The organism is Cobetia sp. LC6 (assembly GCF_030264805.1).
Taxonomy (GTDB): Bacteria; Pseudomonadota; Gammaproteobacteria; order Pseudomonadales; family Halomonadaceae; genus Cobetia.
The window spans coordinates 114,191-171,202 of the sequence record NZ_JASSPL010000007.1; the positions used below are offsets into that span (position 1 = coordinate 114,191).

Sequence of the window (57,012 nt, forward strand, 5' to 3'; positions counted from 1 at the left end):
ACAGTGGATTGAACCGCGTCGAGGTGATGAGCGAGCCTGATCTCGTCGCCTACGCCGAGGCCTTGATCGCCGCACTGTAGACCGACACCCCTGGCATCGATCTCCCTCTACTGTCAGGGATGACGCGAGTGATGCACAGCAAAGACCCCCGTTCGGCGAGATGCCGAACGGGGGTCTTTGCTGTGTAAAGCGGCACCCGACAAGCAACATCACCTGCCCGAGCTGCATGCGTGCGGTCAACCGAGTGCCGCCTGTCGTGTACCTATTACAAGACGTGCGGATGACGGGACAGGCTTTCAACCCATCAGAAGGGCTGGGGAAATTCTTTTACTGAACTGCGACATCATGTTGACAAAGCTTTAGTTTATTACCATCTTGGCAATAACGAGTCAGGTGGCTGACACGCCTCCTGATCGCCGTTTTCAGCACTCTGGAGTGCGCCTGAGGTGTCATCCGTCAGGGTCTGACTCCGCCGCGACAATTCTCACATGACATAAGGAACTGACATGCTCAACTACGCCATCATCTTTCTGATCGTCGCTGTCATTGCCGCAGTGCTGGGCTTCGGCGGCATCGCCGGCACCGCAGCGACCATCGCCAAGGTCCTGTTCGTGATCTTCCTGGTGCTGTTCCTGGTGTCCTTCTTCAAGAGCCGCCGCAAGCCGTGAGGCTCTGATTCCCTGCCACGGGTCAGATTGACGGCAACCGGCCGCAAGCCCGCCATGTGATCGGATGGACGACTTTGAGACAGTACGGCTCACGGACAGCATGACTCACAGACAACAACGCCCGCGATGGTGATCGACCGTCGCGGGCGTTGCTCGTTCAGGCGCTGGCCTTTTCACCACTGAGGGCTGGGCAGATTCAGGCGATGGTGGCCGGCCTGCAGGCCATGCTCGATGAAGCGGCGATCCACCTCGAATTCGGCCTGGACGAGAATCGCCTCCACCACCTTGTCGGCATGCTGTTGCAGCAGCACCAGATGGCCGTATTGCGCACCCATCAGCGACAGGGTCTTCAGCAGCTCCAGCAGGGCCAGGCAGATCGAGAGGTCGTCACGGCCATAATGCAGAATCGGCGTGATGGAGCGGTAGAGGAGGCTTGCGAAGGACTCCATCTGCCAGCTGACGCGAACGGCCTTGTGATCATCCACGCAACAGTTGCACAGCGGTACTGACATGCGCTCGCTGAGCAGCTCCGTCAGCTGGTGCATGCACAGCCGTGCCGTGCCGGGGTCATTGATGCCGGGCGACAGCGCCTTGATGGCGACTTCCATCAGCTGGGTCAGGCCGTGCTCGTGCAGGTCCTCGACGGACTCCCCATCCAGATAGCCAAGCGCGGCACGCAGGTTCTTGATCAACACGGCCTGTTGCTCTTCATCGAGCTCTTCCCCTGCCGTCGCGCCCTCTGGCAGGCCGTTGGGCCACTCGATGCGCATCAAGGGCATGCCGCTGACGATGAAGGCGCCCAGCGCGAAATCCAGATGCACCACCATGTCATGCTTGATGGCCAGCTGGCGCAGCGCCGAGAAGTCGACCTGCTGGATGTAGCCACGCCGGCGTGCCCGCAGCAGCTGGCATTGGTCGTCGTCACGGCTGACCTCGCGCTCGCAGAAGCCATCGTCACGATTGCGCTCACGCAGGCGCTCCAGGGAGAGGCGAGTACGACCGGACAGGCGCCGAGCAACGGCGTTGATCTGCACCGACTGCGAGACCTGATGGATGAAGTAGACGAACATCCCCAGGCAATTGACCATCATCAGCACGCCCAGATAGACGGCCAGCGAGCGCCACAGGGTCGGGGAGTCTCCCGTATTGGGCACCATCAGGTTGACCAGCAGGAACAGCAGGCTGCCCAGGTAGTGGCCAAGCACCAGCTGGTGGTGGCGCTCGGTCACCAGGCCCAGCAGCAGCTTGTGGGAGAACTGCGCGCCGGCCTGGGTGAGCACGCTCATCACCATGGTGAAACTGAAGACCATCAGCGAGATCAGGCCGCCGACCAGTGCCGCCAGCAAGGTGCGCGGGGTGTCATGTTCCTTGAAGGTCAGTGCTTCGAAAAAGTCGCTGTTCGGCAGCGAGGAAGGATCCGGCAGCCCGGAGGGCATCACCGAGATCAATCCCAGCAGGGTATAGACCATGGCCAGCATGCTGGGGAGATAGGCGATGCTGGTGGTCCAGGTTCGCAGCCACATGAGGGGGTGCTGTAGCCAGCGATTCATAGACGATTCCCGAACGGATGGATTGGCAAGCTCCTGTTATGACGGCTCGCGTCGATCACTGCAAGTCAGCATGACGTGCTGGCAGGAGGGTTCTGGAGGTGAGGAGGGGGGAAGAAGCAGAACAGCGCAGACAGAGCGGACGAAATGGAACGGACAGACTGGAACGGACAGCAGGGCCCGATGGCAAGACGCCCCCACCGGGTGAGCGGTGAGGGCGTCTAGCGGCTTGCGTCGATCAGCGTGGCTGACCCCGCCGGCTCATCAGGCGTCGATACGCTTGTACTTCATGCGCTTGGGAGCATCGTTGCCGACGCGCGCGTGATAGTCCGCTTCGTACTCGGTATAGCTGCCTTCGAAGAACACCACGTTGGAGTCACCCTCGTAGGCGAGGATGTGGGTCGCGATGCGATCCAGGAACCAGCGGTCGTGCGAGATGACCATCGCACAGCCCGGGAAGGCCAGCAGGGCCTCTTCCAGCGCGCGCAGGGTCTCGATGTCCAGGTCGTTGGACGGCTCATCCAGCAGCAGCACGTTGGCAGCCTGCTTCAGGGTCTGGGCCAGCTGCAGACGGCCACGCTCACCACCGGACAGATCAGACAGACGCTTCTGCTGGTCAGTGCCCTTGAAGTTGAAGCGGCCGACATAGGCGCGCGACGAGACTTCATGGCCATTGATGTTGAGCATGTCCTGACCGCCGGAGACGGCTTCCCAGACGGTCTGATTGTCTTCCAGGCCATCACGCAGCTGTTCGACGTAGGCGACCTTGACGGTCTCGCCCAGCACGACTTCGCCGCTGTCCGGGGTGTCCTTGCCGGTCACCAGCTTGAACAGCGTGGATTTACCTGCACCGTTGCCGCCGACGATACCGACGATGGCACCCGGGGGGATGGTGAAGGACAGATCATCGAACAGCAGCTTGTCGCCGAAACGCTTGGTGACGTTGTGCAGCTCGATGACCTTGTCGCCCAGACGCGGTCCCGGCGGAATGTAGATCTCGTTGGTCTCGTTGCGCTTCTGGAAATCACCGGACTGCATTTCTTCGAAGCGGTTGAGACGCGCCTTGCTCTTGGCCTGACGGCCCTTGGGGTTCTGACGAACCCATTCGAGCTCCTGCTGGATGGCCTTGTTGCGTGAGGCTTCCTGCTTGGCTTCCTGTTGCAGGCGAGCGTCCTTCTGCTCGAGCCACGAGGAATAGTTGCCTTCGAAGGGAATGCCCTGGCCACGGTCCAGCTCGAGAATCCAGCCGGCGACGTTGTCGAGGAAGTAGCGGTCGTGGGTGATGGCGACCACGGTGCCGGAGTAGTCGTGCAGGAAGCGTTCCAGCCAGGCGACGGATTCGGCGTCCAGGTGGTTGGTCGGCTCGTCCAGCAGCAACATGTCCGGGCTCGAGAGCAGCAGACGGCACAGTGCGACTCGGCGGCGCTCACCACCGGACAGCACGCCGACATTGGCATCCCACGGCGGCAGACGCAGCGCTTCGGCAGCCACTTCCAGCTTGCGCTCTAGGTTGTGGGCGTCGGAGGCCTGGATCAGGTCTTCCAGCTTGGCCTGACGCGCGGCGAGGGCGTCGAAATCGGCGTCCGGCTCGGCATAGGCGGCATAGACTTCATCAAGTTCGGCCTGGGCGTTCTTGATGTGGGCCAGGGATTCTTCCACGCACTCGCGCACGTTCTTGGAATCATCCAGTTCCGGCTCCTGGGGGAGGTAGCCGACATTCAGACCCGGCATGGGACGTGCTTCGCCGTTGTAGTCCTGATCGACGCCGGCCATGATGCGCAGCAGCGAGGACTTGCCCGAGCCGTTGAGACCGAGCACACCGATCTTGGCACCCGGGAAGAAGGACAGCGAGATGTCCTTGAGAATCTCGCGCTTCGGGGGAACGACCTTGCCCACCCGGTTCATGGTATAGACGTATTGCGCCATGGAATCCCAATTTGGTTGGAGAATGGAATGACGCGCAGATGATAGTGCCCGGCGTCACGCTTGGCCAGCCGGGCAGCCAGTGCCCGGCGAGCGCGGCGACTCACTGCATGACATTCCCTGTCCTGACGTCGATCCCTTCCATGGCCTGACCGCTCCCCGGCATCCCTTCCCCTGCACGCCGCTGGTGGCGAGCTTACTCCTCTTCGCCCCAGTCGCTGGCGTCGATCAGGTCATCGTCGTCGGCTTCATCGTCCCAGCCTTCGCGGATGGAGCGAGCCAGGGCGCGCTCCTCGAGCAGGGCTTCAAGACGTTGGCGAGAGTCATTGCGTTGTGGCTTGGCAGGTGCGCTGGAGGAAGACAGCTCGAAATCCACTTCGGTGGGGCTGTCTTCGGCGAGTGCCGTGGCATCGATATCATCGAGGAATTGTTCACGGGCCATGGGCGGACCTCACGATCTTGGAACGACCTGCCCGATATCCAGCGCCTGGACTGGCCTGTGACACCGGGCACCGCCAGCGGCGATGCGCCGAAGGCTCTCTGGCTATATACCGCCCGTCGGCGAGGATGACAAGCCTTTCGCTCGGCCTGTCAGGGCTTTCGCCAACGGCCAATGGCGAGAGGCCCCATAACGACAACGCCCACCGGTGGGGTGGGCGTTGATGGTGCCAGGCGGCACCTGATCTTCAGTGACTGCTCTGCAGTGACCGTTCTTCAGTATGCGGCCTTCAGCGTCCGGCGGTCAGTTGGACTCGCTGGGGTGCTCCGCGCGCAGGCGTTCCAGCTCTTCCTTGGCGGTCATCAGGCCGGTGACATCCTTCTGGACACCGACGAAATACTGCAGATTGTCATGCTCATCGAAGACAGGTGTCATGGAAAGTTCATTCCAGAACAGGCTGCCATCCTTGCGATAGTTGCGCAGTATCTCGCGGCACGGGCGCTTGTCGCGCAGCGCAGCGCGGATGTTGTCCAGCTGCGGCTGATCGCGGTCATCATTCTGCAGGAAGCGGCAATCGCGGTAGAGAATCTCGTCGGCGCTGTAACCGGTGAGGCGCTCGAAGCCCTGATTCACGTAGATCAGGATGTTCTCGTCGCCTTCCTGTTCCGCCACCACGATGCCATCGTCCGAGGCATTCACGACTCTCTCGAGCAGCTCGGGGCTGATCATGTGGGGTCTTTTCATCTGACTCTGATCCTTGCGGCTTAAGAACCCGGCCCTGAAGACCGAGCCCGAGAGTACGGGTATAGGGTGCCTGTCCGTGTGCCCGGACATTCCAGCACCATGATCGGTTTCACTATGGCGGGGAGACGCGGCTTATGCAATCGCAGCCGCTAATGTGACAAGGCCCGACATGGTTGTCAGGCCCTGTCAGCGTAGGAGTCGATCAGATGAAGAAGGGGAGAGAGGGGGAGCAGGGGTAGCAGGGGAGCCGTCACGCCCGCCCCGGATGCTCAGTCGTCCTCCACCTCCGGCAAGCGCCGCGCGCAGAGTGCGGCGCAGGCCGCGACGACCGCCAGAATCATCAGCAACCATTCACTGCCCAGCCACTGGGCGAGCCCGCCGATCAACAGCCCCAGTACCAGCATCAGCACGCCGGTCAGGGTGTTGGAGAGCGCGACATAGAGGGCGCGATTGTCAGAGGTGGCGAGATCGACCACGTAGGTCTTGCGCCCCAGGCGGATACCGGCATGGGCGATCACCAGCAGACCGTAGACCAGTGCATAGCTCCAGATGCTGTCGGCCAGCGCCTGTGGCCACCAGGCCATGCTGCCGGCCAGGGCGCAGCAGACGGCAGCGCCGGCCCCTGCGTTGCGCATCACGCGGCGGCTGGAGGTGTCGGCCAGCCTGCCCCAGATGGGACTGGCCAGCATCCCGGCCAGTCCTGATACCACCACCAGCACGCCTAGACCACCCAGACTATCACCGCTCTGCTGCTGGCCGAGCAAGGCGATATAGGGCAGTGCTAGGGCGCTTGAGAGCAGCAGGGCGCGTGCCAGATTGAAGTTGCGAAAGGCGGCGTCATGCTTGAGCTGGATGACCCCGTCGCGCACCGTCTCCCAGGCATTGGCGCCGCCGCTGGTGGCACCGCTGTCCTCGCGGATCATGGCGGCGCACAAGGCATTGAGTGTCCAGCCCAGCGCCGCGATGGCCATCAGTATCGCCAGCACCTGCTGCCCGGGCTGCTCGCCCAGCAGCATCAAGGCGACGCCGGCCAGCAGGGTCATCGCCCCCGCCACACTGCCACTCCAGCCCATCAGGCGCCCACGGCGCTGCTTGGCGATGGTCTTGCCCAGCACGTCCTTGGTGGCGATGGAGGCCACCCCGCGCCCGAGCGACAGCAGGATCAACAGGACCAGTACCAGGCTGCCCGCGAGGGTGCCATCGAGTCCGTGACGCGCGGCGAAGTTGCCCTCGGCAAGCAGGGTGATCATCACCAGCCCCAGCGCCATCAAGGCCTGGGTGGAGGCCCCGGCGACCCACACCCACTTGCGTTGCGGCAGCGGGCGAATGAAGCCTGCCACCAGCAGTTGAGGCAGCAGGGCGCCGGCCTCGCGAATCGGCACCAGCAGTCCCACCATCCACACCGGCGCCCCGATCAACCCCAATAGCCACGGCAATACCAGTCGTGCACTGGCCATCTCGTCGGCAAGCTTGGTGCCCAGCGAGGCCAGCAGGTGACGCCAGAAGTTGCCGGGCTGCTGGTGACAGGCATCCTCGGAGATGTCCTTGCACATGCGCGAATCTTCATCGCCGGTCATGCGCTCGAAGAAGCGACTCTGTCCGCTGCCCGGCGGCCTCTCGTGGGCTTTGTCTGCAGACTCCCGCTCAGTCTCGCGGTCTTTAGCGTCTGTCGGTGAGGAGGCCTCGGTAGAGGAAGGCAGGGGTGACATGTGGCCAGGGCTCCGCTATCGGCGTCGTTTACGGGAAGTCGTGATGCAGATCACGTCCGTACTGCCGGTTGAAGAAGGATCGATCGCAGTGCGACCTCAACTGAAGGAATGACTGCGCCGAGTATAGTTTATGTACAGTTTGTGTGTAGCTTTATGGTGTTGACCATTGCGCGACAGTGCAGTGAAGTGATCATTACATCATTGATTGGAGCAGGCACCACCATGGATCAGGCATCCACGCTGAAAGTCCGGATTCACTACTGCACCGGCTGCAACTGGCTGTTGCGAGCGGCCTGGTATGCACAGGAACTGCTGTCCACCTTCGGGGAAGACCTCGGTGAGGTGGCCTTGGCGCCGAGTCACGGCGGCCATTTCGAGGTGCTGTGCCAGGCCACTCCAGATTCGGAGTGGCTGGTGTTGTGGGAGCGCAAGCGCGACGGCGGCTTCCCTGACAGTCGTGACCTCAAGCAACGCGTGCGTGATGTGCTCGATCCTGAGCGCGATCTGGGTCATATCGACCGCGCCAGTCGTGAGCAGGGCGCGTAAGCAGCGCTTGCTCCGCCTTGGGCGCGCTCACCACCACTTCTTGCGCTTGAGCAGCCACAGCTGCATCGCCACCACGCCCAGCGTGATGCCGACGAAGGCAGCGAAGCCCCACTGGCTGTCGCTGCCCGGTATGCCGCCGACGTTGACCCCCAGCAGGCCGGTGAGAAAGCCCAGCGGCAGGAAGACGGCGGTGATGACCGACAGCAGATACATGCGCTGGTTGAGCTGTTCGTTGTGCTCGCTCATGCGCTGTTCATGGATGATCAGCGCGCGTTCCTGCATGGCCTGAAAATCCTCCACGTAGCGCGACAGCTGGTTGGCGATCTCGCGCAGGTCCAGACGCGCCTGTTCATCGATCCACAATGGCCCCTGGGAGAGTTGTGCCAGACAGTCGCGCTGCGGCCCCATGAAGCGTCGCAGGGTGATCAGGGGACGCCGCAGGCGCGTAATGTCATCGGGGTCGATCTCGACATCATTGAGCTGGTCTTCCTCGAGGATGGCGAGCTGCTCATCGAGGCGATGGCTGAGCTCCGCCACGCGATCGACCAGCGCATCGCTGAGCATCGCCAGCAGCCAGGAGATGCTTTCCGCGCCCTGGCCGGCTTCCAGTTGCTCACGCACCTGAGTGATTGACTGGAACGGTCGGCGGCGCAGGGTGATCAGGCGGGTCGGGCTCATCCACAGGCGCAGTGACAGCAGGTCTTCCGGCGCGGCGCCGGGATTGAGGTTGATGCCGCGCAGCGTGGTGACCATGCCGCCGCCGAAGCGCGCCACGCGCGGGCGGGTGTCCAGCTCGGTCAGGGCCTCGATGCTTGGCTCATCCAGCTGGGCAAGGTCGTCCAGATAGTCATTGACGTCGCCGCGGGTGTAATCGAGGTGCATCCAGATCAGCGCGTCGGGGTCCTGCCATTGCTCACGCAGGCTGTCATCATCGAGCAGTCTGGCGCCGCCCTTGCCATCCAGGCGATAGGCGCTGACCAGTGCCGTGATCGGGGGATCTTCCGCGGGGGGCGCAGGTGTCGGCGCGGCTTGCGGATCGGTGGCGTCACTCATTCACGAAATTCCTTTTTGGTGGCGCGGCTTGCAGCAGCGGGCAGGGCACGCGATGCTCGAATGTCAGGCCGTGGGCAGTGTCGCTGCCATCGCCATGCCACTCATCGCCAGGAAGGCGATACCCGAAATGCGAGGAAGGATGCCATGAGTCAGGATAGGGAAGCCATGCTCTACGGTCTGGGTGCCGTGGCCCTGTGGTCGACGGTGGCGACCGCCTTCAAGCTGGCACTTGCGCAGATGTCGCCGCTGGAGCTTGTATGGCTGGCGGCACTGGTGTCGTGGCTGTTGATCGGCGTGCTGATGTGGCGTCAGGGCAAGCTGCGCGAAGCGCTCACCACCGGCTGGCGGGGCGGTTGGCGCACGGCACTCTGGGCTGGCCTGATGAATCCGGTCGGCTACTATCTGGTGCTGTTCGGCGCCTACGCGCGGCTGCCGGGCCAGGAGGCGATGGCGCTCAATTACACCTGGGCGCTGGCGATGGCCTTTCTCGCCGTGCCGATTCTCGCGCAGCGCCTGACGCGCATCGACGTCGCGGCGGGGCTGATTGCCTACGCTGGTGTCTGGACCATCGCCACGCGAGGCGAGATATTCGATGTCGCCTTCGCCGACCCGCTGGGCGTCGGGCTGGCGCTGGGCTCGACCCTGCTATGGGCGCTCTACTGGTTGCTCAATGCGCGTGATCCGCGCGCGCCGCTGGTCGCCCAGTGGCAGAACTTCAGCATCGCCTTGCCGGTGCTGACGCTGCTGGTGGCCTTCGGGCCGGGATTTGGCAACTTCATCGGCGCAGGCGCCAACCCCCAGGCGCTGACGGCGGGTATCTATGTCGGCCTGTGCGAGATGGGCATTGCCTTCGTGCTCTGGCAGCTGGCGGTGCACAAGGTATCGCGCACCGCCAAGGTCTCCAATCTGATCTTCCTGTCGCCCCCCATCTCATTGACGCTTCTGCACTTCATCGTCGGCGAGCCGATTCTGACCTCGACGCTGGCAGGGCTGGTGCTGATTCTGGCCGGACTCGGTCTGCAGCAGCTGCAGAAGGCGCCGGCGGAGCTGTCACGGTCGACCTGAGCGAGCTGCGCCGTCAGTGCACAGCCCGCCACTCGATCGTCAGTCGTCGGGCAGGATGAGGCGATCGGCATCCACCACAATCAACGGGTCCGGGGTGCCGATCATCTTCTTGTCCTTGCCGGGGTAGTCGAGCTGACTGAGCACATGGCGCAGCGCGCCGATACGGGCCCGGCGCTTGTCGTCGGAGCGGATCAGCGTCCAGGGGGCATGATCGCTGTGCGTGCGCGCGAACATCGCCTCGGCGGCATCGGTGTACTCATCCCATTTCTCCTGCGCCACGGCGTCCATCGGTGACAGCTTCCAGTGGGTCAACGGGTCGGCGGCGCGCTTGGCGAAGCGGATCGATTGCTCCTCGCGGGACACCGAGAAGTACAGCTTGACCAGGTGCAGGCCATCCTCGACCCACAGACGCTCCTGCTGGGGCACCTGAACCAGGAAGCGTTCGACTTCTTCCGGCGTGGCGAACCCCATCACCGCCTCGACCCCCGCGCGGTTGTACCAGCTGCGATCGAACAGCACGATTTCCCCACTGGCGGGAAAGCGCGAGACATAGCGCTGGAAATACCACTGGCCCTTTTCCGTCTCATTGGGCTTGTCGAGGGCGACGATGCGCGCGAAACGCGGATTGAGATACTCCATGAAGCGCTTGATGGTGCCGCCCTTGCCGGCGGCGTCACGCCCCTCGAAGACGATGGCCAGGCGTCCGCCACTGTCACGCAGCCAATGCTGCACCTTGAGCAGCTCAATCTGCAGCGCGCGCTTCTCGGCTTCATAGACCTTGCGCTTGAGGCGCTCGTCGTAGGGGTAGGCGTCACTGGAGACCGGCCCCAGCGTCATGCGCGGGGCATCGCCAGTGGCGTGCTTCTTGCCGGCCTTGCCCATGGTGTCCTTGCTCCTGGCATCCTTGGCCTTCGAATGCGCCTTGCCGACATCCGCCTTCCTGTTGTTGGATTTACTCATGGCAGTACTCCCTGTGAGGATGGGGCCTGGCCCCGGGGACTGGCGATCGGCGCTCAGCGGCGACTCGGTGGCAGGGCTGTTGGAGTCAGCGATGCAAGGCCTCATGGCCCCGGTGGCCTGCCTGACAGGCATTGATCAGCCAGGTGCGGATTGTCATCTCGCGGCAAGGTAGGCGCATGCAAGCTGGCGAGACATGCGCCGCGCCTGATATTGATTACTCCGCTGACGTCGCGTGTTGCGCCAGTGGCGCGAGTGTCGGCCAGATGGTGTCGAGCAGCTGCGGTTGTGCCTTGGCGGTGGGGTGGATGCGGTCCTGCTGCATCAGCTTCTCGCTGGCCGGGGCCGTGGCGATGCCTTCGAGGATGAAGGGCACCAGCGGCACGGAATATTCGTCGGCCAGATCCCGGTAAACCTGACGGAAGGCATCGGTGTAGGCCGGGCCGTAATTGGGCGGAATCTCGATGCCGAGCAGCACGGGCTGGGCATCGGCGTCTTCCACGGCCTCGATCATGCTGGCCAGATTGGCCTGCATGCGGGCGGGTGGCAGGCCACGCAGACCGTCGTTGCCGCCCAGTTCGATCATCACCAGTGAAGGGTCGTGTCGCTCGAGCAGGGCCGGCAGACGATTGAGGCCACCTTCGGTCGTGTCGCCGCTGATGCTGGCATTGATGACCTCAGGCGCATCGTTGCCCAGGCGGTCCTCGAGGCGCTCGTCGAGCAGTGCGACCCAGCCCTCGCTGCTGTCGATGCCGTAGCCGGCCGAGATGGAGTCACCGACCACCAGCCACGGGGCCGGCGCATCGGCCAGCGCCATCTGAGGTGTCAGCACGGCCACGAGACTCAGTGCCGTACTGGCGAGGGCATTGCGCAGCCGCTTGAGCCCCGGCGTGCCGGAGGCTCTGCCACCGCTCGCCAGGCACTGGGTGTCACGGCGATTCACTAGCCATTTCTGCATTCATCATCTCCATCATCTGCACACTATTCATACCCGATTCGGGGTCTGGAGTTCGTGCCCACCCCGTTCTCTACCATAAGCGAGCAGACACGATGTCACATAACGCCTCCATTAACGACGTGACCCCTGCGTCGGATCAAACCTCGTCAGACGCGCAGGCCAGCGCAACGCCTGCACCGGTGCTGGAAGTGAGCGGGCTGGCGCAGCGGGTGACCAGTGGCGAAGGGCGCCTGACCATCCTCGAGGACCTGGAGCTTGCCGTGCAGGCCGGTGAAAGCGTCGCCATCATCGGGGCCAGCGGTTCCGGCAAGTCGACGCTGCTGGGCCTGCTGGCGGGTCTGGACAGCCCGAGCGAGGGCGATATCCGCCTGTTCGGAAGCTCGCTTGCAGGGCTTGACGAGGATGGCCGTGCGGCGCTGCGTGCGGGACAGGTCGGCTTCGTGTTCCAGAACTTCCAGCTGCTGCCGACGCTGACGGCGCTGGAGAACGTGCTGATGCCGCTGGAACTGGCCCCGCAGGGCGATATCGAGGCGCAGGCACGTGACTGGCTGGCGCGGGTCGGGCTGGGAGAGCGACTCGACCACCTGCCGCGTCATCTGTCCGGTGGCGAGCAGCAGCGCGTGGCCATCGCGCGTGCCTTCGTCGCGGGGCCGGGGCTGGTGTTCGCCGATGAGCCGACCGGCAACCTGGATACCGCCACCGGCGAGCGCATCGCGGAGCTGCTGTTCACCCTCAACCGTGAGCGGGGCACCACGCTGATTCTGGTCACCCATGATCTGACGCTGGCCAGGCGCTGTGATCGCTGCCTGAATCTCGAGGCCGGCAAGCTGGTGGAGTGGAAGGATGACGCGAGCGCACCGGCCGTGGCGACGCCACAAGGAGGCGACGATGTCTGAGTCCCGGGTGTCTGACCACGCGGCGACATCTTCCGCCAATGCCCAGCGCACGCGTGGGGCGCGTCTGCCGCTGGCACTGCGTGGCCTGCTGCGTGATCTGCGTGCCAGTGATGTGCGCGCGCTCTTTCTGGCGCTGATGCTGGCGGTCGCCGCGACCACCATGATCGGCTTCTTCCTTGACCGTCTCGACCGCGGCCTCAATCGTCAGGCGAGCCAGCTGCTCGGCGGGGACCTGGTGCTGGAGTCCAGCAACCCGCTCGATCCGCGCTTCGCCGAGGCCTTCCGCGCGGCGGGGCTTGAGATGTCGCCGCAGCTGGGCATGGTCTCGATGGCCTCCCACGACGACAGCTTCGTGCTGTCGAGTCTCAAGGCGGTGTCGCCGGGCTATCCGCTCGCCGGCCGGGTGGAACTGGAGTCGGACGCCACGGACGAGGAGGCTCAGGCGCCAGGCACCAGCTCGCGCGCGGAGATCCCGCCGCCGGGCGAGGCGTGGATCGTGCCGCGTCTGGCCATGGCGCTGTCGGCCGAGGTCGGCGATACCCTGACGGTCGGGCGCAAGCAGCTCACCATCAGTGGCCTGATCACGCGTGAGCCTGATCAGCAGGGCGGCTTTTCCGAGTTCAGCCCGCGCCTGATGTTCAACATGGAAGATCTCGACGCCACCGGTCTGATCCAGCCCGGCTCGCGGATGGAATATCGCCTGCTGGCGGCGGGCGATCCGGCGTCGGTGCAGCAGGCACGTGATGCCATCGCGCCGCTGCTGGCGAGTGCCGACAACGCCGAGGTGCGTCTCAAGGACGTGCGCGAAGACCGCCCGCGTCTCGGGCGCTCTCTGGAGCGTGCCGACAAGTACCTGAGTCTGGCCGGGCTGGTGGCGGTGCTATTGGCCGGGGTCGCGGTGGCGATGTCGACGCGCCGCTATGTGGAGCGCCACCTGGATAGCGCCGCGCTGTGGCGCTGCTTCGGTGCCTCTCAGCGTCAACTGTCACGGCTGTTCGCGGCCCAGCTCGGCTGGTTGGCCCTGCTGGCGAGTACCGGGGGAGCGGTGCTGGGCCTGTTGGGCCAGATGGGACTGGTGGCGTTGCTGGAGCGCTTCCTGCCGCTGGAGCTGCCCGCACCGGGGCCGCTGCCGCTGGCGTTGGGAATTCTGACGGCGCTGGCGGTGCTGGTCGGCTTCGCCGGCCCGATGCTGCTGCGCCTGCGTCAGGTCAGCGCACTCAAGGTGTTGCGGCGCGAACTGGCCCCGCTGCCTGCCTCGGCGTGGGTGGTGGTGGCGATCGCCAGTCTGGTGTTCGGTGCCCTGATGTGGCTCTACTCGGGTGACCTCAGTCTGGCGGCCGGTCTGCTGGTCGGTGGCATCATCGCGCTGGGGCTCTTGATGGTGGTGGGGCAGCTGCTGCTGTCGCTGATGCTCAAGGTGGTGGCGCGCATGCGCGGTCAGGGTGGCTGGAGTCGCCCGATTCGCCTCGCCGGCGGCATGCTGGCCAGGCGACGCGGTGCCAGTCTCGGTCAGCTGGTCGCCTTTGCCGTGACCTTCGCGGCGATGGCGTTGATCGCGCTGGTGCGCGGTGACCTGATTACCCGCTGGCAGGCGCAGATCCCGACCGATGCGCCCAATCACTTCGCGATCAATATCCAGCCTGGAGAGCAGCAGGCCTTCGGCGAGCAACTGACCGCGATGGTGGATGAGCAGGCCGGCGACAGCCAGAGCGAGCTCTACCCGATGGTGCGTGGTCGCATCACGGCGCTCAAGGGCGAGTCGCTGCTGGGACGCACCCAGCAGCGACTCCAGGCTGCTGGCAGCAATACGTCGGCCCAGTCGGATCAGCCGGCGGCAGGCGGCATGCAGGAAGGACGCAGTGATGAGGGGGATGGTGCGCAGCAGGGCGTCCCGCAGCGTGAGCTGAACCTGACCTGGCATCGTGATCTGCCGGACCACAACCGCCTGTCGGCGGGCGAGTGGGCGCCGATCAGAGACTTCGCCGAGGCAGACAGCGAGACGCGCCGCCGCCTCGCCGCCACGCAGGGCGTGCCGGTGTCGATGGAGGAGGAGCTTGCCGAGCGCATGGGGCTGGTCATCGGTGACAGCCTGTCGTTCACCATCGGCAGCGAGACCGTCAAGGCGCAGGTGGTCAATCTGCGCCATGTCGACTGGGACAGCTTCCTGCCCAACTTCTACGTCATCTTCCCGCCCGGCGCGCTCGAGAGCTTCGCCCACAGCTACATGACGGCGTTTCATCTCGAGGATGAGCGCAAGCTGGCGCCGCTGGTGCGTGACTATCCCAGCGTGTCATTGATCAATATCGACGCCATCCTGACCCGCGTGCAGGAGCTGATCGCCCAGGTGTCGCGTGCGGTGGAGCTGATTCTGGGGCTGGTGCTGCTGGCGGGAGCCAGCGTGCTCTACGCGGCGCTGGTGGCCAGTCGTCCGGCACGTGAGCACGAAGGCGCGCTGTACAAGGTGTTCGGCGCCGGCCAGGGACTGCTGGCACGCTTGCAGGCCGCGGAATTCGTGCTGCTCGGTCTGCTCAGTGGTCTGCTGGCGGCGATGCTCGCCGAAGGGGCGGCGGTCGGTCTCTATTCCGGCTGGCTGGGGCTGCCGGTGGTGCTGCATCCGTGGCTGTGGGTGCTGCTGCCGCTGGCGGGTGGCGTGCTCATCGGCGGGCTGGGCTTCTGGCTGTCGAGAGAAGTTAGGCGCCAGCCGCCGATGGCGGGGCTGCGCGCGCTGCAGTGAGCGCCATCAGGCCTCATCATCACAGCGCCGGATGATGACGCCTGACGACGTCAACCTGCGGCCTCATGATCGTTGTCTCGGTCATGGGGCCGTCTTGCGTTAACAATGATGCTGATTCATGTGAATCGGACCGCTGGCTGAGGTATCATGCTGGTCCTGATCTTACCCCCAGATGGCGAGCCGGCCGCGCCGGAATTCGCTGTCGTCATCACCCTTCAGGCGAGGACACCCGATGTTCACCCGTGACATGCAGATTGCCGGTTTTGATGATGCGCTCCTGAGCGCCATGGACGACGAAGTCGTTCGCCAGGAAGCTCACATCGAGCTGATCGCCTCCGAGAACTACGCCAGCCCCCGCGTCATCCAGGCGCAAGGCTCCCAGCTGACCAACAAGTACGCGGAAGGCTACCCGGGCAAGCGTTACTACGGTGGTTGCGAGTTCGTCGACAAGGTCGAGCAGCTGGCCATCGATCGTGCCTGCGAACTGTTCGGTGCTACCTACGCCAACGTTCAGCCGCACGCCGGTTCCCAGGCCAACAGTGCCGTCTTCCAGGCGCTGGTCTCGCCGGGCGACACCATTCTGGGCATGAGCCTGGACGCGGGGGGTCACCTGACTCACGGTGCACGTCCGAACTTCTCCGGCAAGCACTACAACGCCGTGCAGTACGGTCTGGGCGAGAACGGCCTGATCGACTACGCCGAAGTCGCGCGTCTGGCACGTGAGCACAAGCCGAAGATGATCATCGCCGGCTTCTCCGCCTACTCCCAGATCATCGACTGGGCCGAGTTCCGCAAGATCGCCGACGAAGTGGGTGCCTACCTGCTGGTCGACATGGCCCACGTGGCCGGTCTGGTCGCCGCTGGCGTCTACCCGAGCCCGCTGCCCCACGCCCACGTCGTCACCACCACCACGCACAAGACCCTGCGCGGTCCGCGTGGCGGCCTGATCCTGTCCGCCGAAGGCGATGCCGACATCGAGAAGAAGCTGAACTCCGCTGTCTTCCCGGGTGGCCAGGGCGGCCCGCTGATGCACGTCATCGCGGCCAAGGCAGTCTGCTTCAAGGAAGCGATGGACCCGGCCTTCACCGCTTACCAGAAGCAAGTGGTCAAGAACGCCAAGGCGATGGCGTCCGTGTTCCTGGAGCGCGGCTTCGAAGTCGTCTCCGGCGGCACTGAAGACCACCTGTTCCTGCTGTCTCTGGTCAAGCAGGGCCTGACCGGCAAGGACGCTGACGCTGCGCTGGGCCGTGCCCACATCACCGTCAACAAGAACGCCGTACCGGGTGACCCGCAGTCGCCGTTCGTCACTTCCGGTCTGCGTATCGGTACCCCGGCCGTCACCACGCGTGGCTTCCAGGAGCAGGAATGTCTGGAACTGGCCGGCTGGATCTGCGACATCCTCGATGCGATGGTCGCCGGCGATTCCGCCGCTGCCGAAGCCGAGGTGCAGGCCAAGGTATCCGCCGTCTGTGCACGCCTGCCCGTCTACGCCTGAGGCGTGATGAGGTGCCAGCCCGGCTGGCCCTCACCGCAGCAGTGCTGACAGTGGCGTTGCGCTGTCATGCACCAGACGAGAAACGCCTGTCGCGCAAGCGGCAGGCGTTTTTTTGTGCCCGCACCACGGCCAGCCGAGGCCGAGTGGCGTGGTGCACAGCCGGGTGGGAGAGTGGTCAACCAGCGCTCAGAAAGATCAGCCTGTGCCCGGGAGCGGACGCGCTACGCTATTCTCGATGCCGGACATACTCTGTTCATCTTCGTGCAAGGAGGCTTCCATGGCCGTCATGCAGCACCATGCCTTTCTGATTCTGGTCGAGAACAGCGGCAATACCTCACTGAGCAGCCAGGGCAGCGGCGAGGTCCGCATTTCCGTCGCCACGCTGGGGACGCTGAGAGCCGCCGAGCGGCTGGTCAGTGAGCTGGTCGCCCAGGGCGTCAGCCAGATCGAGCTGTCGGCAAGCTTCGGCGCGGCAGGCGAGGAAGCGCTGAGAACGGTGGTCGCGGACAGCGGTGCCGAGCGTACGGTGTCGATCGGCCGCGTGCGATTCACGGCCTGACGCCAGCACACGGGAAATTGCCAGTACCTGAATAGTCCTTTCGCAACAGGGGGTTGCGTAAAGGTGTGACCAAAGTCGGGTCTCACCCTTGGTCTAGGGTGTCTTGTTGGCATGTCTGACATGGGCTATTCCTTGACGGACAAGAGCGCGCCGCGATGCATCCCGTGAAGGATGTACGCGAGCTACAAATGACGCGCCACGCCATCAAGGAACGTTCGATCATGACCACGCCCCCCACGAGTGCCGCTGGCGGCAGCCCGCGCGCCAATGCCTCTTCTGGAACGTCTGCCTCACCCGGCGACACCTCGACCGCGCGTGTCGATGTCGCCGAATGGCTGGCGCAGGCCATCTTCGAGAATCGCTACCCGCCGGGCAGCCTGATTCCTCGTGAGCTGGACCTGTGCGATCAGCACGCCCAGAGCCGCGCCACCGTGCGCACCGCGATCCAGAGCCTGGTCAATGCCGGGATTCTCACCCGCACCACCGGCCAGGGCACCCGCGTCAATCCGCTCAGCGAGTGGCATCTGCTCGATCCGCGCGTGACCGGCTGGATGACACGCTACGCGATGCCGCATCCGCAGCTGGCGCGGGACATCTACGCCTTCCGCATCTCCATCGAACCCTTCGTCGCCGCCCTGGCGGCCACCGAGGCCACCGCCCAGGACCTGTCCGCCATCGAGCAGGCCTATGACGGCATGGCCGCAGCGGTGCATGGTGGCAGCGCCATGGAGGAGTTCGACCGCGCCGATATCGCCTTCCACGACGCCATCTTCGCCGCGACCCACAACGTCATCTGGGCGCAGCTTGGCCATGTGCTCAAGCCGTCGATCAGCCTGCTGGTGGCGACCTCCAATCACAATGCCTCGGAGCTGGGTGACAGCCTCGGCCGCCATCGCGCGGTGATGGAAGCGATTCGTCTGCGCCAGCCCGATGCCGCCCACGCCGCGACCCTGCATGTGCTGGACCGCACCGGCCAGGACCTCGGGCTGGCCATGCCTGCAGGCCCTGAAGGCAGCCATCCTGCCGGGCGCGCCCAGGAACCGCTGGAGCTGCTGCGCCGCTTCGGCCAGCTGCCCAGCCTGTCTGCACCGCTGTCAAGCGAGTGAACGGCACCTCGCGGCGTTTCGCCACGCCGGAAAGTGTCTGCACGTCTTCCATTGACCACAGAACGTCATAACACGTCATAACAACAAGCCAGGAGTTTCACCATGCCGCGTTCCACTACCTCACCGCTCACCACTGCCGCTCCCGCCCGTGTCACGCTCAAGGCGCTGGCCCTGTCCACCGCCGTGGCCGCCACGCTGATCGCCACACCGAGCTGGGCGGCCGAATACGAATGGACCTTCCAGACCTCCGAGACGGCGGGGGAGCCGCAGTTCGAGGTCAAGAAGGCCTGGGCTGACAGCATCAAGACCATGTCGGATGGCCGCATCGCCATCGAGATCCTGCCGGTCAATGCCGTGGTGCAGGCCAACCAGACGCTGGACGCCGTCAGCGCCGGCATCCTGCAGGGCCACCTGACCGATCCGTCCTACTTCTCGGGCCAGAATCCGGCCTTCGGCATGCTGGGCAACCTGGTGGGTGCCTGGGGTGACCCGCTGGAATATCTCGAGTACATGCAGCACGGCGGCGGTGAGGAGCTCTACAACGAGCTGGTCGAGCCCTACGGCGTGCACCTGATCGGCGCGGGCGCCACCGGGCTTGAGTCCTTCGTCTCCAAGAAGCCGGTACGCACCGTCGATGACCTCAAGGGCCTCAAGGTGCGTGCGCCGGAAGGCATGGTCTACAACATCTTCCAGAAGGCCGGCGCGGCGCCCGTCAACCTGCCGGGCTCCGAGGTCTATACCGGCCTGGAGAAGGGCGTGATCGACGCGGCGGATTACACCGTCTTCGCCACCAATGATGACCAGGGCCTGCACAGCTTCGCCAAGTACCCGTCCTACCCGGGCTTCCACTCCTTGCCGATGGTGGCGGTGTCGATGAACAAGGGCATCTGGGACGGCCTGCCGGCGGATCTGAAGGCGATCATGGAGACCGCCACCGACGCGATGGCCTACGACATGGTCTTCACCCTCAAGGCGCGTGACCTCAAGGCGGTGAGCGCGGCGCGCGCCAATCCGGATATCGAGGTGATCGACATGGCGCCGGAAGAGCGCGCCAAGTTCCGTCGCATCGCCCAGCAGGAATGGAAGGTATGGGCCGAGAAGAACGAGCTGACCGGCAAGGTCTACGAGTCCGTGGTCACCTTCCTGACCGACCGCAACCTGATGTGAGCCGGCTTGCGCGCGGGATGGGCGCCAGTTGCCGCGTGGCGCCAGTCAGCTAGCCACGCGGATAGCCACTCTGTCAGCCACGAGGTGGCAGAACGATAAAGACGCGGGAGATCAAGGTCGGCGTGCTCACTGGGCGCGCCGATTCTCCTTGAGGCAGCGAGTCAGCAAGGAATTCGATATGGCAGAACATGATGTGGCGTCGCCGGGGCTACCCGAGGCGTCGGATGACCACGACCCGAATCTGGGCACGCGCACGCCGCTGGACCGTCTGGTCGGCAAGGGCACGCGCGCCGCGGCGTGGTTGGTATTGTTGGCGATGGCGATCAGCGTGTTCGAGGTAGTGATGCGCTATGGCCTCGATTCGCCGACCTCCTGGGTGCATGAGACGGTGATCTTCCTGGTCGCGACCAGCTTCGCGCTGGGTGGCCCGGCGGCACTGGCCAATAATCGCCACATTCGCGTGCGTGTGCTCTACGACCTGGTCGGCACGCGCTTTCGCTACGTGCTGGACTGCTTCAATGACGTGATGACGTTCGTCTTCTGTCTGGCGATGAGTTACGCAGGCTGGGTGATGTTCTGGCGTGCCTCGCACAGTCCGCTGGGCGAGTGGCAGCTGGAGCGCTCCGGCACCTCATGGAATCCGCCGTTTCCGGCGCTGACCAAGGGCGTGATCCTGTTCGCGCTGGCGGTGATGACCCTGCAGGCGCTGTGGCATCTCTACCAGACCTTCTTCTCGTCCCGCCCGCCTGAGGGTGGCAGTGAGTCTCATGACGCCTCCGACGCCACTCCCGGCGCCGCAGCTGACCACAAGGAGCTGCGCTGATGGATATCGCAACGGCTACGATGCTGCTGGTCGGCGGCATCTTCGCGCTGCTGGTCACCGGCCTGCCGCTGGCCTTCGTCACCGGCCTGGTCGCGCTGGCCTACACCTTCGGCTGGTTCGGTCCGATGGCGCTGCCGCTGGTCACCAGTCGTGTCTATGGCTTCGTCACCGAGTATTCGCTGGTGGCAGTGCCGATGTTCGTGCTGATGGCCTCGCTGCTGGACCGCTCGGGGATCGCCAGGGACCTGTTCAATGCCATGCGCGTGATGGCAGGGCGCCTGCCCGGTGGCGTGGCGATCCAGACCATCGTGGTGGCGTTCTTCCTCGCCGCGATGTCCGGCATCATCGGCGGAGAGATCGTGCTGCTGGGGATTCTGGCGCTGCCGCAGATGCTCAGGCTCGGCTATGACAAGCACATCGCCATCGGCGTGGTGTGTGCCGGCGGCTCGCTGGGCACCATGATGCCACCCTCCATCGTGCTGATCATCTATGGCCTGATCGCCAACCAGTCGATCGCGGACCTGTTCACCGCGGCGATCACCCCGGCCATCGTGCTGATGGCAAGCTACATCATCTACGTGCTGATCCGCTGTCTGCGCAACCCTTCACTGGGGCCGGTAATGCCGGAGGAAGAGCGCCGCGCCAGCTTCCAGAGCAAGCGTGAGCTTCTCAAGGCCATCGGTGTGCCGGCGGTCATCGCGGGGCTGGTGCTGGGCTCCATCTACGGTGGCGTGGCCTCGGTGACCGAAGCCGCGGCGATGGGCAGCTTCGGCGTGCTGGTGGCGGTGATGCTGCGCGGTGAGTTCTCCATCACCCTGATGCAGCGCGCGCTGTCCCAGACCATGAACACCTGCGGCATGATCATCTGGATCGGTATCGGCGCGGCGGCGCTGGTCGGGGTCTACAACCTGATGGGCGGCAACCGCTTCGTGTCGAGCATGATCCTCGGCCTGGATATCCCGCCGCTGGCAATCATCATGGTGATGATGGCGATCCTGCTGCTGTTGGGGCTGTTCCTCGACTGGATCGGCATCGCGATGCTGACACTGCCGATCTTCGTGCCGATCATCGTGCAGCTCGGCTACGACCCGGTATGGTTCGGCGTGCTGTTCGCGGTCAACATGCAGGTGTCCTTCCTGTCGCCCCCCTTTGGGCCTGCCGCCTTCTATCTGAAAGGCGTGGCACCGGAAGGCATCAGTCTCAAGGATATCTTCGTCTCGCTGCTGCCATTCATCGCCATCCAGCTGTGCGTGCTGGCGATGTTGCTGCTGTGGCCGCAACTGTCGCTGTGGCTGGTCTAGGCTCAATAGACTTAGCCGTAGACTCGACGCCCTCGCAGATGCGAGGGCGTCGTCGTTGGTGACGTTGGATTTGCGCCGCCATGAGGCGTGACATCATGCAAGGCAGGCTTTGTGCTCTTTTATGGTGCAAATGAGCGGACACACAAACACAGCCACGATGAGAGTGGGCAGGCTGTCATGGCAGATGCACCATCTTGGCACATTCCCTGCAATGCTCTTGCAATGCCTGTCCGGTGCCACGAGATCCTGTCGAGGTGACCCCCGACACGCTGCAGCACTTCACGAGGAGAGTTCACATGTCAGAGACTCAAGCACCGCTGTTGTTGCTGACCGATCTGGATGGCTCGCTGCTGGATCACCACGATTACTCGCCGGGCCCGGCGCGCAGCTGGCTGACCCGCCTGCGCGCGCGCGGTGTCTGGGTCGTCCCCAATACCTCCAAGACGGCGGCGGAACTGGCGCCGCTGATGGACTCGCTGGGCCTGGCGGGCCAGCCATGGATCGCCGAGAACGGCGGCGTGGTGGCGCTGCCTGCCGATTGGCTGAGCGCCTACCCGCTGGAAGCGGCCGGCGCTCCGGATGCACACGGCCTGTGTCGTATCGCGGTGGCGATGTCCCGCGACAGGATTCTCGCGGTACTGGATCAGCTGAGCGGGGAATTCGCCTTCGAGGGCTTCGCCTCGATGTCGGTGGCGAGAGTCAGCGAGCTGACGGGGCTGGGGGAGGAGGATGCGGCCCTGGCGGGACAGCGTGATGCCAGTGAGCCGCTGGTGTGGCGTGACGCGCCGGAGCGTCTCGAGGACTTTCGTGCGCGTCTGGCCAGCCATGGCCTCAAGCTGACACGTGGAGGGCGCTTCCACCATGTGACCGGGGACAGCGACAAGGGCGTGGCAGCGCGCTATCTGATTGCCCGCTACCGGCTCTGCGAGCGGGTGCGCCCCTGGACGCTGGGCTTCGGTGATGGCGCCAATGACCTGCCGCTGCTGGCCGCCGTCGACAACGCTGTGCTGATTCCCGGCGTCGGTGATACCTCACAGCGTGATCTGGAGCTTGCCGATCATCCGCAACTGGCGGATGAACGCCGCTGTTTTCGCGCCAATCTCCCCGGACCGCAGGGATGGGTCGAGGGATTGCGTCACTGGCTGGCCAATGGCCAGCCGGAAGAATGGACATCCAGAGGTCTGGGCGCCTGACGCCTGCCTGATGCGTGTCTTCGGCATGACAAGGAGCTGACATGAGCGATTTTTACCAGAATGGCATCATCACCAACTTCCATAACCTGACCGATCGTCCGGTGGAAGATCTCGAAGCGGACCTGATGCGCTTCTCCCGCAAGCGACCGATGAGCCTGATTCTGCCGTCGCTGTATTCCGAGCTGGAAGGTCCCGCCCTCAAGCATATCGTCGAGGAGCTGGCCCAGGTGCCCTACCTCAGCGAGATCGTGATCGGGCTGGACCGCGCCGACCGTGACCAGTTCGAGCATGCCAAGGAGTTCTTCTCACACCTGCCGCAGCATCACCGCATCCTCTGGAACGACGGGCCGCGCCTGCGGGCACTGGATGAGGAGCTGACCGAGCATGGCCTGGCGCCGATGGAGGCCGGCAAGGGGCGCAATGTCTGGTACTGCTCAGGCTACGTGCAGGCCTCGGGCATAGCCGAGGCAGTGGCACTGCATGACTGCGATATCGTCACCTATGACCGCGGCCTGCTGGCACGGCTGATCTACCCGGTGGCCCATCCGCAGTTCAACTACGAGTTCTGCAAGGGCTACTACTCGCGCATCGCCCAGGGCAAGCTCAATGGCCGCGTGGCACGCCTGATGGTCACGCCGTTGATCCGGGCGCTCAAGAAGGTCTATGGCCCGCTGCCGTACCTGGATTATCTCGACAGCTATCGTTATCCGCTGTCCGGCGAGTTCTCGATGCGCACCGATGTGCTGGCGGACATCCGCATTCCCAGTGACTGGGGGCTGGAGATCGGCGTGCTGTCCGAGGTCCACCGCAACTATTCCACCAAGCGCCTGTGTCAGGTGGACATCGCCGATGCCTATGATCACAAGCACCAGCCGCTGTCCGCGGAAGATGCGTTGGGCGGCTTGAATCGCATGAGTCTGGATATCGCCAAGGCGATGTATCGCAAGCTGGCCACGCTGGGCGTCGAGATGCACGGCGAGACCTTCCGCACCATCAAGGCGACCTACTACCGTATCGCGCTGGACCTGATCGAGACCTACTACAACGATGCCGTCATGAATGGTCTGACGGTGGACCGCCACAGCGAGGAAGCGGCGGTGGAGCTGTTCGCCTCCAACATCATGGATGCCGGCAGCGCCTTCCTCGACAATCCGCGCGACAAGCCCTTCATCCCCAGCTGGAACCGGGTGCAGTCAGCCGTACCGGACCTGCTCGAGCGCATGCACGAAGCGGTGGAGCTGGACAACCAGTAACGCTCGCGGCGGGAAACAGCGAGACCCACGACAACGGGGCTGCCAGTGGCAGCCCCGTTGTCGTGGGCAGAGGGAAGAAGCGCGGGCGTCAGACGACCTCGATGGCCGGCGGGCGCACGGTTTGCTCCATCAGCCAGGCCGCCTGATAGGGGCGGCGGGCCATGGTGGGATCGTAGGCCTTGTCGTGGCACAGATGGTCGGTCAGCGCGACGCCTTGCCAGCTTTCCGGCAGCGGCAGCACGCGCGGCTGATCGGTGACATTGAGAGCGAACAGCAAGCGACGCCCTTCATGGGTGACACGCTCGAAGACGAAGAAGTCCGGGCCGACATCGAAGACATTCTGGTCGGCATCCGGGTGGAAGCAGGGTTCGTTGCGGCGCAGTGCCATCCGGCGCTTGAGGGCGTGGAAGACCTCATGGGTTGCGGTGTTGGGGCTGGCCAACAGCGCTTCCAGTTCATCACGCTGCCACTTGCGGCGGTTGATGGCGCGCAGATGGCCATCGCGTTCGACGCCTTCCTGGTGATTGGGGGTCGCGGTCAGCGAGTGGATATACAGCCCCGGGATGCCCTGCAGGCTCAGCATCAGGGTCTGACTGGCGATGAAACGCTCTATCTGCCATGGGTCCTGGCCGCGCCGCGTGCCCTTGAGCGCATCGAAGTAGCTGATATTGAGCTCATAGGGGGTGTCGGCGCGGCCCGGGTTGGCGCGCATGCTGACGTAGCCACCGAAGTCATGCACCAGTCGCACCAGGGTGTCGCGCTCGTGGTCGGGCAGCAGGCCCTCAAGGGCGCGAACGCCGATGCCGTCGTGACTGGCGGTGAAGTTGAAGTAGCTGCAGCCGGAGGGCAACGACGGCAGGCTGGCGGCCCACTGGGTCAGGGCGCTGGCATCGCCGGAGGTCAGAGTGTGCAGCGTCAGTGGCGGCAACGTGAACTGATAGATCAGGTGCGCTTCATCGGCCTGGGCGCTGTCCTCGATGGCGGTGAGGTCGTGCTGTGACAGGCGATCGAGCCCGAAGTAGGACATGTTCTCGGCATGGGGCACGTTGGTCTCGGTGATCAACAGGCTCCCCGGCGCCAGATGGTCGACGATGGCGCGCAGCAGGCGTACCACGGCGTGTGTCTCCGGCAGGTGGATGCAGGGGGTACCCTGGCGCTTCCACAGGAAGGCCACCGCATCGAGGCGGATGATGCCCGCGCCCTGCTCGAGGTAATAAAGCAGGATGCCGATGAATTCGAGCAGCACATCGGGATTGGCGAAGTTCAGGTCGATCTGGTCATCCGAGAAGGTTGCCCAAAGATGGCGCAGGCCACGACGGGTATGCACCGGCGTGAGCAGGGCAGACGGGCGCGGGCGCACCACCTCGGAGACATCGGTGTCGGGGTCCATCTCGATGAAGTAGTCGCGACCGGGCTGCACGCCGGCCAGATAGTCGGCGAACCACAGTGACTCGCGCGAGCAGTGATTGATGACCAGGTCTGCCATCAGGTCGCGGTGCTTGCTCAGGCGCCGGATGTCCTGCCAATCGCCGAGGGCCGGATTGACCTCGCGATAGTGGATGACGCTGAAGCCGTCATCGCTGCTCCACGGAAAGAAAGGCAGCACGTGGACACCGGACAGGCTGTCGTCCAGTCGGCTGGCGAGGAAGTCGTGCAGGGTCGCCAGTGGCGCCTCGCCTTCCTGCTGCAGGCTGTCGCCGTAGGTGATCAGCCACTGATCGCGCTCGCTCCAGAGCGGCTCGCCTTCCGGCACGCGGGGGGTGAGGCGCGTGCGATGGAAGTCCAGTACCGTCTCCAGGCGTCTGAGGACTTCTTCATGACGCTGTGGATAGATCTCTGCGAGCAGACGTGTGGCGTGCGCCTGGAAATCAGCTTGCGAGAGACGTTTGGCGAGAGAGACTCTGGCGTGTGGCCTGGCGTTGCCCTCGCTCGGCGCGGGATCGGCTGCAGTGGAAGTCGAGTGATCGGAAGATGACGTATCGGACATGGGCAATCCTCGTGGCAGCAAAAGCGGTCTGGCTCTGCCGCGTGAGTCGCAATGGGCAGAGCGTGTCGCGGGTGATCTTCGTGAAGCGCGCCAGCGCCATCCTGCGGGGCCGATGGCGAGACAGGCGGGCGCGCATCAGATGAAGTCGACTGGTCGTCGCCTGGTGAAATCATTGAATGGCGCATCGCTCAGCGGCGCCCGTGGGTGGCGGCCTGGCGCCTTTACCCCTGAGTCATGCACGCCTCGGGCCAGATTCGTCAAGCCTGCAAGGGAGGACGGCCAGCCTGCATGTGCCGGCTGGCCGTCCTGTCTGGCGTCATGTGGCCTGAGGCCGGCTGACGCCACTGCGCTTCATGACACGCTTTACTTGCGCAGCACGCGATACAGAATCAGCAGGATGACGGCGCCGAGCACGGCGATGACAAAGCTGGCCAGATTGAATCCCGTCACTTCCCCGAAGCCCATCAGGGTGCCGACCCAGCCACCGACCACGGCCCCCAGGATGCCGATGATGCTGGTGACGATGATGCCACCCGGGTCCTTGCCGGGCACGATCACCTTGGCGATGATGCCGGCAACAAGACCGAATATGATCCATGCAATGATTCCCATGTCGCAGCTCCTTGCGTCATCGTGATCAGTCTCGCGGCAGAGATCATCCGCCGCCAGTCGTGAAAGGATTCCACGGCTCGGGCAAGCGTCCTTGTGAGGCGCTTACCCTGACGTCATCTTTCGGTTATCGCGCGGGGATTTCAAGCCTGCCGAGCAGGATGATGGATGCTTTCGCCGCGGGGCCCGTCACCCGGGGCGACAATGCAGGAAACTCCTGTCACCCTTTGGCCGCTCCCCAAGGCCAGTTCAGATAGGTCGGGGCTGACATAGGCTCCCGTGGCGGGGCCTTAACGGTTACAATACCCGCCATTCGCTGTCATTCGGCTGCGCTGCGCCGCTTCCTCGCTGTGCTTCGCGCGGGGCCGCAGCCACCTCGCACCCAAGCAGGCTCTCCAACATGCACTGTCCCTTCTGTGGAACTCATGAAACCAAGGTCACGGATTCCCGACTGGTGGTCGAGGGTGACCAGGTGCGGCGGCGTCGCCAGTGCGCGGCCTGCGGTGAGCGTTTCACGACCTACGAAACGGCGGAGCTGGTCATGCCGCGCGTGGTCAAGGGCGACGGCTCGCGCGAGAGCTTCGATGAGCACAAGCTGCGTGCCGGCATGCTGCGTGCGCTGGAAAAGCGCCCGGTTTCCTCCGAGCTGATCGAGGCCGCGGTGGAGCGCATTCGTCAGCGTCTGCGTGCCACCGGCGAGCGTGAGATCGAGGCGCGGCGCATCGGTGATGAGGTCATGCAACAGCTCAAGCGGCTGGATCAGGTCGCCTATATCCGCTTCGCTTCGGTCTATCGTCGCTTCCAGGATCTTGATGAATTCCGCGCCGAGATCGATCGTCTCGCCCAGGAGCCCAGCTTCCTGCCGGGCGAGGAAGACGCGCGCCCCTGATGTCTCGACACGGTCATCCTTGTCGATGCCCTTGAGGCCTGTGTCTGCTGGCTCTGTCGCGTCACGCCGCGTGGCTTCGGCCCTGGATCCTGGGCCTCAGGTTTCAGGCCTCGGAGGGGTGGCCACCGCATGGCCACCGCCTGACCTTCTCTCGTTTCACGCCAAGGTATCGCATGTCTCTTTCTCCTCATGCTTCTCATGCTCCCCGTGACAGCCACTCTCGCGACAGTCACTCTCGAGAACGCAGTGCTCCCTCGGCGCGTGATGCGCGCCACATGGCCCACGCCCTGCGCCTGGCGCGGCTGGGCAGCTACACGACGCAGCCCAATCCGCGTGTCGGCTGTGTCCTGGTAGAGGCCGAGACTGACGAGGTGATCGCGAGCGGCTTTCATGTGCGTGCCGGGGAAGGGCATGCCGAGGTCAATGCGCTGGCAGAGGCGGGCGAGCGCGCGCTGGGCTGCGTGGCCTATGTGACGCTGGAGCCTTGCTCCCACACCGGGCGTACCGGTCCTTGCTCGCTGGCGCTGATCGCGGCGGGCGTCTCTCGGGTGGTGATTGCGATGCGTGATCCGAATCCGCAGGTCGCCGGGCGCGGCATCGCGCTGCTGCAGGGCGCGGGCATCGCAGTGACGGTCGGGGTATTGGAGCAGGAGGCGCGAGCGCTCAATCCCGGCTTCCTGTCACGCATGGAACGCGGTCGGCCCTTCGTGCGCCTCAAGCAGGCCATGAGTCTGGACGGTCGCACGGCGATGGCTTCCGGCGAATCCCAATGGATCACCGGCCCTGAAGCGCGCAGCGCCGTGCAGCGTCTGCGCGCGCGCTCCAGTGTGGTGATGAGCGGCATCGAGTCGGTCATCTTCGATGATTCGCGCCTCAATGTACGCGCCGACCAGCTCGGTCTCGACGACCACCCGCTGGGACTCGAGGCGCTGGTGGCGCGTCAGCCGTTGCGCGTGGTGGTGGATAGCCACCTGCGTCTGCCGCTGGCGGCGCGCATTCTGGCGCAATCCGGTCGTACGCTGCTGGTGTGTGTCGCGGATGAGACAGCGGCGCTGGCTGAGCGACGTACCTTGTTGGAGGCGGCCGGTGCCGAAGTGGTGGCGCTACCGGCCGGCGCGGATGGACGCGTGGACCTCGAGGCTCTGCTGCGCTATCTGGCCGAGCACGAGCAGGCCAACGAGGTGCTGCTGGAAACCGGTGCGGTGCTGGCCGGGGCCATGATCCAGGCAGGCCTGGTCGATGAGATGCAGCTCTTCATGGCCCCGACGCTGCTGGGCGGCGAGGCTCGTCCGCTGCTGGCACTGCCGGGGCTGGATCGCATGGCGCAGCAGCGCCGGGTCGAGATTCGCGATATCCGGGCGGTGGGGCGTGATTGGCGCATCACCGCGGTGCCAGTAGCATCGCCAGGCCCGCAGGAGAGCGGCGACTGATTTCTTCTTGTCACGCAAGCACTTGCCGCCGTCTGGCGACAGCGTCGTCGCTGGGTGCTGGCGCAAAACGGGGTGGCGGGGTACCCTGACGCCCGACTTTTTGATAATACGCGTGGGTCCGACTTGGGCCGGCGCAGCCCGTAAAGTGGAGCAAGCATGGCGCTATCAGGCATCGCAGCACTCGTCGAGGATATCCGGCAAGGCAAGATGGTCATCCTCATGGATGACGAGGATCGTGAGAATGAAGGCGACATCATCATCGCCGCGGAAGCCGTGACAGCCGAGCACATCAACTTCATGGCACGCCACGCGCGTGGCTTGATCTGCATGCCGATGTCGCGTGAGCATTGCGAACAGCTCCAGCTGCCACTGATGGTTCAGGCCAACGGTTCCGGCTTCGGCACCAAGTTCACGCTCTCCATCGAGGCCACCGAAGGCGTCACCACCGGCATCTCGGCGGCTGACCGCGCCCGGACCGTGCAGGCTGCCGCCGCGCGCAATGCGCGCCCGCAGGACATCGTCCAGCCGGGACACATCTTCCCGCTGATGGCGGAGCCGGGTGGTGTGCTGCGTCGTGCCGGCCATACCGAGGCGGCCTGTGACCTGGCATCCATGGCGGGCTTTGGCGCGACCGGCGTGATCTGTGAAATCATGAACGATGACGGCAGCATGGCGCGTCGTGAAGAGCTCGAGCGCTTTGCCGCCGAGCACGACCTCAAGGTCGGCACCATTGCGGATCTGATCGAGTATCGCATCCACAATGAGCAGACCGTGGAAGTGCTGGACAGCGAGCAGGTCGAGACCGCCTTCGGCGAGCTGACGTTGCATTGCTTCAGCGATCGAATCCAGGGCCGTCACCACCTGGCGCTGGTCAAGGGCACGCCGAATGCCGAGTCTCTGACCACCGTGCGCGTGCACGTGCAGGACCCGATGCGCGACCTGCTGACCCTGCGTCAGCCGGGCAGCAGCAGCTGGGCGCTCAATGATGCGCTCGCTGAAGTCGCCGCCGCCGATGCCGGTGTGCTGGTACTGCTGGACACCGGCAGCGACGCGATGGATTACAAGGATCGTCTCGATGTCTTCCTCGGACGACGTCGTACGCCGCGCACCAACGAATCCGATGGTGCGGGCAACTATCTGACCACCGGTACCGGTGCCCAGATCCTTCGGGATCTCGGTGTCGGCCGGATGCGTCTGCTCAGCTCGCCGTGGAAGTTCTCTGCCTTGTCCGGGTTTGGCCTCGAAGTGGTCGAACTGGTCGGCAGTGATGACACGACCGGCGAGACAGGGGCAGACGCCGCCGACGCATAAGCGCTTCGGCACTCCAAATGGCGGGGGAGGTCGCGCACTTCTGGCGACCTGCCCCGGTATGATTGATATCCCCGCCCCGGTTCTCCGGGGCGCTAGCATTGTGGACTGACCATGCAACCGATTGCTCAACTCGAAGGCACTTTCACCAATGTCGATGGCCGTTACGTCATCGTCGTCGGGCGTTTCAACCACCATGTCGTCGACAGCCTGGTGGAAGGCGCGGTCGATTCTCTCGTACGCCACGGCGTCGATGAGGAAAACATCGACCTGATCCACGTGCCGGGTGCCTGGGAAATTCCGCTGGCCGTCAAGGCCGTGCTGGCCAAAGTCAAGCCGCACGCCGTCATCACGCTGGGTGCGGTGATCCGCGGTGGTACGCCGCACTTCGAATACGTCGCCGGTGAGTGCAACTCCGCGCTGTCGCGTCTGCAGCTCGAATTCGACACCCCGGTCGCCAATGGCGTGCTGACGGTGAATTCCATCGAGCAGGCCATCGAGCGTGCCGGCACCAAGGCCGGCAACAAGGGTACCGAAGCGGCCATGGCGGCGATGGAAATGGTCTCCCTGCTCAAGGCCATGGGAGGTGACGCGTGAGCGAACGCAATGAACGTACCGAGCGCGAGCCGTCCAAGCAGCAGCAGGCGCGTCGCGCCGCTCGCGAGCTGGCCGTGCAGGGCATCTACCAGTGGCAGATGACTGGCAAGAACATGACCACCATCGAAGCCGAGTTCCGTGGTCAAAAGATCGACGATGATGTCGAGCTGCATGAGAACTGGGTCGAGGTGATGCGTATCGCCGACCAGGCCCTGTTCCACGAGCTGCTGCACAACGTGCCTCGCTTCCAGAAAGAACTGGATGCCAGCATCAGCCCGCTGCTCGACCGTCGCCTGCAGGATCTCGACGAGATCGAGCTGGCCATCCTGCGTCTGGGCGCCTACGAGCTGTCCAAGCGCATGGAAGTGCCGTATCGCGTGGCGATCAACGAAGGGGTCGAGCTGGCCAAGACCTTCGGAGCCACCGACGGGCACAAGTACGTCAACGGGATCCTCGACAAGCTGGCAGTCAAGCTGCGTAGCGCCGAGGTGACCCAGGCCCGCCTGCGCTGACATGCCAGGTGAATTCGAGCTGATTGCCCGCTACTTCCAGCGCGATCTGTCCGGGGCACCGGGCGTGTTGCTGGGGCCGGGTGACGACTGTGCACTTCTTGCCGCCAGTGATGGCATGCAGATGGCGGTCAGTGTCGATACCTCGGTGGCGGGGGTGCACTTCCCGCCGGATGCGCCTGCGGCGTCCATTGGCCATCGTGCCCTGGCCGTCAATCTGTCCGATCTGGCGGCGATGGGTGCGACCCCGCGCTGGGCGTTGCTGGCGCTGACGTTGCCGGACGTGGATGAAGACTGGCTGCATGGTTTTGCGGCCGGTTTCCACGCGCTGGCGGATCGCTACGGCATCGCGCTGGTCGGCGGCGACGTCACGCGCGGCCCGCTCTCCATCACGATCACCGTGCATGGCGAGCTGCCGTGCGTGCTCGAGCCTGCCCAGCAGGCCGACAGCGTGGCCCGCCCGATCCTGCGGCGTGACGGCGCCCGTGAGGGCGATCTCATCGCGGTCACCGGCCTGCCGGGGTTGGCGCATGCCGGTCTCAAGGCCTGGCAGGAGGGCGTCCGCGATGTGCTGAATCCTTGCCTGGCGTCCTACCTGCGACCAGAACCGCGGGTCGATGCGGGGCTGGCACTACGTGAGCTGGCCAGTGCGGGCCTGGATGTCTCCGATGGCGTGATGGGTGACCTGGCACACATCTGTCGCGCCAGTCAGCTGTCGGCTGCGCTGGAGCTTGGCGAACTGCCACTGGCGCCGGAGCTGATCACTGCGCTGGGCGAGCAGGGGGCTCGCGAGGCGGTCCTCAATGGCGGCGACGATTACGAGCTGTTGCTCACGCTGCCTGAAGAGAACCTCGAGACGGCCAGGCTCGCCCTGCGCTCGCTCAACCTGCCCTTGAATGTCATCGGGCGCATGCAGGCGCCGGGCAGCGATGCGCCGCGTGTGCTGCTGATGGAAAAGGGCATTGAGCAGGCAGCTACGGGCCAGAGCTGGCAGCATTTCTCTGCCTCGCAAGCCTCTGCCTCGCAAACCTCCGTCACTCAGTCCTCTGCCACACAGGTCTCTGGGACAGACGGCTCCTGCGATGATGCGTTACCGCGCAACGCGAACGGGGTGGCACCATGAATCGGGCACCCGCCAGTGTCTGGCGGCGCCCCGTGCACTTCCTGGCCTTCGGGCTGGGCAGTGGTACCGCGCCCTTTGCTCCGGGCACCTTCGGTACCCTGGCGGCAATCCCGTTCTACTGGCTGATGACCAACCTCACGCTTTGGCCGTATCTGGCCATCGTGCTGGTCGCGTCGCTGGTCGGGATCTGGATCTGTGATCGCACTTCGCGCGATCTCGGCGTGCATGATCACTCCGGGATCGTCTGGGACGAATTCGTCGGCTATTGGATCACAATGGCCGCCGTGCCATTCTCTTGGCAGGCAGCGCTATGGGGCTTCGTGGTCTTCCGGGTCTTCGATATTCTCAAGCCATGGCCGATTCGCTGGGCCGACCGCCGGGTTGCCGGCGGCTTCGGCATCATGCTGGATGATGTCTTCGCCGGTATCTATGCCTGGTCGACGATGCATCTGTGGCTGTGGTTGCACTGACGTCTCGCTGTCTTGGCAGCGAGGCTCACGCACGTGTTTCACTGATGGAAGCAGATGTGACAAGAGGCACCGCGCAGACGGTGTGATGCTTCAATAACGGACAAGGGTCAATGCGATGGGCAAGGGACTGGTAACCGCGACGGCAGTGGTCGTCATCGGGGCAGCCGGCTATGTCGGCGGCGTGGCTTACTCAAGCCAGCGTTTTGAAGATGAAATGGCCCGCATGGTGGCAGAGCTCGACAGGAGCTCCGACATCAAGGCGACCCGTGAAGAGGTCGATAGCGGCTGGTTCGGCTCCACGGGCCGGGTAGAGATGGAGCTCGCCACCGGCGACGGTGAAGGCCCCATGCGCATCGTATTGCCCTATGAAGCTGGCCACGGCCTGCTGTCGACCAGCATGCAGGGCAACGTCAAGGTGCTGTACGGTACGCCGTCACGCGATGTCTTCGCCGAAGTGCTCGGCGATGGCAAGGCGATCGCCTTCGATGGCAGCGTCGACAACTTCAGTGGCGCCAGCGACACCACCCTGACCTTGCCGGCCTTCGACTGGCAGGACCCGGAGAGCGGCACGCGCATCGACTTCCAGGGCGGCGAGCTGCTGGCTTCCCACGATGGCGGTGATACCCCGGAAATCACCGTGGATGGCGAGATCACGCCGTTCGATATCACCAATGGTGCCGAGAAGGTCAGCATCGGTACCCTGAGCCTCAATGGCATCTATCGCGGGGCGGACAATGACTTCCGCCAGGACGACAAGATCGTGCTGGACACCCTCACCATCGACAACGGCACCGGTCAGCCGCCAGTGGTCGCCAGCGATATCCGTTACAGCGGTGAAACGCGTCTGGACCCGACCGAGCTGCGCTATCTGATGAAGCTGTCGGTAGAGGATGTCAGCGCGGGTGATCAGCAGATGGCCAGCGGTGATGTGTCCATCTCGATCGATCGTCTGCAGGGCGCGGCCGTCTATGACTTCATCACCCAGCTTCAGGGCTTGCTGGAAGAAGCGGGCAAGCCGTTCGAGGAGCTGAGCGAAGCGCAGCAGGTCGCCATGCTCGAGAAGGTCGAAGCGCCGCTGTTCACCATGCTGAGCACCTCTCCACGCCTGACGCTGGAATCGCTGAATGCCAAGAGCGATGCGTTCGGTGTCGACATGCAGGGTGATGGCCAGATGATTCTCGATGGTGCCGACATCACTGACCTGACCATCCAGGAGCTGCAGACCGTCCCGGGTCAGCGGGCCTTCCTGAATCGTCTGAGCGGGCGCTTCGAGTTCCGCAACGTGCCGCCGATGATGGCCATGATGGCAGGGGTCTCTCCGCAGGCCGCCGACCGCAACCTCGTGGTCGAGATCGATGGTGACAGCGTGAGGATCAACGGCACCCCGATCTACTGAGGGGAGAGGCGAGGCGCGGTGTCACGAGCGCTCAGTGACGTCAGCGCCGCGCAGTATGCTGGAAACGACAATGCCCGCCTCATGGTGGGCATTGTCGTTTCCGGGGGCGCATCAGGTGCCACCCTGATCACGCAGTGTTGCGCCTGCGGCGCAGCCAGCCTGCCTTGATAAAATGGCTCACTGGCCGCATTGGTGGAGATGATCGCCTCAACCGAGGCCTGGTTTCATGAGGGTTGCATGCCACGTCACGAAGAGATTTCCGATAACGACGATATTCTTGCCGGCTTCGAGGATGACAGCCAGTCACAAGAGCCTTCCTCCTCCTCGGGTGGGTTGGTGCCGAGTGGCGACCAGCTGCCGGAGCGTATCTACCTGCTGCCGATCCACAATCGCCCGTTCTTCCCGGCCCAGGTCCAGCCGCTGGTGATCAACAAGCAGCGTTGGGCCGAGACCATGCAGCTGGTCGGCAACACGCCGCATCATGCTGTCGGTCTGGCCTTCGTCGGCGATGTCGAGGTGGATGAGCTGGGGGTCGAGCATTTCCCCGAGATCGGTTCCGCCGTGCGCGTCCACAAGCCCGAAGACGGCGCTGATCAGGTGCAGTTCATCGCCCAGGGGCTGCGTCGCTTCCGCATCACGCGCTGGCTGTCGCGCAAGCCTCCCTATCTGGTCGAGGTCACCTATCCGCGCGAACCGGTCGATGCCGAGAGCGACGAGGCCCGCGCCTATGCGATGGCGATGATCAACGGCATCAAGGAGCTGCTACCGATCAACCCGCTGTACGGTGAGGAGCTCAAGCAGTACCTCAATCGCTTCAGCCCGCATGAACCGGGCCCGCTGACCGACTTCGCCGCCGCCATCACCTCGGCCAAGGGCGCTGAGCTGCAGGAAGTGCTGGAGTCGCTGCCGGTGATGGAGCGCATGCAGAAGGTGCTGCCCCTGCTGCGCAAGGAAATCGAGGTCGCACAGCTGCAGACCGAGATCTCCCAGCAGGTCAACGCGCAGATGGAGAAGCATCAGCGCGAATTCTTCCTGCGTGAACAGCTCAAGGTCATCCAGCGTGAACTGGGTATCTCCAAGGATGATCGCGAGAACGACGTCGATACCTTCCGTGGCCGTCTCGACGAGCTCAAGGTGCCGGAGCGTGTCCAGTCGCGCATCGATGACGAGCTCGACAAGCTGTCGGTGCTGGAGACCGGCTCGCCGGAATACGGCACCACACGCAACTATCTTGACTGGCTGACCTCGCTGCCATGGGGCATCACCTCCACCGATCAGCTCAACCTGGCCCACGCGCGCACCGTGCTCAATCGTGATCACGATGGGCTCGATGATGTGAAGTCACGTATCGTCGAGTTTCTGGCCGAGGGCACCTTCAAGGGGGATGTCGGCGGCTCGATTCTGCTGCTGGTCGGCCCGCCCGGTGTCGGCAAGACCTCCATCGGTCGCTCCATCGCCCAGGCGCTGGGGCGCGAGTTCTATCGCTTCTCGATCGGCGGGATGCGAGACGAGTCCGAGATCAAGGGGCATCGCCGCACCTACGTGGGCGCCATGCCCGGCAAGCTGGTGCAGGCGCTCAAGGAGGTCAAGGTCGAGAACCCGGTGATCATGCTCGATGAGATCGACAAGCTGGGGCAGTCCTTCCAGGGCGATCCGGCCTCGGCGCTGCTCGAGGTGCTGGACCCGGAGCAGAACGTCGACTTCCTCGATCACTATCTCGATGTGCGTCTCGATCTCTCCAAGGTGCTGTTCGTGTGCACCGCCAACACGCTGGACAGCATCCCCGGCCCGCTGCTGGACCGCATGGAGCAGATTCGCCTCTCCGGCTACATCGCCGAGGAGAAGATGGCGATCGCCAAGCACCACCTGTGGCCGAAACTGCTGACCCGCGACAACATTCCCAGGAAGCGCATCAATCTGAGTGATGCCGCGCTGCGTCAGGTCATCGAGGGCTATGCGCGTGAGGCCGGCGTGCGCCAGCTGGAGAAACAACTGCACCGCATCGTGCGCAAGGCGGCGGTGAAGTTGCTGGAAGAGGAGCTGCCGACCGTGAAGGTCTCGGTCAAGAATCTCGAGGAATTCCTCGGTGCGCCGATCTTCCGTCGTGAGAAGGTCCTGGCCGGCGAAGGCGTGGTGACCGGGCTTGCCTGGACCAGCATGGGCGGTGCGACTCTGCCCATCGAAGCCACCCGGGTGCATGGCCTGACACGTGGCCTGAAGCTGACCGGCAAGCTGGGCGACGTGATGCAGGAGTCGGCCAACATCGCCTACTCCTACACCCTGGCCAACCTCGAAGCCTACGATGCCGAGGCCGACTTCTTCAACGAGTCTTTCATTCACCTGCACGTGCCTGAGGGCGCGACGCCCAAGGATGGCCCCAGCGCCGGGGTGACCATGACCACGGCATTGATGTCGTTGGCCAAGCGTCAGGCCCCGCGCAAGGGGCTGGCGATGACCGGTGAGCTGACCTTGACCGGCCAGGTGCTGCCAGTGGGCGGTATCCGCGAGAAGGTGATTGCCGCGCGGCGCAGTGATATCTACGAGCTGATTCTGCCGCAGGCCAACCAGCGCGATTATGATGAGCTGCCGGAATACCTGAAGGAAGGCATGATCGTGCACTTCGCGGCGCGCTACGCGGATGTCTCGCGTGTGGTCTTCGACAGTGACAGCGCCCAGCGTCATTGAGTGGTGTGTGATCAGCGGCGAGGCGTGAGTGACAGGCGCTGATCGCCAGGCCCTGAGCGCCAGATGCTGAGCTCGACCAGCGCCTAAGTCAGCCGCAGGACGACAGAAGCCCCGCCGATTGGCGGGGCTTCTGTCGTTACTGTGCTTTCTGCTGCCTGTACTTTCTTCTTGGCGTGCTTTTTTCCTGCAGCACTTTCCTCTTCCTCTGCTTGGGTCTGTCGATTGGCTGTCGATTCCGAGAGAGCGATTGGAAGAGCGATCGGGAGGGCGATCGAGAAAGGGGCTGGCTAGCTCGTGCTCAGGCGGTGTCGAGTTGCTCGAGGACGGCCGCCTCGGCGGCATTGCGCCCGACGCTGGCGATGCCGTTGTCGCGGCCGGATTCCGACTTGTACATCTGACTGCGACCGATCTGCTGGCTGTTGGCGGCCAGCAGCGTGAAATAGAAACGTCCGTCCTTGGCGACTTCACGGGTGAAGCGTTTTTCCTCGACGGCATTCTTGCGCACGGACTCCACGCCGTTCAGGCAGCCGCGCTTGTCGGCATAGCCCTGACTTTGCAGGATCTTCTCGCCGTTGCCTGCCTTCAGCGCAAAGTAGAACTTGCTGTCCTTGCCCCGTGTGATGACGAATTTTCCGGCCATGGGTGACTCCTGTTCCTTGTGAGTGTCTGGCATTGCCTGATGTGTCGTCCTTCAGTGTAATCAGCGCCTCCCGCCGCAGGCCCACGCTAGAGGCCGCTTCATTCAACGCTTTTGGCGCTTGTCGGCATCTTTCTGGGCTGCTGATGGCGTGGGCGGTGCTATCTGGTAGGCAAGCAGGGCCGGGACATGACAGAATTGACCCCAGGTAGACAGCGTTGACCCAAGAGGCACGCGTCTCCTCTGGACACCAGGTGTGCGTACCCCGAGCGGGGCGCCGCCTGACCAAAACAGAAGCCGCTCCCGTGCGGAGTGATTCTGCAGAGGATTGCGCAGAAAGAGCTGTGTCAATTATCTGACCCTGTCAGGCGCAATTCCATGAATCAGTCCCTCTTCGCGCAGGAGAGCGGCCAAGCATCTTGACGAGGACACCATGCCAGAGTATCGCTCCCGTACGACCACTGCAGGTCGTAACATGGCCGGCGCTCGCGCCCTGTGGCGCGCCACCGGCATGAAAGATGGCGACTTCCAGAAGCCGATCATCGCCGTTGCCAACTCCTTCACCCAGTTCGTGCCGGGCCACGTCCACCTCAAGGACATGGGGCAGCTGGTCGCGCGCGAGATCGAGAAGGCCGGCGGCGTCGCCAAGGAATTCAACACCATCGCGGTCGATGATGGCATCGCCATGGGCCACGACGGCATGTTGTATTCCCTGCCGTCGCGTGACCTGATCGCCGACAGCGTCGAATACATGGTGAATGCCCACTGTGCGGATGCGCTGGTGTGCATCTCCAACTGTGACAAGATCACCCCGGGGATGCTGATGGCTGCAATGCGCCTCAACATCCCGGTCATCTTCGTCTCCGGCGGCCCGATGGAAGCCGGCAAGACCAAGCTGCTGGATCACGGCCTCGATCTGGTCGATGCCATGGTCATCGCCGCCGATGACAGCGTTGACGACGAGACGGTCGCCGAGATCGAGCGCAGCGCCTGCCCGACCTGCGGCAGCTGCTCGGGCATGTTCACGGCCAACTCCATGAATTGCCTGATGGAAGCACTGGGTCTGGCGTTGCCGGGCAACGGCACCGTGCTGGCCACGCACTCCGATCGTCGTCGCCTGTTCGAGAACGCCGGGCATCGCATCGTCGAGCTGGCGCGCCGTTACTACGAAGGCAACGAAGAGCATCTGTTGCCGCGTGCCATCGGCTCCCGCGCCGCCTTCGCCAACGCGATGACGCTGGATATCGCCATGGGTGGCTCGACCAACACCATCCTGCACCTGCTGGCTGCCGCTCAGGAAGCCGGTGTCGACTTCACCATGTCCGACATCGACAAGCTGTCCCGCAGCGTGCCGCAGATGTGCAAGGTGGCGCCGAACACCCAGAAATATCACATCGAGGATGTCCATCGTGCCGGCGGCATCATGGGGATTCTGGGCGAGCTGGACCGTGCCGGCGTGCTGGATACCTCAGTGCCGACCGTCTATGGCGACTCGCTGTCTGCGGCGCTGGAAGAGTGGGACATCATGCGTTCGCCCACTGATGAAGTCATCGAGTTCTATCGCGCCGGCCCGGGTGGTATCCCGACCCAGACCGCCTTCTCGCAGAGCGCGCGCTGGCCGAGCCTGGATGGTGATCGCGCCCAGGGCTGTATCCGCGACTACGACCATTGCTTCTCCACCCAGGGCGGCCTGGCCGTGCTGTACGGCAACATCGCACTCGATGGTTGCGTGGTGAAGACCGCTGGCGTCGATGACTCCATCCTGGTCTTCGAAGGCCGTGCCTACGTCTGTGAGTCACAGGATCAGGCGGTGGAAGACATCCTGGCCGACAAGGTCAAGGAAGGCGACGTCGTGATCATCCGCTACGAAGGGCCGAAGGGCGGTCCGGGCATGCAGGAAATGCTCTACCCGACTTCCTATCTCAAGTCCAAGGGGCTGGGCAAGGCGTGTGCGCTGCTCACCGACGGTCGTTTCTCCGGCGGTACCTCAGGCCTGTCCATTGGCCACGCGTCTCCGGAAGCGGCGGCGGGCGGCGCCATCGGTCTGGTCGAGCATGGCGACACCATCCTGATCGACATCCCGAACCGCACCATCAACGTCAAGCTGAGCGACAGCGAGCTGCATGAGCGCCGTGAAGCGATGGATGCCCGCGGCAAGGATGCCTGGAAGCCGAGCATCCAGCGCAACCGTCGCGTCTCCGCCGCGCTCAAGGCCTATGCCTTGCTGGCGACTTCCGCTGACAAGGGCGCCGTGCGTGACCTGAGCAAGCTGGACTGAGTGTCGGTCTCGGATATCTGACTCGGTCTCTGAGCAGGCCTCTGCACTGAAACACCGCGCAAGCCTGTGTGACTCCTGTATGTCTTCTTTGTGAGTACTGAGTGAGTCAAACGACAACGGCCATCCTTCGGGGTGGCCGTTGTCGTTGATGGGAATGTGTCTGAAGGGCATCCGTGGCAGGCCGCACACACGAAAGGCGCCACTCAGGGCAGATCGGGCGAGGGGAAGCCGGACGGTGACTGGGGGCTTGCGAAGGTGTCGGTCGGGATGACCGGCTCAAGCTCCAGGAAACGCACGCGATTGCGTCCCTGGCGTTTGGCTTTCTTGAGTGCGTGCTGGGCGCGCTCACAGAGCTCGAGTCGATTGGCCAGCGTGAGCGTATCGGGCGCCGGGTGATAGCAGGTCAGCCCGATGCTGCAGGTGACCGGCCCATCGAGACCATGCAGTTCTGCCGTGGCATGGCGGACGCGCTCGGCGAGTATGATGGCGCCGCTGGAATCGGTCTGGCCCAGCACCGCAATCAGCGAGCCATCATCACGCTGGCTGAGCAGGTCGCTCTTGCGTGTCGCGTTGCGCAGGATGGTGGAGACCTGTTGCAGTGCGCGGTCTCCTGCGGTGCGGCCGTACTGGCGATTGAAGTCGGTGAAGGCATCCACGTTGAGCAGCAGGATCGACAGTGGCTGCCCATGACGTGCACTGCGCGCGATCTCGCCATCCAGCTGCTGCTCGAAGATCTCGGCGGGCAACAGCTTGTCCAGCACCGACGGCGCGGCCGGGCCCGAGGGTGCCATGCTGGCCAGCTTGTGCCGCATGCGGGCCAGGCTTTCCTCGTGGGAGCGTCGCTCGCTGAGGTCCTGGTGCTGGCTGAGAATGACGCCGGAGTGGCCGTCGATGATATCCAGATGCAGCATGACTTCGATGATCTGCCCCTGTCTGCCCAGATAGCGATGCGGCTGCTCGAAGTGGGTGATCTCGCCGGCTTGCATGGCCAGAAGCGCCTCCTGACAGGCCTGCATGTCAGCAGGGTGAGAGACATCCTCCAGCGCGCCACGCTGCAGTTCACTCCTCTCCGTCCCCAGCAGCTGCGCCAGCGCTGGGTTGAGACGTGTCCAATGACCATGGAAGTCCATGATCGCCATCGGAAGCTGGCAGCGCGAGAACAGCAGCTCCATCTCCTGGTAGGCGAGGCGCAGGTTGCTCAGTTCACTGGCAAGCCGCTTGCGCTCATTCTCGCGATCGATCAAGCCTCCCAGAAGGCTGGCCAGTGTCTCGACCAGTGCACGATCGCTGGCGCTGAAATCTGCCGCGCGCGGTGAGCTGTCGCCGAAGCAGACGGTGCCGGTCAGACGGCCTTCGGTCCATACCGGGGCGGCGATATAGCTCTGGAAAGGCATCGATTTGAGGGCCGGATGCGCCTCGAGTGCTGACGTGGTCGCGATATTGGCGTAGGCGATGCAGCCAGCCTGCTCAACGACTTCATTGCAGTAGGTCTCGTTCAGCGGTGCTATCGCGCCCTCGACCTTGCCGGGCGGCGGATTGACCGCCGCCATGATTTCATAGCGATTGGCCTCTGCGTGACCCAGGATGCCGGTGGTCATCCCCAGCAGGCGGCAAGCGGTCACCAGGTACTCTCTGAGCTGTTCGTTGAAGGTTCCCGCAGGGGCGAGTGTCAGGGCAAACAACGCTTGCAGCTGGGCGGGAACGAGATTCTCATTGAGGAAGACAGTCGCGGCGGCGGCCTGTGGCGAGAGATCTGAGGTATCAACTGGACTCGAGTGCCCCGAGAAGGGTGGTCGCGCGGGCGGAGTAGGCAGCATGTGACATCCTTATCTTGCATGTTGCGGGGAGAGGGAATGACCAAAGAAAGAGTATGGCGGTTGGGAGCGATGAACGGGCGTTTTGCCGGGGCAGGAAATCAACTGTTCATACACGTAAGACTGGCGGGGCCTTTTGAGGTGCGACTGGATCAGAGGCGCGCCGGGACGTGACTCTGGTGGTGGTACAAAAGAAACGGGGAGACCGGTCGATGGCTGATCGACGGCCTCCCCGACAAGTTCTTTCTCTGCCCACCATGATGCGTCGTCATGCGTGGCAGAGTCTGTGTGCCGCTTGTCCTGTCATCCGTGTCCTGTGCCGTTTCACACCTTGTATCACCGGTGGGGGCAGGCAGGATCCCGCTGGTGTCATGCGTAACGCTCCTGGCTCAGGCGGCTTCTGCCAGCTGAGGTTCCGCTGTCGCTTCCATATCGATGGCTTCCAACGCCAGTTCGATCGAGAACCAGTTGTCGTTCAGCCACAATTCCAATGCTTCATTGCTCATGCACATCGTCAAGTCTCCCCGAGAGTAGTGGCAGCGCGTGTGTGTCATGGTGTGCTGCCGGTAAGCAGCAATCATCAGTATGGCGTCTCCTTGCCGAGAGCGAATGAAGTTTGCGCGACGATATGATGTCAGCAGTCTTGGATAGCGAAAGCAGGACATCACCCATGGTCAAATTCCCATGGGTGATGTCCTGCTTTTCGTGAAGGGTGAGTCTCTCAGTCTCGAGAGATGCTGCTTGCCAAGGAAAGCTTCTATTTGCCAAGGAGCGCTTCAGGCTGCTGGCGTGGCGTCACGCTGTAGGCGTGGTCTCAGACTGAAAGGAGCGATCCTCAGCGGCGAGTGAAGGAGCGCAGCAGACTGCGAATCAGTGACCGACCCAGCTGCGACCCCAGGGCGCGCATCACGGACTTGAGCAGGGTCTCCATGACGCTCTGACGCTGTCTGCCGCCTGAGTGTGGGGCGCTTTCGGCCACCGGACTTGTGTGCTCGGTGTCGCGGCGGGTAGCGCTGGCAGCGGCTTGAGCGCTTCCATCACGTTCTGTAGCAGGCGGCGTGGTGTCAGGCGTTGTCGCTGGCGTCTCCTCCGGCCGAGCCTGGGCCATCGCCGAGCTCGTCAGTTGCGCCTCGAGACGCTCGTGAGCCGATTCACGGTCTATCACCTCATCGTAGCGACCGGCCAATGATGAGCTTGCCAGCAGCGCTGCGCGCTCGCCGTCACTCAACGGGCCGATCCGTCCACGCGGTGGGGCGATCAAGGTGCGCTCCACCTGGGTGGGCGTGCCCTTGCTGTCGAGCACCGAGACCAGTGCCTCGCCCACGCCCAGCTCCGTGATCACCTGAGCCGTATCGAGGGTAGGGTTGGGGCGGAAAGTCTCGGCAGCGGTCTTGACGGCCTTCTGGTCGCGCGGAGTGAAGGCGCGCAGGGCATGTTGGATCCGATTGCCCAGCTGGCCGAGCACGTCATCGGGGATGTCGGCGGGGGATTGGGTCACGAAGTAGACGCCGACCCCCTTGGAGCGAATCAGGCGCACCGTCTGCTCGAGGCGCTCAAGCAATGCCTTGGGAGCGGCATCGAACAGCAGGTGGGCCTCGTCGAAGAAGAACACCAGCACCGGGCGATCGGCATCGCCGCGCTCAGGGAGGGTGCGAAAGAGCGTCGACAGGAACCACAGCAGGAAGGTGGTATAGAGGCGTGGGCTCTGCATCAGCTCACGCCCATCGAGCAGATTGATGAAGCCGCGTGTCTGCTCTCCCTCGCCCGTGGTTGCCAGCATGTCATTGATGTCGAGCGCCGGTTCGGCGAAGAAGCGCTCGCCGCCCTGGGTGGCCAGCACATGCACCCGGCGCAGCATGGCACCGAGGCTCTGGGGGCTGACACTGCCATAGCGCTCCTCGAAGTTTTCGCGCTCACGCTCGATATGCTTCAGCAGGCTGATCAGGTCCTTGAGGTCGATCAGCTCCAGCCCTTCACGCTCGGCATGATCGAAGGCCAGGTGCATCAGGCCACTCTGGGTGTCGTTCAATTCCAGCAGGGTCGACATCAGCTCAGGCCCCATGGAAGCCACGCTGGCACGCACCGCATGCCCACTCTTGCCGAACAGATCCCACAGCCTGACGGGAGCGGCCTGAGGCTGCCAGTCATTGATGCCGAGGCTGGCGAGGCGTTCATCGACGCGCGGATGCGGGTTACCCGCCGCGGCGATGCCGGAGAGGTCACCCTTGACGTCGGCGGTGAACACCGGCACTCCCATGCGCGAAAACTCTTCTGCCAGCACCTGTAACGTGACGGTCTTGCCGGTACCTGTCGCACCGGCGACCAGGCCGTGTCGATTGGCCAGTGCCCCGGCTAGCGTGATGTGGCCCTTGGGTCCCTGTCCGGCGAGTCCCCCGATCAGCACGTCTGGCATGTGAGTCTCCTGTCATTCAGGTGGTAGCGGTGCTTGCAGAGGGAGGTGTGGCGACCACTGGCGATGACCGCAGAGATGGGCGATGTCATGGAGCTGTAGGGTTACAAAATGTTTCGTTGAGTAAAATACTGCAAGCCATCTTGCGCCACTTGACGCATGGCGTCAGGAAATCGACATGCGGAAAGCCGCCTGATGAGCGGCCAGAAGCCCATATGGGCGCTAATTAAACGCGAGTCGATATCTCACTCTTGTATAGGAAATCTGGAGAAAAGATATTTTTCTTTCCCTTCTCTGCTTGAAAGTCAGGCCCTGTAGTTCCATATCTTTAGGCATCAGGGCGCATGTGACGCAACACGCCTCGGCAGATTGACGCTTTCGTCAAGAATGACACCAGCAGGCTCGAGTACAACTCTGGTGACGTTTTTCAAGAATGCTCCGACAAGCAGCCGACGCGCTAGAGGATGTTTGAGACATGCGCCGCAAAGATTTGACGCAGTACCACAAGACGTCGTTGAGATTGGTAGAAGCGTCTTGTGGAGCCTGGAACTCGAGACACCCAGTCTCGGGATTCTTGAAGGCTTACCGGCAACGGCCGAGCGAATCATCTGCTCGTCTCTTGCAACAGACCGCTACTGGAGGATGGATCATGAAGAAGCTGACTGCTGCACTTTTCGCGACTGCCTTGGCACTGCCGACCACTGCTGCCTTTGCCGAGCACCACGAGTCCAGCAACACCGGTTCCGCCAACACTGGCGCCCACTCCACCAAGGTAGAGGGCGGTACCGCTGCGGGTCATGAAGATGGCAAGGTGTATAATGATACCGAACGCAACACCGAGAGTGGTTCTGCCAACACCAAGAAGGATTCCATGATGGTGGAAGGTGGCACGGCCCAGTCCGAGTCCGCCAAGCACGGCAAGGTCATGGACAAGGGCGAAGACCACATGGGCGTCAGCCCGGAATCCGGCTCGTCCAACACCGCCGATGGCAGCATGAAGACCGAATAAACGTGTCTTGACGGTCTGGTCCCAGGTCAGACCCGCAATGGATCTTGCGGTGCCTGAACGAGTCGCCAGCACGACCCGCTTGAGCGCATCGCGAGTGAAACGACTAGCCCCCGCCATTGGCGGGGGCTTGTCGTCGTATGGGGGCATGCAAGGCAGGGTGTGGGGGGCAGGAAAGAAGGGGGGCTGGGCGCTTGTGGCCAGTGCCTTGTTGCCAGTGCTTGCCATCAATGCCTGCCAACAGCGCTTGCCAGCAAGTCCCTACCACCAGCGAGGGCTGTAGGTATCTTCCCCGGCCAGCAGGCGTTCGCGGGCCATGAACAGCGCCGCGACCGCACGCGCCTCGTGGAAGTCCTCACGTGCCAGCAGCGCCGGCAGCTCATCGAGGCGGTGGCGCTCGACGACCAGCGGTTCCGGTTCATCGCCCGGCAGGCGCTTTTCGAACAGATCGCGCGCCAGCATCACGTTCATGCGGTGATCCATGTAGTTGGGCGCCAGGCTCAGTTCGGCCAGTGGTTCGATGTTGTGTGCGCCATAACCGCATTCTTCCATCAATTCGCGATTGGCGGCGGTCACCGGGTCCTCGCCCGGGTCGATCAGTCCCTTGGGCAGGGTCAGCACATATTGCTCAGGGCCAGCGGCATATTCGCGGATCATCAGCACGTGGTCGGGGTCGGGCATGGCGACGATCATCACCGCGCCGTGACCGCCGCTCTTGAGGCGCTCGAAGCTACGGGTGGCGCCATTGGAGAAGGTCAACTCCAGCGCCTCGACGGCGAACAGGCGCGAGCGAGCGACCTCGCGGCGTGAGTCGATCCGCGGCGGCGTCAGCGTGTGGCTGGTGTCTGATTGATTCATGGTCGGGTGAACGGTATCTGGCGCATCATCCATCGCAAGTCCTCGCGAGGCAGTATGAGAAGAGAGAATACTGTCGCTCATCGTGGCAGGCCGCCGCGAGCGGGGCAATCACAAGCCGCCATCCCCCCTTGTTGCACATGCGCGCCCGTGGGCCATGCTTTACACTATGTGGCCAAATTTCCCTCTGGCTGACAGAACCCGATGCTTGACTGGAACACTATCGACACCGTGCTGTTGGACATGGACGGCACTCTGCTTGACCTTCACTTCGACAGCCACTTCTGGCTCGAACATCTGCCCAGGCGCTATTGCGAGCTGCACCGACTCGATGAGGCGCTGCAGGCCGATCTCAAGGCGCGCATCATCAGCGAGTCCGGCACGCTCAACTGGTACAGCCTCGATTACTGGAGCCGTGAGCTCGAGCTCGACGTCGTCGCCCTGAAGCGTGAAGTGCAGCACCTGATCGGCTATCGCCATGAGGCCGAGGACTTCCTCGCCTGGCTGCGCGATCAGCCGCAACGCGTGGTGCTGGCGACCAACGCCGACCGTCATGGCATCGATCTCAAGTTCGCGCTGACCGGCATGGGTGACTACTTCGACGCCGTGGTGTCGTCCGCGGATCTGGGCCACGCCAAGGAAGAGCAGGCCTTCTGGCGCAAGCTCAACGAGATCGAGCCCTTCGATCCGGCGCGTACCCTGTTCATCGATGACAATCCGCAGGTGCTGGAAAGTGCCCACACCTATGGCATTGCCCATCTGCTGGGCGTGCGTCAGCCGGATTCGAAGCGCCCTGCGCGTGATTTCGAACGTGTGCACGGCCTGGACGGCTTTGCAGTGCTGACACAAGGCGCGGGGCCCGAGGTGGACAATGCCGGAGTCTCGAGCGACGGGGAGGGCAAGGGGGCGTCATGAGCGATCAGGTACGTATCGACAAGTGGTTGTGGGCAGCGCGCTTCTTCAAGACGCGTGGCATGGCCAAGAAGGCCATCGAGGGCGGCAAGATCCAGTACAACGGCGGCAAGGTGAAAACCTCCAAGACCGTCGAGATCGGCGCCGTGATCGAGGTGCCGCAGGGCTGGGATCGCCTTGTCGTCGAGGTGCTGGCCCTCAGCGACCAGCGCCGTGGCGCGCCCGAGGCCCAGAAGCTCTATCAGGAGACGCAGGAGTCCCGCGAGCGCCGTGAGCGTGAGGCCGAGACGCGTCGCCTCGGCAATCAGGGCATGACGCCGCCTCCCGGCCGTCCTGACAAGAAACAGCGCCGCAACATCCATCGCTTCCAGCGTCAGGATGCCGATAGCTGAGCCAGCGCGAGTCACCGCCGGGTGCCTTGGCACCGACCGGCAGAATTTCCATACCGATGTGTGTCAGCACATCGTTGTTGGCGGCCTGACATGGGGGCGCTTGTGCGCTCTCCCTTCACGCCTGCCTTGAGGTCCCTCAATGAGCGAACACGACATGCAAGATTCCCATTCCACTGACGATGCGGCCGCGCCGAGCTTCGATCAGATCCAGCGCTTCCTGTTCGATGCCACCAACGTGCGTGGCGAGATCGTCACACTCGACAAGGCCTACGCCGAGGTGCTCGATCGTCACTCCTACCCACAGGCCATCTCGCGCCAGCTGGGCGAGATGCTGGCGGCCGTGGCGCTGCTGACCGAGACCATCAAGCTCGATGGCACCATGACGCTGGAAGTGCGCGGCACCGGTATCGTGCGCCAGCTGATGGCCGAGTCGAACCCCGGCGGTGAGCTGCGCGCCATCGCTCGTCTCGGCGATGAAGCGGTGTTGCCGACGGAAGAGTCCAGTCTGCAGGAGCTGGTCGGCCAGGGGCAGATCGTGATCACCCTCGACCCACGTGAAGGCAAGCGCTATCAGGGCATCGTGGCCATCGATCAGGACAGCCTCGCCGGCTGTCTGGAGAGTTACTTCAGCCAGTCAGAGCAGCTGCCGACCCGCCTGTGGCTGATGGCCGATGGCAAGCGCACTGGCGGCGTGATGCTGCAGCAGCTGCCCAACGATGAGGCCAACAAGGACCCGGATGCCTGGGAGCGCGTCGTGCACCTGGCCGAGACCCTCAAGGCCGAGGAGCTGCTGGCGCTGGACCAGCAGGAAGTGCTGCATCGTCTCTATCACGAAGAAACCGTGCGCATCTATGAGCCCAAGGCGCTGCGTTTCGGCTGCACCTGTTCGCGCGAGCGTCTGGGCGCTGCCCTGCACAGTATCGCCGCCGACGAGCTGCGTCAGATCGTCGCCGAGCAGGGCGAACTGGCCACCCAGTGTCACTTCTGTCATACCCGCTATTCCTTCAGTGCCGCGGAAGTGGAAGCGATCATCGAAGATCCTGACGCCGAAAGTCCCGTCGTGCATTGAGCTTTTCCCAACGCGCCGGCGACTGGCCCCAGGGACGATGATCGTCTGACATATCGTCGTCCGTCAGGCGGCGGTGCCTGCGCCAAGGTGTTGCAACAATGGGCGTTTCCGCCCGACACCCTTTTTGCCATAATGCCTTGCCAGCACAGGGCCGGATGCCCTGTGCTGGTGGTATCGACGGTGTCATGGCATGCCGTCATGCGCGATCGGGCAGCAACGATCGATCACAAAATAAGCCTGTGGCATGTACCTCGGGCATCTGGCTTCAGCCATCAAGAGAGAGGGCGGCCCTGAGCCGCGGAGACGCGAATGAGCAAGCATCAAGACAGTGCGGTGACCACTCACACCAATCTCAGCAGCGCAGAGCTGATCGAGCTGGCAGTGGCTCGCGGCGAAGGACGTCTGGCCGACAACGGCGCGCTGGTCGTGGAGACGGGAGCCCGTAGCGGACGCTCCCCGAACGACCGCTTCATCGTCGACGAGCCGTCCACTTCGGACGCCATCGACTGGGGCAGCGTCAATCGCCCGTTCAGCCCGGAGCGTTTCGACGCCCTGTGGGAGCGCGTCGAGGATTATCTCGGCGAGCGCGACAGCTTCGTCTCCGAGCTGCATGTCGGGGCTGACCTCGAGCACTACCTGCCGATCCGCGTGACCACCGAGACGGCCTGGCACAACCTGTTCGCGCGTACCATGTTCGTGCGTCCGGACAGCTTCAATGCCAAGGACAAGAGTGAATGGACCATCCTCAACGCGCCGCACTTCACCTGCGAGCCTGAGCGTGATGGCACCAACTCCGACGGCGTCGTGCTGATCAACTTCGCGCGTCGCCGTGTCCTGCTGGCGGGCATGCGTTATGCCGGTGAGATGAAGAAGGCCATGTTCTCGGTGCAGAACTTCCTGCTGCCGGAAAAGGACGTGCTGCCGATGCACTGCTCCGCCAACGTCGGTGACGACGGCGAGACCACGCTGTTCTTCGGCCTGTCCGGCACCGGCAAGACCACCCTGTCCGCCGACCCGGCGCGTTACCTGATCGGTGATGACGAGCATGGCTGGGGCGAAGGCACCGTCTTCAACATCGAAGGCGGCTGCTACGCCAAGTGCATCGACCTCTCCGAGAAGAACGAGCCGGTGATCTGGAGCGCGATCAAGTTCGGTGCCGTGCTGGAAAACGTGGTGCTGGATGACCGTCGTGGCGCGGATTACGGTGATGACCGTCTGAGCCAGAACTCGCGTGCCGCCTACCCGCTGGAGCACATCGAGAAGCGTGTGCCGGAAAACCGTGCCGGCGAGCCGAATGCCATCGTCTTCTTGACCTGCGACATGTCCGGCGTGCTGCCGCCGGTGTCCGTGCTCAGCAAGCAGGCCGCTGCCTACCACTTCCTGTCCGGCTACACCGCCAAGGTCGGCTCCACCGAGATGGGCTCCACCGCTGGTCTGGAAGCGACCTTTTCCACCTGCTTCGGCGCGCCGTTCTTCCCGCGCCCGGCACGTGAATACGCTGACCTGTTGATCAAGCGCATCGAGGCCTTCGGTTCACGCGTCTACCTGGTCAATACCGGCTGGACCGGTGGCTCCTACGGTGAGGGCGGCTCACGCTTCTCCATCCCGACCACGCGCGGCATCATCAGCGCGATCCAGAACGGTGCTCTGGCGGACATCGAGACGCGTCACATCGACGTGCTCAACCTGGATGTGCCGGTGCGCGTGCCGGGCGTCGACTCCAGCCTGCTCGACCCGCGTGAGACCTGGGAAGACCGCGCCGCCTACGACAGCAAGGCACGTGACCTGTCAGCCAAGTTCGTCGAGAACTTCAAGAAGTTCGCCGGCGTGGATGAGGCGATCATCGCGGCAGGCCCGACCCTGGTCTGACGATCAACGGGATTGATCGCAAGCGTTAAGCAAGAAGCCTCGTCCGGTATTCCGGGCGAGGCTTTTTCGTGTCTGCTGCCTTTCTCGTCAACAGCTGCCGTCATCACCTGCTGTCGGGCCTGTCAGGGGGCTGTCAGGGACTGCCTCCGGCGGCCAGCGAGCGGTTGGCAGGGCCGTCGAAGGTATCTTCGGCAGCGAGCGGCTCCGAGCCTTGCGCAGCGCCGGTATGTTGCTCGATACCCTCACCTTGCTCAACACCACCACTTTGCTCGAGGCCGGGCTCAGTGTTGCTGGCCTCGGTGCGGCGTGACGCGCCTTCGTTGGCGGTTTTGGCAAGGTCTTCGTCGGCGGTGTCGACCAGGCCTTCGGGCGAGCGCTCGGCGACGAAGGGCGCCGGCGGCTGATACCACCAGCGGGTTGTCCAGGCTCGCATCACTCGCTCCGGGTACCAGGTCTTGCCGAGGCTGCCGTTGTAGCGCGCCAGCGCATCGGTGATGTCACCTTTCTCGCGCTTGAGGTAGTGGGCAAGAATGGTCGCGCCGTAACGCAGGCTGGTGTCCTGATCGAGCAGATTGTCGCCGGGCTCGCCGATCTCACGCTTCCAGAAGGGCATGACCTGCATCAGGCCGCGCGCCCCGGCGTGGGAGACCGCGGTGGGTTTGAAGGCGCTCTCGACCTGGATAACGGACAGGATCAGCTCCGGTGCCAGGCCTGTGCGCGTCGCTTCGCGGCGCACCTTGCGCAACAGGTCGATGCGCGCGGCGCGGTCGGGCATGTAGCGCTCCAGCCGCTGCTGCATGCTCAATACCCAGTGCAGAGCATCGATGGGGTCCTCGAAGGTCTCGGGCTCGGCCAAGGCCTCGCGCAGGCTGTCACGCAGCCCCGGCGACAACCCATGCTCGGGGATCGCGGCGGCGGCCTGCACAGGGGGGCTTGTCAGGCCGGTAGACGCGGCGCTCAGCGTCAGCAGGACAGCGGCCAGCCATGGGCGCAGGCGGCGATGTAAGGTGTCGCCTGCAGCGCCTGTCACGGGCGGCGCTGAAGGGGAAATCGATGAGATGGTCATGCGCAGTCCCTGCGTATCAATCATGGCGCCATTATGCCGTTACCGCGGCGTTGACGGTAATGGGATGTTCAAGGAAGGCACATAACGAGACAGCCCGCCCTCGAGAAGAGGAGCGGGCTGTCCCGGGTACTGCGCTAGCGTCAGCCGCGAGCGAGTGGCTCAGGCGGCTCGAGTTCAGCTCGCGCTGCGCTCGGCCAGGAAGTCCAGCAGGCTGTCGACGGCGATCATGGTCGCTTCGTCATCGGTGCGACCCTTGTACTCGTACTCGCCATTGTCGAGACCGCGATCACCGATCACCAGACGATGCGGAATGCCCAGCAGCTCGCCGTCGGCGAACTTGTTGCCCGGGCGCAGATCACGATCATCCAGCAGCACGTCGTAACCGGCAGCCGTCAGCTCCTGATAGACGCGCTCGGCAGTCTCGCTGACACGCACGGACTTGTGGGCGTTCATCGGCACGATGGCGACCTGGAAGGGCGCGATGGCTTCCGGCAGCACGATGCCGCCCTTGTCGTTGCCCTGCTCGATGGCAGCGGCGACCACGCGGGTCACGCCGATGCCGTAGCAGCCCATGGACAGCGGCTGTGCCTTGCCGTTCTCGTCGAGCACGGTGGCGTTCATGGCCTCTGAGTACTTGGTGCCGAGCTGGAAGATGTGACCCACCTCGATACCGCGTGCGATATCGATCACGCCCTGGCCGTCCGGTGACGGATCACCGGCGACGACGTTGCGGATATCGGCGATTTCCGGCAGCGGCAGATCACGCTCCCAGTTGAGGCCGAAGTGGTGCTTGCCTTCGATATTGGCACCGGCACCGAAATCGCTCATCAGCGCGACGCTGCGATCGATGATGATCGGCATCTCGAGGCCGACCGGGCCGAGGGAACCGAAACCGGCACCGACGGCGGCGCGCACTTCCTCATCGCTGGCCATGGTCAGCGGCTCGGCGACCTGTGGCAGGTGCTCGGCCTTGATCTCGTTCAGCTCGTGGTCGCCACGTACCATCAGCGCGATCAGACCACCTTCGACGCCTTCGGCCGCCTTGACGATCAGCGTCTTGACGGTCTTCTTGATGTCCAGGCCATGCTGCTCGACCAGCGCGGCGATGGTCCTGGCGTTCGGCGTGTCGACCAGCTGCATCTCCTGGGTCGGTGCCGCGCGCTCAGGCGTCTCGCCCAGCGGAGCCGGCAGCGCTTCACACTTCTCGATGTTGGCGGCGAAATCGGAGCCGGTGGAGAAGGCGATGGCGTCTTCACCGGAGGCGGCCAGCACGTGGAATTCGTGGGAGCCGGTCCCACCGATGGAGCCGTTGTCGGCGATGACGGGACGGAAGTCGAGACCCAGGCGCGTGAAGATGCGCACGTAGGTGTCATACATCACCTGATAGGTCTCTTTCAGGGATTCTTCGCCCAGGTGGAAGGAGTAACCATCCTTCATCACGAACTCGCGTGAGCGCATCACACCGAAGCGCGGACGAATCTCGTCGCGGAATTTGGTCTGGACCTGGTAGAAGTTGGCCGGCAGCTGCTTGTAGCTGTTCAGCTCACGACGCGCGAGGTCGGTGATGACTTCCTCGTGGGTCGGGCCGACACAGTAGTCGCGCTGGTGACGGTCAACCACGCGCAGCAGCTCGGGGCCGTACTGCTCCCAGCGACCGGACTCCTGCCACAGCTCGGCTGGCTGCACGGCTGGCATCAGCAGTTCCTGGGCACCGGAGCGGTCCATCTCTTCACGCACGATGCGCTCGACCTTGCGCAGTGTGCGCAGGCCCAGTGGCATCCAGGTGTAGAGGCCGGAGGTCAGGCGACGGATGAAACCGGCCCGCAGCATCAGCTGGTGGCTGACGACTTCGGCGTCGGACGGGGTTTCCTTGAGAGTGGAAATCAGCAGTTGACTGGCACGCATGGGCTCAGCGATCCCTCGACTTGTCGCTTTGATCGGTACGCTTCGCAGTCGCGAAGCATGAACAGGCAGGTCTTCGGCACGCCTTTTACAGGCGTATCAGCGAAGCAGACTGAGCGCATTGTACTGCCGCGAGCCTTGGAGGGGCAAAGTGCATGGCCTGACTGGAAAAATCCGCGCCGGCCTGCCGATACTGGTGACACGGGATTTCCCTTTGGAGAGAGCCGTGAACGGGTTTCTCGGGGAGGTCTGACAAGGAGACAAGGATATGTCGTCGCTCGATCAGCGCTTGGGATGCGTGCGCGTCAGACATCGCTGGCCCTTGAAGGTGGGGCTTGTGTTGCTCGTACTGGGAGCGTGCCTGAGCGCCTCCCTGTGGCTGGTGAGTCTTTTCCTGCCGATCCCTTTCGTCGATGAGGGAGTGCATTTCGCGCAGGTTCGCCAGTTTCTCGCCAGCGACTGGGGTCAGCATCCCAAGCTGACCACCCTGACGCTATATCACGCCACCATGGCGGTGACGTTGATGACGCTCCAGACGTTGGGGGAGTGGCTCAATCTTCCTCTCGCAGCCGACGCCATGGCCGGACGCTGGCCTGAGATGCCCTCGGTTGACTGGGTGCGAGGTCTGTCGTTGCTGGGCTTCAGTGCCATGGCATGCATGGTCTGGCGGGCGCTGCCGAGCGTCTATCGGCGCCTGGACCCCATGCTCGATGAGAGCGGCGCCCGGCAACAGGCGAATCGTCAGAGCTGGCAGTGGCTATGGCTGCCGATCATCTTTCCCTATCTGGCGCTGGTGTATACCGACCCGTGGATCATCGCCCTGGTCGCGCTGCAGCTCGTCGCGCTGGTGCATGAGCGGCGCCTGGCGTTGCTGGCCTTGATCCTGGTCGGGCTCGGCTTGCGGCAGGACAGCATCGTGCTGCTCGGGCTGTGGGGCGGTCTATTGCTGTTCATGGCGCATGCGCAGTCTGGGGCTCACTCTCAGGCTGTCGGCATGGCGCCACCGCTGCGCTCGCCGTTGCGTCAGCTTTCTGTCTGGTGGGGCCTGATCGTGCGCTGGTGGTGGGTGGCCGTGATTCCGGTGGCCGCCTTCATCGGGTTTGTTCTCTGGAACGACGGCATTGCCATGGGCGATACCGGCCGTCATCAGGCCGGTTGGCACACCGGCAATCTCGGCTATTACCTGGGCGTGATCGGCGTGGTGTTTCTGCCGTTGTGGCTGGCCGACTTGCCGAGGCAGTGGCATCTGCTGTGGCGTCTGTGCACCCAGGGTGCCTGGCCATGGCGGGGCATTCTGCTGCTGATAGCGCTGGCGGGCGTGTGGGTCATGCTGGTGATGAGCTTTGAGGTGACGCATGACTACAATTTCCAGCGCTGGACGATCCGCAATACCTGGCTGTTATGGCTCAATGACCACCCGGTGGGGCTGTGGGTCACCATGTTGCTGACCACCAGCATGGCACTCTGGTGGCTGAGGGCGCCGCTACGGCTGGGGCATGGTGGCCTGCTGTTGGTGATGCTTGCCTTGATGGTCTGCACGCGTGAGCTGATCGAGACGCGCTACATGCTGCCCCTGGTCACGATCTTCCAGCTGCTGCGCTGTGCAGAGCGAGCGGAAGTGGAGCGCGCGATGACGCTCTGGGCGATAGCGATGGGGGCGCTGCTGATGGCGGGATTGGTGCTGACGCGCACCCTGCCATGAGGCGGTGGCAGGGTGTTTTGGAGGCTCACTCGATGGCGGGGGCTTCAGGCCTGATGGCGTTTCGCCGCCGGGGTCTGGGCATCATGACCGGTAGGGGGTTTTATTGGCACCAGCACCGATGCCAGAGCCACCACGCGGTGGCTCGGCGACCCAGGCATAGGCAGCCTCGCGCTCGTCGGGTGAGAAGTGGCGCACCTCGATGGAGCGCACCAGATGCTTGCTGAACTCAGTGACATGGCGCAACCAGTCGGCCTTGCTGATGATGGCTTCGCGCTCGAAGTCTCCCAAGTGGCGCAGGGCATAGCCGATATCATTGAGCAGGGCGGCGGGCGTGATCAGGCCAAAGCGTTCAATCTCCACCAGCAGCGAGATTCGCTCATGGCGCGCCAGGCGTTCGTCGCATTCCTTGATGATGGGGGCGAGCGAAGCCTGATCGATATGCCCCGCGAGATGCAGGGCGACAACGTGATCGGCGGGACTCTTGAGCAGTGTCAGCATGTTTGGCTCCTGCACTGATGCATGTTGGCTGGGCGAGCCGTGCTGGAAACCAGCGCTGGCGTCGCTACCTCTTCAGTGTAGTCGCATGTAAGCCGCTTGCTGGCGTCTGGCCGAGCGATTGTCGGCACTGTTCGTGTCGAGGAGCTGCCAGCAACGGCTATCTCCTTCGGCATCTGGCCGCGAGGCATGACGAGCGGAGCAGTGCTCAGGTACGAAAAGCATCAGACTCGAAAAGTATCAGGCATGAAAAGTGACCGGCTTGAAAAGTATCAGGCATGAAAAAGCGCCGCCCCTCGTGAGAGGAGCGGCGCTCTTGAATTCAGTATGACTCTTGCTTGATCTGGTACGGCCAGCCGGACTCGAACCGGCACGCCCGAAGGCAGGAGATTTTAAGTCTCCGGTGTCTACCGATTCCACCATGGCCGCGCAGACTGGCGCATAACTTATCATATTTCAGATCAAGGTCAACTTTAATGGCAATGACACCTTGCTTAATACGTGATTTAACTGACTGTTATGCAATGAAATTGCGACGCTGAATGGTCATCGTGAGCGGTGACATTGAGACAGGAGAGCAGAGCGATTTTTACCCGGCATGATCACGGCAAGCGACGCGAAAAGGTGCGCGGTGGAGAAGGGCAGGAAAACAGAGGGTCAGCACCGAGCGCGAAGGCGCACAGGGGGAATCATTCATGGGATCAGGGCGGCTGTCAGAATCACTGGACAGATGAAAACAGAGATATCACGTGGCAAGGCAACGACTTGGCAAGACGTAGACCAGGTGATAGTCAGGCGAAAAAAGCGCCAGGGTTGCAGCAATGCAAATCGAAACAAGCAAGGGAAGTGTGACGACCCGAAGGGGGTGGGTGTCATAGCCATTCCAGAGAGAAACAGGGGATGTTTCGGTATCTGAAATGGAGGCTGGAGTCGGAATCGAACCGGCGTACACGGAGTTGCAGTCCGCTGCATGACCACTCTGCCATCCAGCCTCAATGATCGAGATGTCAGTCGAAACTGATGCCTGATCCGAGGAGTATCCACTGATGCTGCTGCAGATACATGAGTCAGTAAATCAGGTGGATGTTGCGCTACCTGTGTTACTGGAGCGGGAAACGAGATTCGAACTCGCGACCCCAACCTTGGCAAGGTTGTGCTCTACCACTGAGCTATTCCCGCTGAACTCGAGGTCGAATTATACGGATAATTCCCATGCTGTCAAACAGTTAATGAAAAATTGTCTCGCGAGTCAGGTCGCTGGAAACGAAACGCCCACCGGCCATAGGGGCGGTGAGCGTTGAGGCATTCGCAGCATCTCGTGGCTGAACGGGGTGTCAGACCGAGCGCACCAGTTCCGGCCAGGCGGCGCGCAGGTAGCTGATCATCGACCACAGCGTCAGCGCAGCCGAGATATACAGCAGGGCGAGGCCGGCGTCCCCTCCGACACTGCCCGGGGCGAAGAACAG

48 protein-coding genes and 3 tRNA genes (2 of these 51 only partly in view) are annotated in these 57,012 nt (G+C 63.7%); 30 read left to right on the forward strand and 21 right to left on the reverse strand.

All coding sequences use genetic code 11. The features are described from left to right. Both QQF40_RS10225 and QQF40_RS10230 read left to right on the forward strand, forming a co-directional pair. Window positions 1-80: the 3' portion of a TlpA family protein disulfide reductase gene (locus QQF40_RS10225; protein WP_285461243.1), read on the forward strand. 304 nt of this gene lie to the left of the window's left edge; only the last 80 of its 384 coding nucleotides appear in the window; its start codon lies off the left edge, out of view; the stop codon is at window positions 78-80. Between the two features lie 426 nt (window positions 81-506). Then, window positions 507-668 carry a DUF1328 domain-containing protein gene (locus QQF40_RS10230; RefSeq protein WP_043331394.1) on the forward strand — a complete coding sequence of 54 codons (162 nt, stop codon included), beginning with the start codon at window positions 507-509 and terminating at the stop codon, window positions 666-668. 173 nt (window positions 669-841) lie between these two features. On the opposite strand, the gene QQF40_RS10235 is transcribed toward QQF40_RS10230, so the two are convergent. The 5 genes from QQF40_RS10235 to QQF40_RS10255 all read right to left on the reverse strand — a co-directional run bounded on the left by QQF40_RS10235 (window position 842) and on the right by QQF40_RS10255 (window position 6,898). Continuing rightward, on the reverse strand, window positions 842-2,191 hold the full coding sequence (locus QQF40_RS10235; protein WP_175088525.1) for a DUF2254 domain-containing protein: 1,350 nt from the start codon (window positions 2,189-2,191) through the stop codon (window positions 842-844). A 288-nt stretch (window positions 2,192-2,479) separates the two neighbouring features. Continuing rightward, window positions 2,480-4,141: an energy-dependent translational throttle protein EttA gene (gene ettA / locus QQF40_RS10240; RefSeq protein WP_175088526.1), complete on the reverse strand. Its 1,662-nt coding sequence runs from the start codon at window positions 4,139-4,141 to the stop codon at window positions 2,480-2,482. A 193-nt stretch (window positions 4,142-4,334) separates the two neighbouring features. Beyond that, on the reverse strand, window positions 4,335-4,580 hold the full coding sequence (locus QQF40_RS10245; protein ID WP_175088527.1) for a PA3496 family putative envelope integrity protein: 246 nt from the start codon (window positions 4,578-4,580) through the stop codon (window positions 4,335-4,337). A gap of 300 nt (window positions 4,581-4,880) precedes the next feature. Beyond that, the gene (locus QQF40_RS10250) at window positions 4,881-5,321 is read right to left on the reverse strand and encodes a PAS sensor domain-containing protein (RefSeq protein WP_043331389.1); all 441 of its coding nucleotides are present in this window, start codon (window positions 5,319-5,321) and stop codon (window positions 4,881-4,883) included. Between the two features lie 269 nt (window positions 5,322-5,590). Continuing rightward, complete coding sequence (locus QQF40_RS10255) at window positions 5,591-6,898, reverse strand: MFS transporter (protein WP_285461273.1); 1,308 nt, start codon at window positions 6,896-6,898, stop codon at window positions 5,591-5,593. Between the two features lie 354 nt (window positions 6,899-7,252). On the opposite strand from QQF40_RS10255, the gene QQF40_RS10260 reads away from it, so the two are divergent. Then, on the forward strand, window positions 7,253-7,576 hold the full coding sequence (locus tag QQF40_RS10260; protein ID WP_175088529.1) for an Rdx family protein: 324 nt from the start codon (window positions 7,253-7,255) through the stop codon (window positions 7,574-7,576). Window positions 7,577-7,603: 27 nt separating this feature from the next. Here the strand turns inward: QQF40_RS10260 and QQF40_RS10265 are convergent, their stop codons facing one another. Further along, window positions 7,604-8,629, reverse strand: coding sequence for a zinc transporter ZntB (locus QQF40_RS10265; protein WP_285461244.1), 1,026 nt, complete (start codon window positions 8,627-8,629; stop codon window positions 7,604-7,606). 144 nt (window positions 8,630-8,773) lie between these two features. Here QQF40_RS10265 and QQF40_RS10270 point away from each other — a divergent pair, with 144 nt between their 5' ends. Beyond that, on the forward strand, window positions 8,774-9,694 hold the full coding sequence (locus QQF40_RS10270) for a DMT family transporter (protein WP_175088531.1): 921 nt from the start codon (window positions 8,774-8,776) through the stop codon (window positions 9,692-9,694). A 39-nt stretch (window positions 9,695-9,733) separates the two neighbouring features. Here QQF40_RS10270 and ppk2 read toward each other — a convergent pair whose 3' ends face one another. Beyond that, window positions 9,734-10,654 carry a polyphosphate kinase 2 gene (gene ppk2 / locus QQF40_RS10275; RefSeq protein WP_285461245.1) on the reverse strand — a complete coding sequence of 307 codons (921 nt, stop codon included), beginning with the start codon at window positions 10,652-10,654 and terminating at the stop codon, window positions 9,734-9,736. Between the two features lie 214 nt (window positions 10,655-10,868). Continuing rightward, a complete protein-coding gene (locus tag QQF40_RS10280) occupies window positions 10,869-11,609 on the reverse strand; it encodes an arylesterase (RefSeq protein ID WP_352230734.1) in 741 nt (246 codons plus the stop codon). 92 nt (window positions 11,610-11,701) lie between these two features. On the opposite strand from QQF40_RS10280, the gene QQF40_RS10285 reads away from it, so the two are divergent. The 10 genes from QQF40_RS10285 to QQF40_RS10330 all read left to right on the forward strand — a co-directional run bounded on the left by QQF40_RS10285 (window position 11,702) and on the right by QQF40_RS10330 (window position 24,136). Continuing rightward, complete coding sequence (locus QQF40_RS10285) at window positions 11,702-12,505, forward strand: ABC transporter ATP-binding protein (protein WP_175088533.1); 804 nt, start codon at window positions 11,702-11,704, stop codon at window positions 12,503-12,505. Beyond that, window positions 12,498-15,239 (forward strand): ABC transporter permease, encoded by a 2,742-nt coding sequence (locus QQF40_RS10290; RefSeq protein WP_285461246.1) that lies wholly within the window; start codon window positions 12,498-12,500, stop codon window positions 15,237-15,239. Before QQF40_RS10285 ends, QQF40_RS10290 begins: the two co-directional genes overlap by 8 nt. Before the next feature lie 232 nt (window positions 15,240-15,471). Then, complete coding sequence (gene glyA / locus QQF40_RS10295; protein ID WP_175088535.1) at window positions 15,472-16,734, forward strand: serine hydroxymethyltransferase; 1,263 nt, start codon at window positions 15,472-15,474, stop codon at window positions 16,732-16,734. A 277-nt stretch (window positions 16,735-17,011) separates the two neighbouring features. Continuing rightward, window positions 17,012-17,293 carry a hypothetical protein gene (locus tag QQF40_RS10300; RefSeq protein ID WP_107336213.1) on the forward strand — a complete coding sequence of 94 codons (282 nt, stop codon included), beginning with the start codon at window positions 17,012-17,014 and terminating at the stop codon, window positions 17,291-17,293. Between the two features lie 221 nt (window positions 17,294-17,514). After that, a complete protein-coding gene (locus tag QQF40_RS10305) occupies window positions 17,515-18,399 on the forward strand; it encodes a FadR/GntR family transcriptional regulator (RefSeq protein WP_285461247.1) in 885 nt (294 codons plus the stop codon). A 102-nt stretch (window positions 18,400-18,501) separates the two neighbouring features. Further along, on the forward strand, window positions 18,502-19,566 hold the full coding sequence (locus QQF40_RS10310) for a TRAP transporter substrate-binding protein (protein WP_285461248.1): 1,065 nt from the start codon (window positions 18,502-18,504) through the stop codon (window positions 19,564-19,566). A gap of 178 nt (window positions 19,567-19,744) precedes the next feature. Next, complete coding sequence (locus QQF40_RS10315) at window positions 19,745-20,389, forward strand: TRAP transporter small permease subunit (RefSeq protein ID WP_285461249.1); 645 nt, start codon at window positions 19,745-19,747, stop codon at window positions 20,387-20,389. After that, the gene (locus QQF40_RS10320) at window positions 20,389-21,690 is read left to right on the forward strand and encodes a TRAP transporter large permease (RefSeq protein ID WP_175088539.1); all 1,302 of its coding nucleotides are present in this window, start codon (window positions 20,389-20,391) and stop codon (window positions 21,688-21,690) included. Before QQF40_RS10315 ends, QQF40_RS10320 begins: the two co-directional genes overlap by 1 nt. 296 nt (window positions 21,691-21,986) lie before the next feature. Then, window positions 21,987-22,883 (forward strand): HAD-IIB family hydrolase, encoded by an 897-nt coding sequence (locus QQF40_RS10325; RefSeq protein ID WP_285461250.1) that lies wholly within the window; start codon window positions 21,987-21,989, stop codon window positions 22,881-22,883. Between the two features lie 41 nt (window positions 22,884-22,924). Then, window positions 22,925-24,136, forward strand: a complete 1,212-nt coding sequence (locus QQF40_RS10330) for a glycosyltransferase family protein (RefSeq protein ID WP_175088541.1) — start codon at window positions 22,925-22,927, stop codon at window positions 24,134-24,136. An 88-nt stretch (window positions 24,137-24,224) separates the two neighbouring features. On the opposite strand, the gene QQF40_RS10335 is transcribed toward QQF40_RS10330, so the two are convergent. Together QQF40_RS10335 and QQF40_RS10340 are read right to left on the reverse strand one after the other, a co-directional pair. Beyond that, entirely contained in the window at window positions 24,225-26,123 is a 1,899-nt protein-coding gene (locus tag QQF40_RS10335; RefSeq protein WP_175088542.1) for a sugar phosphorylase, read from the reverse strand. A gap of 363 nt (window positions 26,124-26,486) precedes the next feature. Next, window positions 26,487-26,735, reverse strand: coding sequence for a GlsB/YeaQ/YmgE family stress response membrane protein (locus QQF40_RS10340; RefSeq protein ID WP_166018817.1), 249 nt, complete (start codon window positions 26,733-26,735; stop codon window positions 26,487-26,489). 397 nt (window positions 26,736-27,132) lie between these two features. On the opposite strand from QQF40_RS10340, the gene nrdR reads away from it, so the two are divergent. The 9 genes from nrdR (at window position 27,133) to lon (ending at window position 37,139) form a co-directional block, all read left to right on the forward strand. Further along, window positions 27,133-27,621, forward strand: a complete 489-nt coding sequence (gene nrdR, locus QQF40_RS10345; protein ID WP_043331377.1) for a transcriptional regulator NrdR — start codon at window positions 27,133-27,135, stop codon at window positions 27,619-27,621. A 275-nt stretch (window positions 27,622-27,896) separates the two neighbouring features. After that, window positions 27,897-29,051, forward strand: a complete 1,155-nt coding sequence (ribD, locus tag QQF40_RS10350; RefSeq protein ID WP_285461251.1) for a bifunctional diaminohydroxyphosphoribosylaminopyrimidine deaminase/5-amino-6-(5-phosphoribosylamino)uracil reductase RibD — start codon at window positions 27,897-27,899, stop codon at window positions 29,049-29,051. Between the two features lie 156 nt (window positions 29,052-29,207). After that, window positions 29,208-30,362, forward strand: coding sequence for a bifunctional 3,4-dihydroxy-2-butanone-4-phosphate synthase/GTP cyclohydrolase II (ribBA, locus tag QQF40_RS10355; RefSeq protein WP_285461252.1), 1,155 nt, complete (start codon window positions 29,208-29,210; stop codon window positions 30,360-30,362). Between the two features lie 111 nt (window positions 30,363-30,473). Further along, window positions 30,474-30,956 carry a 6,7-dimethyl-8-ribityllumazine synthase gene (gene ribH, locus QQF40_RS10360; protein ID WP_043331374.1) on the forward strand — a complete coding sequence of 161 codons (483 nt, stop codon included), beginning with the start codon at window positions 30,474-30,476 and terminating at the stop codon, window positions 30,954-30,956. Continuing rightward, window positions 30,953-31,468, forward strand: a complete 516-nt coding sequence (nusB, locus tag QQF40_RS10365; protein ID WP_175088545.1) for a transcription antitermination factor NusB — start codon at window positions 30,953-30,955, stop codon at window positions 31,466-31,468. The genes ribH and nusB overlap by 4 nt, the downstream gene beginning before the upstream one ends. A 1-nt stretch (window position 31,469) precedes the next feature. Beyond that, window positions 31,470-32,588 (forward strand): thiamine-phosphate kinase, encoded by a 1,119-nt coding sequence (gene thiL, locus QQF40_RS10370; protein WP_285461254.1) that lies wholly within the window; start codon window positions 31,470-31,472, stop codon window positions 32,586-32,588. Further along, a complete protein-coding gene (locus QQF40_RS10375) occupies window positions 32,585-33,058 on the forward strand; it encodes a phosphatidylglycerophosphatase A family protein (protein ID WP_043331372.1) in 474 nt (157 codons plus the stop codon). Before thiL ends, QQF40_RS10375 begins: the two co-directional genes overlap by 4 nt. Window positions 33,059-33,173: 115 nt before the next feature. After that, entirely contained in the window at window positions 33,174-34,454 is a 1,281-nt protein-coding gene (locus QQF40_RS10380) for a DUF945 family protein (protein WP_175088547.1), read from the forward strand. Between the two features lie 237 nt (window positions 34,455-34,691). Next, entirely contained in the window at window positions 34,692-37,139 is a 2,448-nt protein-coding gene (lon, locus tag QQF40_RS10385) for an endopeptidase La (RefSeq protein WP_175088548.1), read from the forward strand. A 298-nt stretch (window positions 37,140-37,437) separates the two neighbouring features. Here lon and QQF40_RS10390 read toward each other — a convergent pair whose 3' ends face one another. Next, window positions 37,438-37,779 carry a YegP family protein gene (locus QQF40_RS10390; protein WP_043331370.1) on the reverse strand — a complete coding sequence of 114 codons (342 nt, stop codon included), beginning with the start codon at window positions 37,777-37,779 and terminating at the stop codon, window positions 37,438-37,440. Between the two features lie 430 nt (window positions 37,780-38,209). Between QQF40_RS10390 and ilvD the strand changes: the two genes are divergently transcribed. Continuing rightward, a complete protein-coding gene (ilvD, locus tag QQF40_RS10395) occupies window positions 38,210-40,054 on the forward strand; it encodes a dihydroxy-acid dehydratase (protein ID WP_175088549.1) in 1,845 nt (614 codons plus the stop codon). A gap of 203 nt (window positions 40,055-40,257) precedes the next feature. Here ilvD and QQF40_RS10400 read toward each other — a convergent pair whose 3' ends face one another. Together QQF40_RS10400 and QQF40_RS10405 are read right to left on the reverse strand one after the other, a co-directional pair. Beyond that, window positions 40,258-41,871 (reverse strand): diguanylate cyclase domain-containing protein, encoded by a 1,614-nt coding sequence (locus QQF40_RS10400; protein WP_285461255.1) that lies wholly within the window; start codon window positions 41,869-41,871, stop codon window positions 40,258-40,260. An 832-nt stretch (window positions 41,872-42,703) separates the two neighbouring features. After that, window positions 42,704-44,281: a helicase HerA-like domain-containing protein gene (locus tag QQF40_RS10405; RefSeq protein WP_285461256.1), complete on the reverse strand. Its 1,578-nt coding sequence runs from the start codon at window positions 44,279-44,281 to the stop codon at window positions 42,704-42,706. A 646-nt stretch (window positions 44,282-44,927) separates the two neighbouring features. Here QQF40_RS10405 and QQF40_RS10410 point away from each other — a divergent pair. After that, entirely contained in the window at window positions 44,928-45,287 is a 360-nt protein-coding gene (locus QQF40_RS10410) for a hypothetical protein (RefSeq protein WP_175088552.1), read from the forward strand. Window positions 45,288-45,545: 258 nt separating this feature from the next. Here QQF40_RS10410 and nudE read toward each other — a convergent pair whose 3' ends face one another. Beyond that, a complete protein-coding gene (nudE, locus tag QQF40_RS10415) occupies window positions 45,546-46,142 on the reverse strand; it encodes an ADP compounds hydrolase NudE (protein ID WP_175088672.1) in 597 nt (198 codons plus the stop codon). 201 nt (window positions 46,143-46,343) lie between these two features. Here nudE and yrfG point away from each other — a divergent pair, with 201 nt between their 5' ends. The 4 genes from yrfG (at window position 46,344) to QQF40_RS10435 (ending at window position 50,381) form a co-directional block, all read left to right on the forward strand. Further along, on the forward strand, window positions 46,344-47,054 hold the full coding sequence (gene yrfG / locus QQF40_RS10420; RefSeq protein ID WP_285461257.1) for a GMP/IMP nucleotidase: 711 nt from the start codon (window positions 46,344-46,346) through the stop codon (window positions 47,052-47,054). After that, window positions 47,051-47,443, forward strand: coding sequence for an RNA-binding S4 domain-containing protein (locus tag QQF40_RS10425; RefSeq protein WP_175088554.1), 393 nt, complete (start codon window positions 47,051-47,053; stop codon window positions 47,441-47,443). Before yrfG ends, QQF40_RS10425 begins: the two co-directional genes overlap by 4 nt. Before the next feature lie 154 nt (window positions 47,444-47,597). Beyond that, window positions 47,598-48,512, forward strand: coding sequence for an Hsp33 family molecular chaperone HslO (gene hslO, locus QQF40_RS10430; protein ID WP_175088555.1), 915 nt, complete (start codon window positions 47,598-47,600; stop codon window positions 48,510-48,512). A gap of 309 nt (window positions 48,513-48,821) precedes the next feature. Then, window positions 48,822-50,381, forward strand: coding sequence for a phosphoenolpyruvate carboxykinase (locus QQF40_RS10435; protein ID WP_285461258.1), 1,560 nt, complete (start codon window positions 48,822-48,824; stop codon window positions 50,379-50,381). Window positions 50,382-50,514: 133 nt separating this feature from the next. Here the strand turns inward: QQF40_RS10435 and QQF40_RS17105 are convergent, their stop codons facing one another. Both QQF40_RS17105 and QQF40_RS10445 read right to left on the reverse strand, forming a co-directional pair. Next, entirely contained in the window at window positions 50,515-51,447 is a 933-nt protein-coding gene (locus tag QQF40_RS17105; protein ID WP_352230735.1) for a lytic transglycosylase domain-containing protein, read from the reverse strand. 174 nt (window positions 51,448-51,621) lie between these two features. Continuing rightward, complete coding sequence (locus QQF40_RS10445) at window positions 51,622-53,352, reverse strand: proline--tRNA ligase (protein ID WP_175088558.1); 1,731 nt, start codon at window positions 53,350-53,352, stop codon at window positions 51,622-51,624. A gap of 265 nt (window positions 53,353-53,617) precedes the next feature. Here QQF40_RS10445 and QQF40_RS10450 point away from each other — a divergent pair, with 265 nt between their 5' ends. Next, complete coding sequence (locus QQF40_RS10450; RefSeq protein WP_285461259.1) at window positions 53,618-55,051, forward strand: Dol-P-Glc:Glc(2)Man(9)GlcNAc(2)-PP-Dol alpha-1,2-glucosyltransferase; 1,434 nt, start codon at window positions 53,618-53,620, stop codon at window positions 55,049-55,051. 81 nt (window positions 55,052-55,132) lie between these two features. On the opposite strand, the gene QQF40_RS10455 is transcribed toward QQF40_RS10450, so the two are convergent. From QQF40_RS10455 to pgsA, 5 genes are all read right to left on the reverse strand, one after another. Beyond that, complete coding sequence (locus tag QQF40_RS10455; protein ID WP_285461260.1) at window positions 55,133-55,549, reverse strand: SpoIIAA family protein; 417 nt, start codon at window positions 55,547-55,549, stop codon at window positions 55,133-55,135. Window positions 55,550-55,890: 341 nt separating this feature from the next. Beyond that, window positions 55,891-55,975: transfer RNA gene (locus QQF40_RS10460), tRNA-Leu, on the reverse strand. A gap of 489 nt (window positions 55,976-56,464) precedes the next feature. Continuing rightward, window positions 56,465-56,538, reverse strand: a tRNA-Cys gene (locus tag QQF40_RS10465). Between the two features lie 112 nt (window positions 56,539-56,650). Further along, a tRNA-Gly gene (locus QQF40_RS10470) sits at window positions 56,651-56,725 on the reverse strand. Between the two features lie 155 nt (window positions 56,726-56,880). Beyond that, window positions 56,881-57,012, reverse strand: partial view of a CDP-diacylglycerol--glycerol-3-phosphate 3-phosphatidyltransferase gene (pgsA, locus tag QQF40_RS10475; RefSeq protein ID WP_043331361.1) — the final stretch only. 417 nt of this gene lie beyond the right edge of the window; the window shows 132 of its 549 coding nt (coding positions 418-549); its start codon lies off the right edge, out of view; its stop codon occupies window positions 56,881-56,883.

What these genes read in the sequence shown, in the direction of transcription:
- QQF40_RS10455 (WP_285461260.1), bottom strand. Translation starts at nt 55,549, where the DNA reads ATGCTGACACTGCTCAAGAGTCCCGCCGATCACGTTGTCGCCCTGCAT.
- QQF40_RS10320 (WP_175088539.1), top strand. Translation starts at nt 20,389, where the DNA reads ATGGATATCGCAACGGCTACGATGCTGCTGGTCGGCGGCATCTTCGCG.
- QQF40_RS10325 (WP_285461250.1), top strand. Translation starts at nt 21,987, where the DNA reads ATGTCAGAGACTCAAGCACCGCTGTTGTTGCTGACCGATCTGGATGGC.
- QQF40_RS10235 (WP_175088525.1), bottom strand. Translation starts at nt 2,191, where the DNA reads ATGTGGCTGCGAACCTGGACCACCAGCATCGCCTATCTCCCCAGCATG.
- ribBA (WP_285461252.1), top strand. Translation starts at nt 29,208, where the DNA reads ATGGCGCTATCAGGCATCGCAGCACTCGTCGAGGATATCCGGCAAGGC.
- hslO (WP_175088555.1), top strand. Translation starts at nt 47,598, where the DNA reads ATGCAAGATTCCCATTCCACTGACGATGCGGCCGCGCCGAGCTTCGAT.
- QQF40_RS10305 (WP_285461247.1), top strand. Translation starts at nt 17,515, where the DNA reads ATGACCACGCCCCCCACGAGTGCCGCTGGCGGCAGCCCGCGCGCCAAT.
- QQF40_RS10380 (WP_175088547.1), top strand. Translation starts at nt 33,174, where the DNA reads ATGGGCAAGGGACTGGTAACCGCGACGGCAGTGGTCGTCATCGGGGCA.
- QQF40_RS10315 (WP_285461249.1), top strand. Translation starts at nt 19,745, where the DNA reads ATGGCAGAACATGATGTGGCGTCGCCGGGGCTACCCGAGGCGTCGGAT.
- ppk2 (WP_285461245.1), bottom strand. Translation starts at nt 10,654, where the DNA reads ATGAGTAAATCCAACAACAGGAAGGCGGATGTCGGCAAGGCGCATTCG.
- QQF40_RS10285 (WP_175088533.1), top strand. Translation starts at nt 11,702, where the DNA reads ATGTCACATAACGCCTCCATTAACGACGTGACCCCTGCGTCGGATCAA.
- QQF40_RS10260 (WP_175088529.1), top strand. Translation starts at nt 7,253, where the DNA reads ATGGATCAGGCATCCACGCTGAAAGTCCGGATTCACTACTGCACCGGC.
- lon (WP_175088548.1), top strand. Translation starts at nt 34,692, where the DNA reads ATGCCACGTCACGAAGAGATTTCCGATAACGACGATATTCTTGCCGGC.
- QQF40_RS10255 (WP_285461273.1), bottom strand. Translation starts at nt 6,898, where the DNA reads ATGACCGGCGATGAAGATTCGCGCATGTGCAAGGACATCTCCGAGGAT.
- yrfG (WP_285461257.1), top strand. Translation starts at nt 46,344, where the DNA reads ATGCTTGACTGGAACACTATCGACACCGTGCTGTTGGACATGGACGGC.
- thiL (WP_285461254.1), top strand. Translation starts at nt 31,470, where the DNA reads ATGCCAGGTGAATTCGAGCTGATTGCCCGCTACTTCCAGCGCGATCTG.
- QQF40_RS10435 (WP_285461258.1), top strand. Translation starts at nt 48,822, where the DNA reads ATGAGCAAGCATCAAGACAGTGCGGTGACCACTCACACCAATCTCAGC.
- QQF40_RS10290 (WP_285461246.1), top strand. Translation starts at nt 12,498, where the DNA reads ATGTCTGAGTCCCGGGTGTCTGACCACGCGGCGACATCTTCCGCCAAT.
- QQF40_RS10330 (WP_175088541.1), top strand. Translation starts at nt 22,925, where the DNA reads ATGAGCGATTTTTACCAGAATGGCATCATCACCAACTTCCATAACCTG.
- glyA (WP_175088535.1), top strand. Translation starts at nt 15,472, where the DNA reads ATGTTCACCCGTGACATGCAGATTGCCGGTTTTGATGATGCGCTCCTG.
- QQF40_RS10265 (WP_285461244.1), bottom strand. Translation starts at nt 8,629, where the DNA reads ATGAGTGACGCCACCGATCCGCAAGCCGCGCCGACACCTGCGCCCCCC.
- QQF40_RS10425 (WP_175088554.1), top strand. Translation starts at nt 47,051, where the DNA reads ATGAGCGATCAGGTACGTATCGACAAGTGGTTGTGGGCAGCGCGCTTC.
- nudE (WP_175088672.1), bottom strand. Translation starts at nt 46,142, where the DNA reads ATGAATCAATCAGACACCAGCCACACGCTGACGCCGCCGCGGATCGAC.
- QQF40_RS10375 (WP_043331372.1), top strand. Translation starts at nt 32,585, where the DNA reads ATGAATCGGGCACCCGCCAGTGTCTGGCGGCGCCCCGTGCACTTCCTG.
- ribD (WP_285461251.1), top strand. Translation starts at nt 27,897, where the DNA reads ATGGCCCACGCCCTGCGCCTGGCGCGGCTGGGCAGCTACACGACGCAG.
- QQF40_RS10390 (WP_043331370.1), bottom strand. Translation starts at nt 37,779, where the DNA reads ATGGCCGGAAAATTCGTCATCACACGGGGCAAGGACAGCAAGTTCTAC.
- QQF40_RS10280 (WP_352230734.1), bottom strand. Translation starts at nt 11,609, where the DNA reads ATGCAGAAATGGCTAGTGAATCGCCGTGACACCCAGTGCCTGGCGAGC.
- ribH (WP_043331374.1), top strand. Translation starts at nt 30,474, where the DNA reads ATGCAACCGATTGCTCAACTCGAAGGCACTTTCACCAATGTCGATGGC.
- QQF40_RS10300 (WP_107336213.1), top strand. Translation starts at nt 17,012, where the DNA reads ATGGCCGTCATGCAGCACCATGCCTTTCTGATTCTGGTCGAGAACAGC.
- QQF40_RS10310 (WP_285461248.1), top strand. Translation starts at nt 18,502, where the DNA reads ATGCCGCGTTCCACTACCTCACCGCTCACCACTGCCGCTCCCGCCCGT.
- QQF40_RS17105 (WP_352230735.1), bottom strand. Translation starts at nt 51,447, where the DNA reads ATGACCATCTCATCGATTTCCCCTTCAGCGCCGCCCGTGACAGGCGCT.
- QQF40_RS10230 (WP_043331394.1), top strand. Translation starts at nt 507, where the DNA reads ATGCTCAACTACGCCATCATCTTTCTGATCGTCGCTGTCATTGCCGCA.
- QQF40_RS10400 (WP_285461255.1), bottom strand. Translation starts at nt 41,871, where the DNA reads ATGCTGCCTACTCCGCCCGCGCGACCACCCTTCTCGGGGCACTCGAGT.
- QQF40_RS10270 (WP_175088531.1), top strand. Translation starts at nt 8,774, where the DNA reads ATGAGTCAGGATAGGGAAGCCATGCTCTACGGTCTGGGTGCCGTGGCC.
- QQF40_RS10410 (WP_175088552.1), top strand. Translation starts at nt 44,928, where the DNA reads ATGAAGAAGCTGACTGCTGCACTTTTCGCGACTGCCTTGGCACTGCCG.
- ilvD (WP_175088549.1), top strand. Translation starts at nt 38,210, where the DNA reads ATGCCAGAGTATCGCTCCCGTACGACCACTGCAGGTCGTAACATGGCC.
- QQF40_RS10450 (WP_285461259.1), top strand. Translation starts at nt 53,618, where the DNA reads ATGTCGTCGCTCGATCAGCGCTTGGGATGCGTGCGCGTCAGACATCGC.
- nrdR (WP_043331377.1), top strand. Translation starts at nt 27,133, where the DNA reads ATGCACTGTCCCTTCTGTGGAACTCATGAAACCAAGGTCACGGATTCC.
- QQF40_RS10335 (WP_175088542.1), bottom strand. Translation starts at nt 26,123, where the DNA reads ATGTCCGATACGTCATCTTCCGATCACTCGACTTCCACTGCAGCCGAT.
- QQF40_RS10405 (WP_285461256.1), bottom strand. Translation starts at nt 44,281, where the DNA reads ATGCCAGACGTGCTGATCGGGGGACTCGCCGGACAGGGACCCAAGGGC.
- QQF40_RS10340 (WP_166018817.1), bottom strand. Translation starts at nt 26,735, where the DNA reads ATGGGAATCATTGCATGGATCATATTCGGTCTTGTTGCCGGCATCATC.
- QQF40_RS10250 (WP_043331389.1), bottom strand. Translation starts at nt 5,321, where the DNA reads ATGAAAAGACCCCACATGATCAGCCCCGAGCTGCTCGAGAGAGTCGTG.
- QQF40_RS10245 (WP_175088527.1), bottom strand. Translation starts at nt 4,580, where the DNA reads ATGGCCCGTGAACAATTCCTCGATGATATCGATGCCACGGCACTCGCC.
- ettA (WP_175088526.1), bottom strand. Translation starts at nt 4,141, where the DNA reads ATGGCGCAATACGTCTATACCATGAACCGGGTGGGCAAGGTCGTTCCC.
- QQF40_RS10445 (WP_175088558.1), bottom strand. Translation starts at nt 53,352, where the DNA reads ATGCGTGCCAGTCAACTGCTGATTTCCACTCTCAAGGAAACCCCGTCC.